We start from the raw sequence: 57,671 nt of genomic DNA on the forward strand, positions 1-57,671 counted from the left end.
GAAGACGTTCGGACCCTTGATCTCGATCATGCCGGTCTCTTCAGGCGCCAGCACGAGCCCGGTGGCGGGATCGGTGACGCGCACTGTCACATCAGGCAGCGGGAAACCGACCGTTCCGGCAATCCGTTTGCCCTCATAGGGGTTCGACGTATTCATATTGGTTTCCGTCATGCCGTAGCGCTCGAGAATGGCGTGACCGGTGCGGGCCTGGAATTCGGTATGGGTTTCGGCAAGCAGGGGAGCCGAACCGGAAATGAAGAGGCGGATGTTGGCGACCGCCTCTCTGTCGAGGCGCGGGCTTTGCAGGAGGCGCACATAGAAGGTCGGCACGCCCATCATCATCGTTGCCTGCGGCATCAGCGACAGGATCTCCTCCGGATCGAACTTCGACAGCAGGAACATCGAGGCGCCGGCGAGCAATGTGACGTTGGTGGCGACGAACAGCCCATGGGTGTGGAAGATCGGCAAGGCATGGATCAGCCGATCGTCGGCGGTGACGCGCCAATAATCTCGTAAGGTCAGGGCGTTCGAGAGCAGGTTCCCATGCGTGAGCATCGCCCCCTTGGAGCGTCCGGTCGTTCCCGACGTGTAGAGGATCGCGGCCAGCTCATCCGCGGAACGCGAAGCATCGACAAAGTCGGCCGGCTCATCGCGTGCGAGATCCAGCAACGAGCCGCTGCCGTCGGCATCGAGCGTTTCAACGATCGCGCCGTGAGGCTTGGCAATTTTCTCCACGCCCTCTCTCGCAGCCGACGCAACAACCACCAAACGCGGCTCCGCATCGCCGATAAAGTAATCGAGCTCAGCCAGCGTATAGGCGGTGTTGAGCGGCAGATAGACGGCGCCGGTTCGAAGACAGGCGAGATAGAGGATCAGTGCCTCGGCACTTTTCTCGACTTGCACCGCCACCCGGTCGCCGGGGCGAATGCCGAGCGTGTCCATCGCGCCGGCAATGCGGCCGGAAAGAGCGAAAGCGTCGTCATAGGTCCATGAGCGCGTGCTATCGATCCGGATGAACGGTGCGTCACCGGGCGCAGCGGCCCGCATGGCGTCGAAAAGATGATTGCTCACTTTCGCCCTCCTCCAAGCGTTGAGTTCATTATCTGTGCGAATGGCCGGGAGCCTTGCTGGCCATTGCCGCCGCGGCGGCTTTCGTCGTTCTGACTGAGCAGGCTCTTGACGGTAGGCGAGGCAATCACCTCGCCGCGCTGCGCCAGGGCTTCGTGGTTGGCCACGATATCGTCGAGCTTGTAGAGGTAGTTGACCATCAGGCCATGGGCCTGCTGCATCGCCTTGGGCGAGCGGTCGCCGAGAACATTCAGTCTTTCCAGTCGAGCGCCGTTGCCGAGATGGAAGCGGGCGACAGGATCGATGGGGCGGCCCTCCGGCGTCCGTTCAGTCAGGAAATAGCGCGCGGCAAGAGGCAGCAACACGCGCTCCACTTCGCTCGCCGTATTCTCGTTGTCAGGCCAGCTCGGATCATCCAGCAGCGTCAGTTTTTCGAGGACCGCTTCCGGCAGCAACCGGTCGGCGTCCGAGGCACGTGCTTTGGCAAGCCAACGGGCAAAGCCTGGAACGGGCGACAGCGTGACGAAATTCTTCAGGCCGGGCAGGTCTCTGCGCAGGTCTTCCACGACCTGCTTGATCAGGAAGTTGCCGAACGAGATTCCACGCAAGCCATCCTGGCAGTTGGAGATCGAATAGAAGACAGCCGTCGTCGCCTCGTCGGCATTGATCTGCTCCCTGCCCTCGACCAGCACATCTCCGATCGCGCTGGGCACGGATCGTGTGAGCGCCACCTCGACGAACACGAGCGGCTCGTCGGCCAATCGGGGGTGGAAGAAGGCAAAGCATCGACGGTCGGCCGGTGCCAAACGACTGCGCAACTCCTCCCAGCCGGCGATCTCGTGCACGGCCTCGTATTTGATGATCTTTTCAAGGATGTAGGCCGGCGTCGACCAGTCGATAGGGCGTAGCGTGAGAAAGCCGCGATTGAACCAGGAGCCGAACAGATGCGTGAAGTCGGCGTCAAGCGCGTGATATCCTGCGGATTGGTCTTTGGAAGCAAGCAGCTGCTCACGCATCCGGACAAGCTTGGCGGTGCCGTTCGGCGCGTGATTCAATCGGCGCAGAAGCTCCTGTCGCCGCGGCTCGGCTGCCTGGTGGAGAGCGATAATCGCGGCAGAGCTTTTGTCGGTGCGGTAATTTTCAATCGCCTGGTCGAGCTTGGCCGTGTCGGGGCCGAACTTCTCGTGCAGCATATCAAGGAATGCCTGCGCGCCCTCGCTCTCAAGCGCGCCCCAGCGATCGAGTATCTCGGCCGCAAGCGCCATGCCCGAGGCTTCGCCCCGGCTCGACAGCAGCATTTCACAGAGTGTCTGGAGATCGGTCTTGGCTGCGACCTGCGTGGCGCGCGAGCCGGAAAACAGAAGCTGGCGTCCGCGATCCGTGATGCTCTGCAGCATGTCGGTGAAGAAGGAAGCCTCAGACATGCCATTCTCCTCTCTTCTACCGGCCGGCTGGGTGCGGACCGTTTTTGACGGCTGCTTCCCATCGTCGGGTTTCACCGGTAGTATGTAGAATGCCACTCTTCGTACACGAGGTCAATGATCGTGTATACAAGAAGCGCTTTTATGTATGAGGAAATTGAAACGAATGTCCGAGAATGTCGGCCGATGGCTTCGCGATGAGATTGAAAATTCAATTCTTTCCAACGAGTTCTCCCCCGGTGAGCGCCTCGACGAAATGGTTCTTGCGACGCGTTTCGGGGTTTCCCGCACGCCGGTGCGCGAGGCGCTGATGCAGCTCGATGCGATCGGCCTCATCGAAATTCGACCGCGCAGAGGCGCAATCGTCATCGATCCGGGGCCGCACCGCGTCTACGAGATGTTCGAGGTGATGGCCGAATTGGAGGGCCTGGCCGGGTCGCTCGCCGCACGACGGCTGGACAAGGCCTCCCGGGAAGCGATCACGGCCACCCACAGCCGCTGCGAGCAATCAGCCGCGGCCGGTGACAGCGATGCCTATTATTACGACAATGAGGAATTCCATAAGGCCATCTACGCAGCCGGCCGAAGCGAATTCCTCGAGGAGCAATGCGTGCAATTGCACCGCCGCCTGCGGCCTTATCGCCGCCTCCAGCTGCGCGTGCGCAACCGCCTGTCGACGTCCTTCTCAGAACATTGCGCCATCGTCGATGCGATCTTTGCCGGAAATGGAGATGAGGCCCGCCGCCTGCTGCGGACACATGTCGGCATTCAGGGAGAGAGGTTCAGCGATCTGGTCGCAAGCATGGCGGCGAGATGATTGGACTGCGTGACCGCGCTCAGTCGGCAGGGAAGTAAAACGCAACCCGCCCGCCGCATAACGCCCTAATCCAAAAACCGATAAAGCCAGTCGCGCGTTTCCTCCGGCAGGGAGGCCGGGGACTGGTCCTCGGGGGTGCGGGCCTGCCAGATGATCTCGACCTCGGCGGCGCGCTCCTCCCCAGTGTCGATCGAAACGAGGAAGCCGATGGAATGCATGCCGATCTTGTCGACGGTGGCGGTGAAGGTTGCCGGCTCGTCATAGTGCAGCGGACGGTGAAGCATGCAGGAAACCTTGCTGGGGCTATAGACGGGTTCGTCATCGACATCGGGCCGTGAGGACCAGAAGCCCGCCAGGACGGACTCTGCATAGGAAATATACGAGGCCAGAAACATCCTGCCGGTCATATCGACATCGCGAAACGGCACGCGTATTTCCGCCACATCAGGACGTTTCGACTGACTCATCAACAAATCTGCCCTACAGAGTTCCCATGGCAACACTACTTCATAATTGCTTATACCGGAACCGGCTTAAGGATAAAATTACGCAATAGTTCAAAGTGTTACAGTGTCCTCCACCTACCGGAAAGGTGCGGGCCGTTGCAATTGGACCTGATCGACGGGAACGGCGCAAACGAGACAGTGTGATAGGCGAACGGTCGGAAGGCGCGGCAAGAGCGCTTGTTGAAATCGTCAGGCGATGCCCCATCTGCTGTGGCACATGACATAAGCGACCGATAGAGTGTCTTCATGAGCACCCGTCTTTATGAACACCCGATCTTCCTGGAACATGTCACGCCCGCCGGCCATCCGGAGCGATCGGACAGGATCCGCGCCATCAATGTTGCGCTGGAACATCCGAATTTCGAGCGGCTGGAACGCCGGCAGGCGCCGCAGGCGAACGAGGATGCGGTGCTGCTTGCCCATCCGGAGGAACATCTGACCGCCGTCATGCGGGAGATCCCCGAGGAAGAGGGGGAGATCAACCAGATCGAAGCCGATACCTATGCCAGCAGCAAGAGCCTGCAGGCGGCGCTGACCGGCATCGGCGGGGCGATGGCGGCGGTCGACGACGTCTTTACCGGCCGGGCCGACAATGTCTTCGTCGCCGCCCGCCCGCCGGGGCACCATGCCGAGAAGATGACGGCGATGGGCTTCTGCTTCTTCAACAATGCGGCGATCGCCGCCCGGCATGCGCAGAAGACGCATGGCGCCGAACGCATCGCCATCGTTGACTGGGACGTGCATCACGGCAACGGCACGCAGGATATTTTCTGGGACGATCCTTCGGTGCTGTTCTGCTCGACGCATCAGATGCCGCTCTATCCCGGCACCGGCGCCAAGGATGAGAAAGGCAAGCACAACACCATCGTCAATGCACCGCTGTCGCCGAATGTCGGCAGCGACCATTTCCGCGAGGCGTTCAAATCGCGCGTGCTGCCCGCCCTTGACGATTTCCGGCCGGATCTCATCATCATCTCCGCCGGCTTCGACGCGCATCACCGCGATCCCTTAGCGCAGATCAATCTGACCGGCGAGGATTTCGACTGGGCGACCGGGCGTGTGCTGGAACTGGCGGACCGGCACGCGAAGAACCGGGTCGTCAGCCTGCTCGAAGGCGGTTATGATCTCGAGGGACTCGCCGAATCGGCGGGCATGCATATTCTGAGAATGATGAAGGGTTGAGAATGACTGACAGCGCCAAGCCGGAGGTGTCCGGCCTTTCCTTCGAAAAGGCGGTCGCCGAACTCGAAAGCATCGTCGCCCGGCTGGAACGCGGCGATGTGGCGCTGGATGAATCGATCGAGATCTATGAGCGCGGCGAAGCGCTGAAGAAACATTGCGAGACGCTGCTTTCAGCCGCCGAAAACCGCATCGAGAAGATCAGGCTCGACCGCGCCGGCAAGCCGCAGGGCGTCGAGCCGCTCGACGGCGCCTGAGGCAGAAAACTCCCTTTTGAAGACGCTTGGCTATCGGCTTCGGACCGATCTATGATCCCCATCCAAAACGATGAGGGGACAAGGACATGACGGACAGGTTGAAGGGCAAGGTCGCCATTATCTCGGGGGGCGCGACCGGCATGGGCGGTGCTGCCTCGAAGCTTTTTGCGGCGGAAGGCGCGCGTGTTGCGATCATCGACCGCAATGGCGATGCAGCCGCCGAGACCGTGAAGCAGATCCGTGATGCCGGCGGCGAGGCCGATTGCTGGACTGCCGATGTCTCGGACGAAGCAGCCGTCAATGCCGCCGTCGCCGGCGTCGAGGAACGCTACGGTCCGGTGACCGTGCTCTTCAATCATGCCGGCACGATCGTCATCAAACCTTTCCTGGAAACAACCGTCGAGGAATGGGACTGGCTGCACGCCGTCAATGTGCGCTCGATGTTCCTGATGACCAAGGCGGTGCTGCCGAAGATGATTGCGAGCGGCGGCGGGTCGATCGTCTGCACCTCGTCGATCTCGGCGGTCGCCGCCACGCCGATGGAAGTGCTTTACGACACGACCAAAGGGGCGGTGCATATGTTTGCCCGCGCCATCGCGGTGGAGTTCCGTGACCGCAACATCCGTTGCAACGCCGTCTGCCCCGGCTTCATTCGCACGCCGCATGGCCTGCGCGAGGTTGCCGACCTGCAGGCTCTCGGTGTCGATGTTTCGGATGCCGCCATTGCCGCCCAGCAGGGGCGGATCGGCGAGCCCGAAGACGTGGCGCGGGCCGCGCTTTATCTTGCCAGCGACGAATCGAGCTTCGTCAATGGCGCCCATCTCTTCGTCGACAATGGTTTTACCGCGATCTGAGCCCGACGCACGCCTGATTGGACGCGCGGCACGCTTTCAAGTGTTGGAGCGTCTAAGCGCGTCCGATTGGACGCGCGGCGCTCCAGGCGCTATCTGTGGGCGATGACGCTCGGCACTGTAGCGATCGGAGATTCCAATGTCCTTCTTTCCCGGTAAAGATCCCCTGCCCGGCGATGCCTTCGCCTGCGACGCGATCGAGAGCCTGATCATCCCGCGCACCAGCGATATCGGCGGTTTTCAGGTGCGCCGCGCGCTGCCCAGCCGGCAGCGGCGGCTCGTCGGGCCGTTCATCTTCTTCGACCGCATGGGGCCGGCGATCCTGAAGCCGGATGAGGCGCTCGACGTCAAGCCGCATCCGCATATCGGGCTGTCGACGGTCACCTATCTGTTCGACGGCGAGATCCGCCATCGCGACAGCCTCGGCACCGAAAAGGTCATCCGTCCCGGCGATATCAACCTGATGACGGCCGGCCGCGGCATCGTCCATTCCGAGCGCACGCCCGACAATCTGCGCGGCCATCCGCTGCTGATGTCGGGGCTGCAGACCTGGCTGGCGCTGCCCGACGACAAGGAAGAGATCGATCCTGCCTTCGCCCATACGGAAAAGTCCGCCATGCCGCTGATCGAGATGGCAGGCGTACGCGGGCGTGTGGTGATCGGCTCATTCGAAGGCATGACATCGCCGGTCGGTGTTTTCTCCGACACGCTCTATGTCGATCTCGACCTGCAGGCGGGCGCCAAATTTCCCTTCGGCTCGGCTCATGAAGAGCGCGCCGTCTATGTGCTCTCGGGCGAGGTCGTCATATCAGGCGACCGTTTTGCCGCCGACCAGTTGCTGGTCTTTCGGCCGGGCGATGCGATCACGCTGGAAGCCGGTCGCGATGGCTGTCATCTGATGCTCTTCGGCGGTGCGGCGCTCAATTCGAAACGTTATATCTGGTGGAATTTCGTCTCCTCCTCGAAGGAGCGGATCGAACAGGCCAAGGAAGAATGGCGCAGCGGCCGCTTCGATATCGTGCCCGGTGACGAAGAGGAATTCGTGCCGTTGCCGGAGGGCTGAGCGCCACGAAATGAGAGAAATAGACCAGGGTATACTCCGAAAACCGTTCACACTTTTCGACACCATGCTCTAAGGTGAAAAGCTTCGGTTCCTGAAATGCACTTGTTTTGCCGCAATCTAATCGAATAAAGCGGAACAAGGAAAAGCAAGAAAGAGCGCCCGCCCGTGACACAACTGCCGAAGACCCCCCTGCTCGACCAGGTCAACTATCCCGCCGACCTGCGCAAGCTCGAGGATCGCGACCTGCCGCAACTCGCCCGCGAAGTCCGGGACGAAATGATCGATGCGGTGTCGCGCACCGGCGGCCATCTTGGCGCCGGTCTCGGCGTCGTCGAATTGACGATCGCCATTCATAGCGTCTTCGATACGCCTGATGATCGGCTGATTTTCGACGTCGGCCATCAATGTTATCCGCACAAGATCCTCACCGGCCGGCGCGACCGCATCCGGACGCTGCGCCAGGAAAACGGGCTGTCCGGCTTCACCCGCCGGGCCGAAAGCGAATATGATCCCTTCGGTGCGGCGCATTCCTCGACTTCGATCTCGGCCGGCCTCGGCATGGCGATCGCTGCCGACCTCGACAAATCAGACCGCCGCGTCATCGCCGTCATCGGCGACGGGGCGATGTCGGCCGGTATGGCCTATGAGGCACTGAACAATGCCGGCGCACTCGATGCGCGCCTCATCGTCATCCTCAACGACAACGACATGTCGATCGCGCCGCCGACGGGCGCCATGAGCGCCTATCTCGCGCGCCTCGCCTCGGGACGCACCTATATGGGCTTTCGTGACTTCGGCAAGAAGCTGACGGCCTATCTCGGCAAGAACATCGACCGGGCGATCACCCGCGCCGTCGAACATGCGCGCGGCTACGTCACCGGCGGCACGATGTTCGAGGAAATGGGCTTTTATCATATCGGGCCGATCGACGGGCATTCCTTCGACCACCTGCTGCCCGTGTTGCGCAACGTGCGCGACAATGGGCGCGGGCCGGTGCTGATCCATGTCGTCACCCAGAAGGGCAAGGGCTATCCGCCGGCGGAAGCCGCGGCCGACAAATATCACGGCGTCAACAAGTTCGACGTCATCACCGGCGCCCAGGCAAGGGTCAAGCCGAATGCGCCGAGCTATACCAGCGTCTTTGCCGAAGCGCTGGTGCAGGAAGCCGCCCTCGACGACAAGATTGTCGGCATTACCGCTGCCATGCCGAATGGTACCGGCCTCGACAAGCTCGCCGAGGCCTTTCCGTCGCGCTGTTTCGATGTCGGCATTGCCGAACAGCACGCCGTGACCTTCGCCGCCGGCCTCGCGGCGGAAGGCTACAAGCCGTTTGCGGCGCTCTATTCCACCTTCATGCAGCGCGCCTATGACCAGGTCGTGCATGACGTGGCGATCCAGGGATTGCCGGTGCGTTTTCCGATCGACCGTGCCGGTTTCGTCGGCGCCGACGGGCCGACCCATGCCGGCTCCTTCGACACCGCCTTCCTCACCACCCTGCCCGGCTTCGTGGTGATGGCGGCGGCCGACGAGGCCGAACTCAAGCATATGGTGCGCACGGCCGTCGCTTATGACGGCGGGCCGATTTCGTTCCGCTATCCGCGCGGCGAAGGTGTCGGCGTCGACATGCCGGCGCGCGGCGAAATCCTGCAGATCGGCAAGGGCCGCATCGTCAAGGAAGGCACCAAGGTGGCGCTGCTCTCCTTCGGCACGCGGCTTGCCGATTGTCTGCTGGCCGCCGAGGATCTCGATGCCGCGGGGCTTTCGACGACGGTCGCCGATGCGCGTTTCGCCAAGCCGCTCGACCGCGACCTGATCCGCCAGCTTGCCCGCCACCACGAAATGGTGATCACCGTCGAGGAAGGTTCGATCGGCGGCTTCGGCAGCCATGTGATGCAGTACCTTTCGAGCGAAGGCCTGCTTGATAACGGGCTGAAGATCCGCTCGCTCGTCATGCCCGACATCTGGATGGAACAGGCCAAGCCCGAAGCCATGAACGCCCACGCCGGCCTCGACCGCGCCGGCATCGTCTCGACGGTGTTCAGGGCGCTGGGGCGCGGTGTTGCGGTTGGGGTGGCGGGATAGGATTTTGGTGAGGGCAGATCCATCCAATAAAAAAGGGCGGCGCATCTCTGCACCGCCCTGAACGGCGCCTCTCAGAACTCCGTCCACTCTTCCTGAACGGTCGCCGCGGCACTCGCCTGTCTTCCACCGAAGGCCTTGGCGACGGTGCGGGTCAAAGCGTGGGCCGGCGAGGCGACCGGGCGGGCATTGGTGCCGGCAACGCTTGCGCGCGGCGCAGGGGCCACCTGGCCGAGCTTGAACTGGCGCAGCAATTCTTCGAGAGCATTTGCCTCCTGGGCGAGCGCATGGCTGGCCGCGGTCTGCTCCTCGACCATGGCGGCGTTCTGCTGTGTGCCCTGGTCCATGTTGTTGACGGCGGTGTTGATCTCCTGCAGGCCGATCGACTGTTCGCGCGTGGCGGTGACGATGGCGCTGACGTGGTGGTTGATCTCCTGCACCTCGGAGACGATGACCTCCAGCGCCTTGCCGGTTTCGCCGACCAAGCCGACGCCGGCGACGACTTGTTCGCCCGAGGTGGTGATCAGCGCCTTGATCTCCTTGGCGGCCTTCGCCGAGCGCTGGGCAAGCTCGCGCACTTCCTGGGCGACGACCGCAAAGCCCTTGCCGGCATCGCCGGCGCGGGCGGCTTCGACGCCGGCGTTCAGAGCCAAAAGGTTGGTCTGGAAGGCGATGTCGTCGATGACGCCGATGATGTTTGAGATTTCGCCCGAGGACTTCTCGATCTGCTGCATGGCGGAGACGGCCTTGCGGACGACTTCGCCAGATTTCTCGGCGCCGAGACGGGCGCGCTCGACGAGATTGCCGACATCCTCGGCGCGCTTGGCGCTGTCGCGGACGGTCGTCGTCACTTCCTCGAGCGCAGCTGCGGTCTCTTCGACGGCGGCGGCCTGCTGCTCGGTGCGGTGGGCCAGATCGTCGGCGGCGGAGCGGATTTCGCCGGCGCCGGCATTGATCGCCGAGGCGTTGCGGCCGACCGATTGCAGTGCCGCCTGCAGCTTTTCGACGGCGTGGTTGAAGTCGTTGCGCAGGCTGTCATATTGCGAGGCGAAGGGCGTCTGGAGACGACCGGCCATATCGCCATTGGCAAGTTCGGCAAGGCCGCCCGCCAAAGCGTCGATGGCATAGCGGATCTCGCCTTCCTCGCGCGCCTTCTGCTCGTCGCCTGCCCGGCGCTGGCGCTCGGCGTCATCGCGCATGCGGTCGGTCTCGCCGGCAAGGCGCAGCTTCTCGATCGCCGCCTGCTTGAAGACCAGGACCGACTGGGCCATGCGGCCGATTTCGTCGCCGCGCTCGACAGCCGGAACCTCGATATCGTTCTGACCGCCGGCAAGGCGGTCCATGGCGGCGGTCATGCCGACGACCGGGCGGACGATGATGCGCGACATCAGCCAGGCAAGCATGGCGGCGGCAAGCGAGGCGACGATGCCGCCGGCAATGAGCGTCGTCTTCAGATGGCTGTTGGCATCGGCGCGGATTGCGGCGAGCGCATTCGACTTTTCACGCGCGGTGGCCTTGATCTTGGCGGAGGCTTGGCGGAAGCCGTCGAGCTGGCCCTTGGTGGCGTTGACGCCGATCTTGACGACCTCTGCGATCGGCATGTCGGTTTCCTTGCGCGCCTTGGTCTGCGGCTCGGCAAGTTCATGGAAGTAGAGATCGGCGGCCTTCTGCATGCCGTCGATCATCTCGACCAGCTGCGGCTCGCCGGCCGCCGTCTGCTTGGCGGCGGCAATAGCCTTCAGCATGCGCTCGCGGTTGGCGAAGACATCGCCATAGGTGCTGTCGCTGCGGAAGAGGATGAAGCCGCGCAGATTGACGGCCTGTTCGAGCATCGCCTGCAACGCATCGTCGATCTGGTTGACGAGCAGCTCGGATTTTTCCTGTTCGGCGGAAGCGGACGCGGACGCCGTCGCCTTGGAATAGACGAAAGCGGAAACGGCGACGAAAATGAGAATGAGGGCTGCGAACGTGGCCGCAAGCTTACCGTTCAAGGATATGTTTTTGGCGGACATCGGTGATTTCTCCTGACGACAGTCGACGCGGCGAGAGGCAGGTCGCGCAAGACGCAACCGCCGGGATGTTTGAAGCTGAGAACATGATCGGCGTGGAAACGCGTGCGCCGTCATGGCGCCGAGCGGATCGAATGAACCGCTGCAATCACACCGACCCTACCCGCGCAGGCTTTAAATTTGTTTAAATTTGTGCAGCGCAGCAGCGGCCAAACCTGCGGATTATTGTGCCGTTTCCGGAGGATTGAGGATCAGGATGTCTAAATCCTTTGAGGGATCGAAATCCTCTGATGTCATCCGAAAGGTCGTCGGGCCGATCTTCTGAACGTTGCTGCCGCAAAAGCTGATGAGGCTGCCGGGCTTGCCCTTGTCGATCGTCAGCTGGAAGCGCTTGATTGGCCCCGCCCAGTTGGCGCCGGTCGACAGCACATAGGAAATCCAGCTTTCGGTATAGTTGGCGCCGCCGGTCTCGGCTTCCCGGGCACGCTGCTGGGCGACCCTGACGAAGTCGCCGTCGAGGCAGTATTTGCGGGAATATTCCTCGAAGCGCTCACCCTTCGGCTCGCCACCCTCGAGGAAGCTGATGGCGACGGTGCCGCCGACGGCCGGCTTGTAGCGATGCTCGACGCTGACCTTCTTTTTTGCCGGAAAGGTGGTGCGCCACCAATAGGTCGAGCGCAGCGTCCAGAGCGGCACGAGATCAATCTCGGCATCGCCGGCGCCCATGGGATAAACAAGGCCGCGGGCGATCCAGTCCTTGCGGACGGTTTCGGGAAGTTTGGCCAGCGCCTCGGTGGTCTTCTGGCTATAGGGCAGAACGGGAATGCCCTGCTTGGCGAACTCGTCGGTGACGTCGATGCCGAGCGAGACGACGCGCTGCTGCAGCTTGGCGGTGATCGGACTGCCATCCTGCAGGGTGGAAAAATGCAGGAAATTGTCGCTGTCATAATCGGAGATGGCGGAATTATTGTCCACCTGACCTGATATGTCGGGCATCGGGAAGGCGACCAGGCTCTCGACATCCTTGTCGGAGCTGTTTTCGAAGACGTAGTCGACACGGACTTCCGAAGCGGAGATGAAAAGATCCTCCTCTGCCATGCTGACATCGTCGGATTGGGCAAAGATCAGCCCGCCGGTCTTGATTTCGGCCAGAGTGTCGTTCGCGAGCGCAGGCGATGCGATCCCCGCGGCGACAAGAAGAGTGAAGAGCTTCAGCATAGAGCACCCCCATGCGGCCCGCCCCGCGATCGCCGCGGCAGGATTATCGCCGAAAGCTTTCGAGGGTCAATGACGGTCTTGGGAACAAAATGCTTGCAACCGGCGGCTTTGCCGGTCATGCACAGCCGATGTCAGATCAAAACACCCAACGTCTCGACCAACTTCTCGTCTCCCTCGGCCTGTTTGCCAGCCGCTCACGCGCCCGCGACGCCGTGCAGCGCGGCACCGTCAGGATCGGCGGCCAGGTGGTCACGAAGGCCGGCGCGCTGTTTAGCGCGGACGCGGCAATCGAGATCGACGATCCGGCGCAGGACTATGTCTCGCGCGCCGCGCTGAAGCTTGCCGCAGCACTCGACCATTTCCGGCTCGATCCCGCCGGCCACCACTGTCTGGATGTCGGCGCTTCCACCGGCGGCTTTACCGAGGTGCTGCTGCAGCGCGGCGCCGCGCATGTCACCGCGATCGATGTCGGCCATGGGCAGATGCATCCGCGCATATCAGGCGATCCGCGGGTGACCAACAGGGAGGGCCTCAACGCCCGCAACCTGACGGCAGAGGATATCGGCCATCCCGCCACCTTCATCGTTTCCGACGTCTCCTTCATCACGCTGAAGCTGGCGCTCGCGCCGGCCCTTGAGATCGCCGAACCCGGCGCTGTCGCCGTGCTGCTGGTCAAGCCGCAGTTCGAGGCCGGGCGCGAGGCGATCGGCAAGGGCGGGATGCTGAAGGACCCCTCGTCCGCTCCCACCGTTGCTGCGGAACTGGAGCGCTGGTTCATCGAGGGTATGGGCTGGAAAAGCCTCGGCCTCATCCCCTCCCCGATTTCCGGCGGCGATGGCAATCAGGAATTTCTTCTGGCAGGATTGAAACCGTGAGCACCGAAACCGTCAAGATCGAGAAGCTCGGCGCCCAGGGCGACGGTATCGCCAGCAGCGCCGGCGGACCTGTCTATGTGCCCTTTTCCCTGCCCGGCGAAACGGTGGCGATTGCCCGGGTCAAGAGCCAGGGCACGATCATGTCGATCACGACGCCCTCGCCCGACCGGCAGGAGCCGCCCTGCCGGCATTTCGGCCCGGATGGCGTCAACGGCACCTGCGGCGGATGCACGCTGCAGCATATGGCAGATGCGCCCTACCGCGCCTTCAAGCGACAGTTGGTCATCGATGCGCTGAAATCGAAGGGGCTGACATCAGAAGTCGGGGAGATCGTTCCGGCTCGGCCGGGCGAACGGCGGCGCGTGGTGTTTGCGGCGCGCAAGACCGAGAAGGACATGCTAATCGGCTTCAACCAGGCCGAAAGCCACCATATCGTCGCCATCGAGGAATGTCCGATCTCGTCGGCAGGGATCATCGCCCGGCTGCCGGCGATCAGGGCGATGGCTGCATCGCTCGCGACCAGTGCCGAACCCTTCCGCGTCGCCGTACTCGAAACGCTTTCCGGCCTCGACATCTCAGTCGACGACGTGAAGAAGCTCTCCGACCCGCAGCGGCGCAAGGCGATCGAGACCGCGCTCAGCCTGCGCGGCATCGCCCGTGTTTCGCTGAACGGGGAAATCCTCGTCGAGCCGTCGAAGCCGATGGTCGAATTCGGCGGCGTCCAGGTTTCACCGCCGCCGGGCGGCTTCACCCAGGCAACCAAGCCCGCGGAAGAGGCGATGGCCGAACTGGTGCTTGCTCATGTCGGCAAGTCGAAGCGGATCGCCGATCTCTTTGCCGGCTCCGGCACGTTTTCGCTGCGCCTGGCGCGGATCGGCCGTGTGCACGCCGTCGAAGCCGAGGCAAAGGCGCTCGCCGCACTCGATCATGCGGCCCGCAACACGCAAGGGCTGAAACCGATCACCGTCGAAAAGCGCGATCTCTTTCGCCGTCCTTTGATGACGCAGGAATTCAAGCCCTTTGACGCCGTCGTCTTCGATCCGCCGCGCGCCGGAGCCGAGTTCCAGTGCCAGGAACTCGCCCGCTCAGGCGTGAAGAGGATCGTGGCCGTCAGCTGCAATCCGCTGACGCTGGCGCGGGATCTCGCGATCCTCGTCGAGGGCGGCTACCGCATTACCGGCGTGACGCCGATCGACCAGTTCCTCTGGACCTCGCATGTCGAGGTGGTGGCGACGCTGGAGAAATAGGCGTGTCTGTCGAAAAGACCAAAAGACGCAACCCATACTATAACGGCCCCGTGTCCGATCATTTCGACGGCACGCATTTCTTCAATCCCGAAGGTATTGAGCCCCTTGGTTTCCGTGATCTGATGCGGTGGCAATTCGGCGGTGGCCGTGAGCCTTGGCCGAGGTCGGTCCCAAGTCCGTACGCGGCGGCCAAGCCGGATCCATACGTCGACGGCGCGGACCTAAGGGTGACCATGGTCGGCCATGCAACAATGCTCGTGCAGGTCGCCGGACTGAATATCCTCACCGACCCGGTGTGGTCGGAGCGCGCGAGTCCCTTGGCTTTTGCCGGACCCAAGCGCGTCGTCCCACCCGGCATCGCGTTCGATGATTTGCCGCCAATCGATCTCGTGCTGGTATCGCACAATCATTATGATCATCTCGATATCGCAACGCTCAGGCGGTTGGGTGCGAAGCATCGGCCGCGTGTCGTGACGCCACTCGGCAATGACACGATCATACGCCGTGCCGTGCCTGATATAGAGACGACATCGATGGACTGGGGCGAGCGCATTTCGCACGCCGGAATAAGCATTGATGCGGAGCCTGCACACCATTGGTCCGCCCGCGGAACCGCCGATCGCCGGATGGCACTCTGGGCGTCGTTCGTTTTGTCGACTCCAGCCGGAAAAATTTATCACGTCGGAGATACCGGCTTTCACCACGGCATCAATTACAAAGCGGCACAGCAGAAGCATGGCGGCTTTCGCTTGGCCATTTTACCCTTCGGCGCATATGAGCCGCGATGGTTCATGAAAGGGCAGCACCAGAATCCGCAAGAGGCGGTGAACGGGATGAAGTTGGCAAATGCGGCCTATGTGGCCGGGCATCACTTCGCCACGTTCCAACTGACGAATGAAGCGGTCGACGCGCCGGCAAGAGCCTTGCGAGACGCAATGAGCGAGCATGATATCCCCCCGGAACGGTTCCGGCCGCTCAGGGCCGGCGAGGTATTCGATGTGCCGGCCGCCTAATCGCTATCCGTTTGCTCCGGGTGTTGGTCGGCCTGCTGACCGAGATCGCCGCGAAGCGATGCTCAGCGGCGCATGAAGGCTTCGAAGGCCGCCCGGGCCTCGGCGCTTTTCAGCCGCGCGGAGAAATAGCGGGCCTCCTCGTCGATGCGGGCGATGATCTCGCCACGATCGCCGCGAGTGAGATCGCGGGCGATGCGCAGCGCCTCCGGCGGCTTGGCCGCGAGCTTTGCAGCGAGGCCAAGCGTCATGGCATCGACCTCGCCTGGCTCAACGACCTTCCAGACCAGGCCGGCTTCCTTCGCTTCCTCGGCGGAGAATGCTTCGCCGGCCGCCAGCAGGGCGAAGGCGCGCTGATGCCCCATCAGGCGCGGCGCGACGAGGCTGGAACCGGCCTCCGGCACCAGCGCCAGATCGACGAAGGGGGTGCGGAACTGGCTGCGGCTGGATGCGATGGTCAGGTCGCAATGGAGATGGATCGTCGTGCCGATGCCGATCGCCAGGCCGTCGACGCCCGAGACGACGGGTTTTTCGGCGTTCACCAGCGCATAGAGGAAATCAAGGATCTCCTGCTCCAAGCCGCGGCCGCCCATTGCGGCAGCGAGAAAATCGTTGAGGTCGTTGCCGGCCGAGAAGCAGCCTTCGGTGCCGAGGAAGGCGGTTGCGCGGATGCCAGGATTCGTGTTGGCCGCATTCAGCGCATCGGCCATTGTCCGGTACATGGCGCGGTTGATGGCGTTCTTCTTCTCCGGCCGATTGAAGCGGATCAACTGGACGCCGGGATGGGCGGAAGGCTGCTCGACGATGATGTGATCGGTCATAAGGTCTCCTCAGGCAAGCAGGATACGGGCGGCTGCAAGGCTTGCCGCCCCATTGACGACCCGGTCGCGAAGGGCTGCGGTCTCGGCAAGCAGGTTTTCGGCGGCGAAGCGGCAGAGCGCGATGCGGTTTTCGGCCGCACCATCGGCACTCTCGGCGAGACCGCCCTTGGCAAGATAACAGCCGGTGAGCACCAGCCCGAACAGGCGCTGATAGGGCGTAGCACCCGAGAGCGCCTCGGCGGCCTGGTCATCGGCAAGCGTCTTTATCAGCCAGGCGGTCGCCTGCTCGAGGTCGGCGATCGCCGCGTCGAGCCTCACAGCGGTCTCGCCGAAACCATTAAGATTGGAGCGGCGGACGTCGTCGGCGATCTGCTTAAGCTCGGCGATGAAGCCCTTCACCTGATCGCCGCCGGAGAGCGGCAGCTTGCGGGTGACGAGGTCGATCGCCTGGATGCCATTGGTGCCCTCGTAGATCGGGGCGATGCGGGCATCGCGGAGATAACGCGTGGCACCCGTCTCCTCGATGAAGCCCATGCCGCCATGCACCTGAATGCCGAGCGAGGCGACGTCGACGCCGGCATCGGTTGAAAAGGATTTGGCGACCGGCGTCAGCAGGGCGGCGCGTTCCTGCCAGTGACGGCTGGTGTCAGCTGCCCGGTGCGACATGTCGATCGCGTGGGCGCAGGCATAGGAGATGGCGCGCGCGCCTTGCGTCAGCGCCTTCATGGTGAGGAGCATACGGGCGACATCGGGGTGCTCGACGATCGGGCTCATGCCGGCGCCGCTTGAGCCCGGCGCCCTGCCCTGGGTGCGTTCCCTGGCATAGGCGAGCGCCTTCTGGGTGGCGGCCTCCGCGATCGCCACGCCCTGCATGCCGACGGCAAGGCGGGCATTGTTCATCATCGTGAACATGCAGGCCAGTCCCTTGTTCTCCTCGCCGAGCAGCCAGCCCACAGCGCCCTTTTCATCGCCGAATTTGCCGTCGCCGTAGATCATCGTGCAGGTCGGCGAACCATGGATGCCGAGCTTGTGCTCCAGCGAGTGACAGAACAGATCGTTGCGGGCGCCAAGCGAGCCATCGTCGTTCACCAGAAATTTCGGCACCAGGAAGAGCGAGATGCCGCGTGTGCCGGCCGGCGCATCCGGCAGACGGGCCAGCACCAGATGAATGATGTTGTCGGCCGCGTCATGTTCGCCCCAGGTGATGAAGATCTTCTGGCCGAAGAGGCGGTAGCTGCCGTCGTCGCGGCGCTCGGCGCGGGCTTTCAGCACGCCGAGATCGGAGCCGGCATGCGGCTCAGTCAGGTTCATGGTGCCGGTCCATTCGCCGGAGACCATCTTTTTCAGATATTTGTCTTTCAGCGCAGCACTGCCATGGGTGCTGACCGCCTCGATGGCGCCCATCGTCAGCGTCGGAGCGAGCGCGAAGGCCATGGAACCGGAATTCCACATTTCAAGTGCTGCGACATTCAGCATATGCGGCAAGGCCTGGCCACCGAAAGTCTCGGGCGCCGTCAGTCCGTTCCAGCCGCCGGCAATCCAATGGCGGTAGAGATCGCGCCAGCCATCCGGCAGCCGGACCTCGCCACCCTCCAGACGAGCGCCCTGGCGATCGCCGATTTCGGCAAGCGGGGCCACTTCCTCTGCGGCAAAACGCCCCGCCTCGGCGAGGATGGCGTCGACGAGATCCTCGCCGAGATCGCCGAGAAGCCCCTTTGAAATTGCCTCGCCCATGCCGGCGACATGCTTCAGCGTGAATGCAATTTCCTCGACGGGCGCCTTGTACATGGTTTTTCCTCCGCAGACCGGCCTCGCGCACGGCAAAGCCCCTCCGAGGCAAGGGCTAATTGATTTTTACGTAAACGTCAATTTCGATTTCCTCGGCGGCGATGCGATAATTTGCCTGATATGCCGCTTTGCGCTTGCACCGTCGGCCAAATGGACGTCATGAACAAACTCTAAAGCGCGTCGCGATCTTTCAGATTCGCTCGTCGCGCTTTAGATCTTTGTTTTTACGCATGTCGTTATAGCAAAACCGCTGCACACTTTTGCGCGACGTACTTTAAGGGAAGACCTCGCCTTCGCAAAGGATCGGCGAACAATGGACACATTGCCCGTCAACATACCCGGTTTTGTCTGGGCCTATCGCTTCTCGCCGGATGAAAAGACCGCGGTGCGGCTGAACAATGGTGCGACGGTGGCGGAACTGACCGCCGATAACTGTTTCTACTGGTTGCACCTCAACCTTGTCGACGCCCGCGTGCCGGCCTTGCTCGAGACGCTGGAGGGGCTGACGGAGGACGCGAAGTCGGCGCTGACGACGCGGGATACGCATGCGGCCATCACCGTCGATGAGCAGATGCTTTATGGCACGCTTGTCGACTGTCAGCGCGATTTCGCCGAAGATACCAACAATCTCGGCTGGCTGCATTTCGCCATGTCTGACCGCTTCCTCATCACAACAAGGCTGCAGCCGCTGCGCAGCGTCGAACGGGCACGCGCCCTGATCGAGAAGAATCCGGGCAAATTCTCGCGGCCGGTCGATCTCTTCGAACTGCTGGTGACCGAATTCCAGCGGACGCTGATCGCGATCGTCATCGAACTCACCGAAGAGCTGAACCAGATCGAGGATATCGTCTACGACAGCGCGCAGCGCGATGAACGCCGGCGCCTAGCGCCGGTGCGGCGAACCGTGGTCAGGCTGCATCGGCACCTGCGCACGGTGCTGGCGCTGATGCGCCGGGCGGCGGCGGCCGACGAGGACGAGATGCCCTTCGGCTTCGACGATGTAGCGCGGCGGCTGACGGGCCGGCTGGAAACGGTCGACCACGATATCTATGCGCTGCAGGACCGGGCACGTCTGCTGCACGAAGAAATCGATTCGAAACAATCCTCCGAAACCAACCGTCACCTCTATCTGCTGTCGATCATGACGGCCTTCCTGCTGCCGCCGACCCTGGTGACGGGCTTCTTCGGCATGAACACGGCAAACCTGCCCTTCGCCGTCGGCGACTACGGCACGGAATACGCCGTCGTCCTCATCCTCGCCTCCGTTGCCCTTGCCTGGTGGTTGCTGAGGAGAGTGGATATTCTTTGAGGGTGAAGTTTTCGGCATTCTGAGGGCGCGCAGCCCCTCATCCGGCTGCCGCCACCTTCTCCCCGCCTGCGGGGAGAAGGGGATGTGCCGCCACCTCTCCGTCCCCCGCGAAACTCTCGCATGGCACGTCCCCTCTCCCCGTTTTTCCGGGGAGAGGGTTAGGGTGAGGGGCCGGTGTGGGGACGTTGTCCGTCCTAGCCTCAATACGGCGAATAGCACTGCTGGCGCGGGCCGTTATAGGGTTGGAACGTGTTGTCGTAGGCGCGGTAGGACCGGTAGCGGTTGGCGCACCAGGCGACGTGGCTCGAACCCATGCGGGGCGCAGGTGCGACGTAACGCGGCTGTGCGGCAATCGCGCCGCCGATGACCGCGCCGGCGCCGAAGGCGGCGAGCGGATACCAGTAGCCGTTATAGCGGCGGTATCCCGGGCGGTAATAGGAATATCCGCGATAGCCACCGTAATAGCCGGGCCGGTAGTAGGCGCCGGGACGATAGCCAGGCCGGTAACCGGGGCGATAATAGCGGCGGTACTGCACGTTCTCGACGGCGGAGGATTTTTCCACCTGCGGGGCGGTGGGCATCTGGATTGCCTGCGACGGCGCAAAGCCCGTCAGCACGACGGCGGCCGCCAGAATTGCGGTCGCGATCTTGTTACTCAAACCGAACATTCTTCTCTCCCATTCAACAGCGATAACCGCCTGCTCAGCAACGCTTTCGTGCCGGAATGGTTCCGAAAGCGGCCGGGGCCAGCTGCTTTCGTATGTGTACAGAAATCGATCTGAACCGGGCATTAACCGGGAGGCCGATGATGTCGCCCGGAACGCACTTCAGTCCTTTGTTCATGCATGCCGTTATCCCGGAACCGTAACAGTTCCGGGCTACATGCATTAGGCCACGGCGGAAATTTTCGCCTGGTCACCCTGCAGACGGTTCACCATGAAGTTCGAATACCATTCGAGGAACTGCATGACGCCGCCTTCATGCAGGGAAGAATAGGGGCCCGGCTCATAGGCGGGCGAGTGAATGCCGAAGGCGTTTTCCTCGACGATGCGGCGATCCTGATCGTTGGTTTCGGTCCAGACGTGGGTCAGTTCCTCGAGATTATAATCCACGCCTTCGACGGCGTCCTTGTGGACGAGCCACTTGGTCGTCACCGCCGTCTCATTGGCGCTGAGCGGCAGCACCCGGAAGGAGATGGCGTGGTCGCCGAGCAGATGGTTCCACGTCGTCGGGTAATGGAAGAGCAGCATGGTGCCGATGTGGCTGATCGAGATATCGTCGGAGAGCGGGCGCTTGACGGCACTCTTGCCCGACATGGTGTAGCTCTCGGCATCTTCGATCAGCGGCATGCGGGCGGTGCGGAACTGACCGTCCGGCGAAATCTGGAACTTGCTCGGCAGGCCAGCGGCCTCGCAACGCGCCCAATGGCCGGCGATCTCCGGATCGTCGGCACCGCCATCCGTGCCAGTGACACTCGGGGCTTCGGGATAGGTGCGGCAGAGCTCGGGGTGATTGGCGGCGCAGTGATAGCACTCGCGGTTGTTTTCCCAGACAAGCTTCCAGTTGCCCTTCTCGATGATCGTGCTCTGGAAGGCGACCTTGCTCTCGCTGATCCGGTGCGGCGCGACATAGGGTTCGATCTTGTCGCGCACCGGCTGGAAATCGGGGGCAGTGTTGGCAAGGCAAATGAACACATAGCCTGCGACGATTTCGCAATGGACGGGCTTCAGATTGAACCCGGTCTTGTCGAAATCATCGCCCATGTGGCGGGCGAAGGCGAGCTTGCCTTCGAGATCATAGGTCCACTGATGGTAGGGGCAGACGAGACGCACGGAGGAGCCATGCTCCTTGGTGCAGACGCGCGAGCCGCGATGACGACAGCTATTGTGGAAGGCGCGGATGACATTGTCGCGGCCGCGGACGATGACGACGGGATAGCTGCCGATCTGAACTGTGAAATAGGCCCCCGGCTTCGGCAGTTCGCAATCATGGCCGATGAACAGCCAGTCGCGATAATAGATCATCTCCATGTCGAGCTGGAAATAATCCTCGTCGATATAGAACGGCTGCTCGAGGCTGAAGCCCTCACGGCGGCTCTTGAGCTGACGCAAAACGTTGCTGCGAATATCCATCTTCATGTCCTCGTGCACCCGGCTGCCGCCTTCCGGCAAGAAGGCCGGCGAAAGCGCGCCCGCTTCCTTCTCCTTCGGGAGAGTTGTTCATGCATTTAATCACCGAGCTTGCCTGCCGCTTGGTTGTAATGCGACATCGGCTTCGAAATTGACGACAGGATGCGGCAAGCCGCAAGCTGCCGATCCCAGTCGATGACATCGCCCGACTCTCCGGGCAATTATCGTCAATTGCGACATGGCGTAAAGACCCGCTCCGCAAAGAGGTCTGCTGCCGAGATCGACCGCCGTCTCGTTTGCGACATCTGCCGGAATTTGCCCTTCCGCCGGCCGGCTGCGAGACTATTTTTTAACATCGCCTTAAGCATACGGTCCTATCCTCCTGGTGATCACCGACCGACCGAAGAACGCGAACCATGGCCAAACTCCGTTATTTCGACGCGAAAGATGCGAGCAGATCGCAAGAGCCGCAGCTGATTGCCGCTCATTCCGAATTCTTGCGCACCGGCCGCATTCCCCGCGAGCGGCGGCATTGGCTGGCAGAGGAAAAGCGGTATTTCACCCATGACGAGGTCGCCGCAAAGACCGGCCGCAAGCTGCAGGTGGCCGGCGAAAAAACGCATCAGAACATCAACGGTTTCCACCATTCGATCCAGTTTCCGAAGATGATCTTCCACCGGACGCTGCAGGATAGCCCGCATCTCGGCTATTGCCACGTCACCGCCGCACGGACGAAGTTCGCCCGCTACGAGGAGGTGAGCTGGGCTTTCTATATCACCAATTTCTACTCCGACATCGGCGACAACGACAATTTCTTCGAGCGCATCGACGTCGGTTATTCCCGCATGTATTTCGCCGTCGCCATAAAGCCAGGCGAAGAGTCCGCGGAAAAGATGACCATCGACCGGTCGGTGCGCGGCAACGGCCTGCTTTTCCGCACCCACGATCCGCAGGCGGCGATCCGCAACATCCTGCTGCTCGGCGCCCGCAACGAACAGCTGCGCGAAATCATCCGGCAGCTTTAAGCGATTGATCGCGGGCGGCGGAAAGCCTAATGACTGCCGGGACGAACACGGGCAGGACATGGCACGCACGATCGATATCACGGCAGACAGGCAGGCAGCGCTGGAGGCGGCCTCAGCCGCTCTTGCCGACGGCTTTGCCATCGCCATCCCGACGGAGACCGTCTACGGCCTTGCCGCCGACGCCACCAATCCTTTAGCCATCGCCCGCATCTACGAGACAAAGGGACGGCCGCGCTTCAACCCGCTGATCTGCCACATGGCCGACCTCTCCATGGCCGAAGAACATGCCGAGTTCGACCCGGTCTCGCGGGCGCTCGCTGCAGCCTTCTGGCCCGGCCCGCTGACCCTCGTGCTGCCGCTGAAGCGGGAAAGCCCGATCCATTCGCTGGCGACTGCCGGGCTCGACAGCGTCGGCATCCGCGTGCCGAAGGGGTTTGCAGGCGCTTTGATCGGCGCCTTCGGACGGCCGCTCGCAGCCCCCAGCGCCAATACCTCAGGCGGGATCAGCGCCACGAGCGCCGCCCATGTCGAAGCCGATCTCGGGGCGAAAATACCTATGATCCTCGATGCGGGCCCGAGTGCTGTCGGCGTCGAATCGACGATCGTCAAGGCAGAGGGCGGCCAACTTAGGCTGCTTCGGCCGGGTGGACTGGCGGCGCGCGAGATCGAGCGTGTTGCGGGCCAGCCGCTGCTGCGAGCGAAGACGGCATCGGCGACCATCGAAGCGCCGGGCATGCTTGCCTCCCATTACGCGCCGGGTGCTTCCGTGCGCCTCAACGCGACGGCAGTCGAACCCGGCGAAGCGCTGATCGCCTTCGGCAGCGCTGTGGTCTCCGGCGCGGACAGTGCAAAGATCGTCCTTGATCTCAGCCCGCGCGGCGACCTTGCCGAGGCGGCGGCCAATCTTTTCGACTATATGAAGCGGGCCGATGCCAGCGGCGCTCAGAGCATTGCCTTTTCGCCGATTCCCGAGGACGGGCTGGGCGAAGCGATCAACGACCGGCTGCAGCGGGCAGCCGCGCCCCGCGACTGAAGGACCGCGCATCACGATGGAGGACCGAGCCCGATGAGCAATTCCAGCATTTCCACCGAACTCCTCGATCGCTTCGCGGCCATCGTCGGCGAAAAATACGCGCTGCGTAGCGAGGCCGATCTTGCACCGCATCTGATCGAAAACCGTGGGCTCTATCACGGCTCCTCCCCTCTCCTCTTAAAGCCCGGTTCGGTCGAAGAAGTCTCTGATATCATGCGGCTTGCGACGGAGACCGGAACGGCAATCGTGCCGCAGACCGGCAATACCGGCCTCGTCGGCGGCCAGACACCGCGTCAGGGCAAGTCCGATATCATCCTGTCGCTCGAACGCATGAACAGGATCCGCGATGTCGATCCGGTGGCGAACGTGCTGGTGGCCGACGGCGGTGCCATCCTTGCCGAGGTGCAGAAGGCGGCCGAGGCGCATGGGCGGCTGTTTCCGCTGTCCCTTGGCGCCGAGGGCTCCTGCCGCATCGGCGGCAATCTTTCCACCAACGCCGGCGGCACGGCCGTGCTTGCCTATGGCAATATACGTCAGCTCTGCCTCGGCCTTGAAGTGGTGCTGCCGACCGGGGAGATCTGGGACGGCTTGCGCCGCCTGAAGAAGGACAATACCGGCTACGACCTCCGCGACCTTTTCATCGGCGCCGAGGGGACGCTCGGCATCATCACCGGCGCGGTGCTGAAACTCTTTCCCCAGCCGCTCGGCCATCAGGTGGCCTTCGCCGGTCTGAATTCGGTGACGGATGCCCTTGCCCTCTTCAACCTGGCCTCCAGCCTCTGCGGCGCCTCGCTCACCGGTTTCGAGTTGATGCCGCGTTTCGGCGTCGAGATCACCACCCGCCATATCGACGGCGTGCGCGATCCACTGGAAACGGCCTACCCCTGGTACGTGCTGATCGACATTTCGACATCGGATTCGGCCGAGACGGCGGAACGGATGATGAGCGGCGTGCTGGAACAGGGTTTTGAGGCCGGGTTGGTGCTCGATGCCGCAATCGCCTCATCCGTGGCGCAGCAGAAGGCGCTCTGGCACATGCGCGAAAGCATGTCGGATGCGCAGAAGCCGGAAGGCGGATCGATCAAGCACGATGTTTCCGTGCCCGTGTCGAAGATCCCGCATTTCATGGCCGAGGCGGAAGAAGCGGTGATGGCGGCGATGCCTGGCGCCCGCATCTGCGCCTTCGGCCATATGGGCGACGGCAATATTCATTACAATATTTCTCAACCGCTCGGCGCCGACAAGGACGCCTTCATTGCCCGCTGGCATGAGATGAACCATATCGTGCATGAACTGGTGCTTGCCCATGATGGCTCGATCTCGGCCGAGCACGGCATCGGTCAGCTGAAGCGCGACGAACTGGCGGCGATCCGGCCAGCGATTGAAATCGAGCTGATGCGCCGCATCAAGCGCGCCTTCGACCCTGCCGATATCATGAACCCGGGAAAGGTTGTCAGCCTCGATGCGTGAGGCTGCACGCCATCAGGCGCCTACTGCGTACCGCCGTTGGTCAGGATCATCAGCGCCGGCGACTGCTGGGTGGCGTTCTGGACGTCGTACATCGCGGTGAACCGCCGCAGCAGCTTATCGACCTTCTTCGGGTCCTGGAGGTCCTCGAGCTTGACGAAGCGGTTGATGAGATCGGCCTGCTTGGCGACATCCATGCCGGAGATCTGCGACGGCAGGCTGTAGGCTGTGGTGATGACCTGATAAAGCGCCCTGTCGCCGAGGATCCCATAGATCGAGGTGATGCTCGAGGCCTTGCGGCTGAAATAGAGCGCCAGGCGGACGCCGTCGTTGCTTTCGCCCTCCTGGTTTTCCATCGTTTGCTGAACGTAGAGCTCCTGGGTGTGTTCCTCGGCCGCCTTGTTCTGGATGGTACCGATCTTGGCACGGGTCAGGTTGCCGTCCTTGTCGAAATTGAAGGCGGCGACGATGTCCTTGAATCGCGCGTCGGCGGTGGCGTTGAGATAGCTCTTCTTGTCGTCGGGATCGGAGGTGAAGATCTTCTTCAGCGTTGCCTTGTCGTAGTCCTCGGGGTCAAGGTTATTCGCCTTCAGCACCAGGTCGGTCAGCCGGCTGTCGTCGAGGAAATCGTCGAGCGACTTTACCTTTGCCATGCCCTTGGCGAAATAATCGACTTCGGCCGTCGCATCCTTCGCCGCCTTGTCCTTCACCGGACCGTCCTTCATCAGCATGGTGATATGCGATCTATAGTCGGTGGCGTATTTGGCCATTGTCGCGTCGGGCAGCGCCTGGAAGGGGGATGCTGCCTTGCCGTCGGGACCGAAGTTGAAGGCGCGCGCAAGGTTGGTGATGCGTTCATCCTTGAGCGAAGCGACATAGCCGTTCGGATCATAGGCATCGCTGGTCAGGATCTTGCGCATCATCGAACGCGATACGTCCTGGTCGGTCAGGCCGAAAGCCTGCAGCGCCACATGGAAGAGATCCGGGAGATTGTCATTGCTCTTGGTGAAATCGGCCGCCGAATTGCTGCGCAGGAAATCATTGACGCTGTTGACCTCGGAGAAATCGAGCAGGCTATTGCTGTCGGCCATAAGCTTCTGGTAGTTGGATGCGACCTCGTCGATCGCCTCGTCGCGCTCGTCGTCGTAGCGCGCCGCATAGTTGTCATTGGTGGTCTGCGCCTGATCGGCCGTCTGGACCGAGCTGACGACTGGAAGCGATCCATCGGCGGCGAAGTTGAAGTCGGCATTGAGATCAGCGTGGCCGGCTGCTGCAGCCGCCGTCGCATCGGTCAGGATGCTCTTCAGGTCGGCGTCCGAGATATCGAAAGGCAGATTGTAAGTGCTCTTCAGGAAATTGGTGATGGCGTCATCGGCGATGAGATCATCGACATTGGCGATCGGCCCCATCCGTGCGGAATAGTCGTTGGTCCGCGCTGTCGCACTAATTTTCGTATTGCTGATCTGGGCGGCCGTCTGCGCCTGCATACCATCTTCAAGCGTGCCGTCCGCCTTGAAATTGAAGGCAGCAGCAACGTCGGCATAAGTGCCGGTGCCGCTCTGGTCGGTCAGGATATTCCTGAGATCGAGATCACTGACCGTCGACGGGATGCCGAAGGCGTTGCGGACGAAATTGTTCAGTTTCTGGTCGGCCAACAACTGATCGACGTCCGAGATGCCGGCGATGGTCGCCTGATAGTAGACGGCCGCATCATTGGCCTTGCTGGTGGTGCTCGCGCTCTGCGAGGCACTTTGCGAGGCGTAAAGGGTGGCGACAGAACCGTCCGTCTTGAAATTGAAAAGATCGTGGACGTCGCCATAGCCCTGGGCGCTGGCGGCCGCGGGATCGATCAGGAAGGTCCTCAACGTCGCATCGGAGACGCTGTCTGCGATTTGCATGCTGTTTCTGATGTAGCTGACGGCAACGGCATCGGACATGATGTCATCGACATTGGTGACATTGCCGATCATGCCGTTGAAATGCGCGGCGTTCGCAGCCGACTTGTCGGTAGTCGACTTTCGTTGCGCTTCCGTCTGAATTATCGAACCGTTAATCGAACCGTCCGCCTGGAAATTGAAGTCGGCATTGATGTCGGCATGGCCCTGAGCCGCGGCATAGGCCGGATCCGTCAGAATGCTCTTGAGGTCGGCATTGCTAAAATTCGTACCGAGACCATAGGCATCCTTGACATAGCGCGCCAGCACGTCATCGGCGAGCAGATCATCGACATTGGTGATGCTGCTCGATTGCGAGGTCAAGGTATAATAACTGCCGGTGTTCGACGCAGCCGACTGCAGGTTGTTCGCCTGGGCGATAGACTGGGCGCGCGCCGTGCTCGACGTCGAACCGTCCGCCTTGAAATTGAAAGCATTGTAGACATTGGTAAAGCCCATCAGCTGGGCATAACCGGGATCGGTCAGCACCGCGCGCAGCGCTGCAGCGGTAAAGTCGGCGCCCATGCTGTAGGCTGTCTTGATATACGAGGTCAGCCGGTTGTCGGCGACCAGGTCATCGACATTGGTGATCGTGCCGATCTTGCCGGTGTAATAGGCCTTGTTGTATTCGGCCGCCGTCTTGCCGACATAGTAGACGTCGGAGCCGACCGAATTGTCGATGATGACCGATTGAGAATTCAGCGTGTAGGACTCGATGACCGAAGCCTTCTGCGCGGCGGTCTGGGCCGTGCCGGTGACGGTGCCGTCGGCGTTGAAGCTGAACTGGGCGGCAAGCGCCTTATACTTGTCGCCGCCCTGCGTATTGACGACGCTCGTGGGGTCGCTGAGATCGCTGGTCAGCACCTGCCGCAGAAAGTCCTTCGACGCATAGGTGGGATCGATCTTGTAGGTCTTCAGCACATAGGTGCGCAACCGGGTGTTGTTGACCAGATCGTCGACGCTCTGCACGCTATCGATATTGTTGCTGTAATAGGTGCTCTCGGCGTTCGCGGCCTTTTCGGCATCGGCGAAGGATTGCTTGTAGAGGCCGATGAGCTCGTCCTCCTGCGCATCCGTCTGCACGTCCTTCTCCGGCGCGTTGAAATTGAAGGCGGCGGCGAATTCGCGGTAGCGCGTATCGGAGAGCTTGTTGGCGTAGCTGTCGGGATCGGTGAGATCGCTTTCCAGCACCTTCTTCATGAAGGCCTTGGCGTAGGTCATGTCCTCGAGGCCATAGGCCTTCATCGCATAGCTGTAGAGCTTGTAGTCGCCGAGGAAGTCGTCGACATTGGTGACCTTGTTGATATGGTCGGCGTAATACTGGGCATCCTTCTTGACCGTCGTCTGCGACGCGACCTTGTTGAGGCTCGACGTCATGTCCCGCGACAGGATCGTGTAAGCGAGGGAAGCCGTGATCATGGAAAGCGCCCTTTTCGGCAAAATCTCTAAAAGAACGGACGAAATGCTGGTGAGCATATTTTGCCATAGAAAGCTTACCTGAGGCTTACCTGCGGATGCATCATTCCAGGACACCACACCGTTCACCTTCCGGAAACCCTGCCGGATTCGGTTTTGATAACCATCAGAGGAGGCAAAGTTTTCTTAACCGCAATTTTTAAGCTGTACGGAACGGCGGCTGCCTATTGTCGGCCATAGAGGACGAAAAGTCCCAAGGAGAAGACCGGAAATCGGCTCTCAGGTAAGACAAGGGTAGAATGAAATGAACAATCCCGTTATGAAGCCCGCCTGGGCTGGCACGACGTTACGCCTCGATCCGTCCCGCTTTCCCCAGCAGGTCAGCTACGCCATCCACGATTGTTCGGATGACGTCAATATCACCATAGACGAACGCGGTGCGGTCCTGCGCAAGGTCCTCCCCTCCAGCGGCCTGCCGCTCTCGATTGCGCTGCCGAAGCGCGTTTTCAAGGGCGTCGCCGCCCGCGCCATCGACCATGGCGACGGCGATGTCACTGTCACTCTCGAACTCCATCACACCGATCCGGAGCTCTGCATTCCGCTGCTCGTCGCCCATGATCTCAGCGACATCGCCGCCGACTGGCGAAGCTGGTCCGAAGCCTTCCGCATTCCGATGCTGATGGTCGAGGCCGACGGCGTCGCCCGGCCGCTCGAGGATCACATCGGCGCCTTGCGCACCAGCGACCTCAAGCCGCGCCGCCGTCATTCCTACTTCGCCAACCGCCGCCCGCGCTTCCTCGTGCGCCGCACCACCGGCCGGCTGGGCGTCGCCATGAAGATTGAGGGCAAGGAAATTATCGCCCGGACTTAAGCGAGATCGCGAAAGTCCCAATGTGGCAATGCCATTTTGAAACCCGGCGCCCGCGCCGGGTTTATCGTTTCATCCACCGTCCCAATCAGGGAATGGCAAACAGCAGCGAGACGAAGAGGCCGAAGAAGATGATCAGGCCGACGCGGTTGTTCGATTTGAAGAGCGCCAGGCACTGGTCGGGATCGTTGATATCGAGCCGGACGATCTGCCAAGCGAACATGCCGGCGGCGCCGAGCAAGGCCAGGAAAGCGATGAGATTGGCGCCGGCGAGAGCGAAAGCGATAAACATCAGCAGCAGCGTCAGCCCATAAAGGCCGATCAGCCATAACCGTGTCCTGTCGCCGAACAGGCGCGCGGTGGAGCGGACGCCGATCAGCTCGTCATCCTCCTTGTCCTGATGCGCATAGATCGTGTCATAACCGATCGTCCAGGCGACGGAGGCGGCGTAGAGCAGGATAGCGGCGAAGGAGAGCCCGCCCATAATCCCGGCCCAGCCCATCAGCGCGCCCCAGGAGAAGGCAAGTCCGAGGTAGAATTGCGGCCAGTCGGTGAAACGTTTGGCATAGGGATAGAACGCCACGATCCCGAGCGAGAGCACGCCGAGGAAGACGTTGAGCCAGTTGAACTGCAACAGCACGATGAGGCCGACCAGCGCCTGCAGGCCGATGAAGATTTTCGCGTGGGCACGCGTGACGCGGCCGGAGGGCAGCGGACGCGACCGCGTGCGCGCCACTTCCATGTCAATCTCGTGGTCGACGAGATCATTATAGGTGCAGCCGGCGCCGCGCATGGCGACCGCGCCGATGAAATAAAGGAACAAATGAGACACCAGCAAGCTGCCGGAATAGATCCCCTCGCCGATCGCCGCATTGGCCGCAAGTGTCGCCGACCAGAAGCACGGCCACATCAAGAGCTGCCAGCCGATGGGGCGGTCCCAGCGTGCGAGCTGTGCATAAGGCCAAAGCCATGGCGGCAGGATCCGGTAGACCCAGTTATCGGAAGGTGCGTCGGAGACGCGATCGTTGAAGTCGCCGGTATCGTGCATGCCGCTCATCTAGCGGCGGGCCGTCGATGCGGTCAAGAAGCGATCATTGCACTGCCATTTGCATCACCGTTGGATCGATTCTGATCCAACGGTGAAATTATAGGGCAATTCAAAGCATTACAGCGCTGCGCATCTGAGATGGGATGCGCAGCCGCGTCAATCACTGCAGTGAGAAATTGAACTTGTAGGTCGCCGAGACGCCGATCAGGACCTGGTTCTTCGAGCCGCGGTCACGCACGAGGCTGCTGTCGGCGGCAGGGCCTGCCAGCCGCTTATATTCGAGGAAGGAACTTGCCGAGAGGTTTTCCGTCGCCTTCCAGGTCAGCGCCGCGCCTGCGCCATAGGATTGGATGCCAGACGACGGCTTATAGGGATCAAGGCCGCTTGCCGCCGCCTGCTTGGCGTTGACGCCATAATAGGCGTCGTAATAGCCGCTGGTGGCGAAGGTCGCACGCGGGCCGCCTGATAGCTGGAGGTCGGGGGCGATATCGGTGAAGGCATCGACCGCGAGATCGGCGACGATGCCGTCATGCGAGCGGATGCCCTGGCGGACTTCGGCGCGGGCACGAAGGAAATCTGTCGGGTAGACCTCGACGAAACCGCCGGCTTCCGCCCCCCATTTGACCTTCTTCAAGCCCTTCAGCTCGCTGCCGTCGCCGTCATCGCGCGACGGCACGAACCTGCCGACGATGCCGGCGCGGAAAGCGCCCTTGTCGATGAGGGCGAAGGACGGATTGTCGTTGCGCGAGGAAAAACGCGGGCCGGCGCCTTGGCGACCGACCGAGATCAACGGGCTGAACTTGAATTCATTGTGCGACGAGCCCTCGAATTTCGGGGCGGAGAAGCCAGCGACGCCGACGCTCAAATACCAGTCGCCGGACCAGAAGTGCTGGCCGCTTTCCTGGGCGGCCGCCGAGCCAGCAGATAAAAGGGCAATAGCCAAAGAGATCGATACGACTGATCGATGAGACACGTCCACACTCCAGAAAACGCAAAAACAAAGCCGCGGAGGGCGGCGCTCGCTACATCTATCCCGATGTCGTTACCCCAATGTTAACCACGGCGGCGAGATTGAGCAGGCAGACGACTGCGTCTGGTTTTTACCGCTGGTTCCAGCGGCGGATGACCGGCTCGGTCAGATCGTGCTCGTAGCCGAGCACGCTGATGCTGGCCGTATCGAGTACGAAACGGGAGCCGTCTTCCGGCGGCAGGCCGAGCCAGCGGGCGGCGAGGACGCGCAGGAAATGCGAGCTCGAAAAGACCAGGATGGTGCCGGCCGTTTGACGAAGTCCGCTAATCACGGCGTCGGCGCGATCGCCGACATCGGCGGCGAATTCGCCCTTCGGGCAGCCGTCGCGAAAGAGCTGCCAGCCGGGGCGGTTGGCAAGGATCGCCTTGGTGGTGATGCCTTCATAAGAGCCGTAGTCCCATTCGGCGAGATCGTCCTTGATCACCGCGCCCGATCCGAACCCGGCGAGCGCGCAGGTCTTGCGGGCCCGCTCGGACGGGCTCGACCAGACGGCGGAGAAGCTAAGGCCCGCCAGCCGGTCGGCGAGTTTGCGGGCGGCGGCCTCGCCGTTCGCCGTCAAGGGAATATCGCTGCGTCCGGTATGCCGCCCCGACAGGCTCCATTCGGTTTCACCGTGGCGGACCAGGTAGATCTCGGGAAACGCACTGCTCATCGGCACAACCTTTCATGAGAATTGGCTCCTCGGCAAAATCGCCAGCGGAAGCGTCATTTCCGGGGGATCAGAATGTCACCTTTTCGAGCGGGGCGCGCCTCGCCTCGAATTCCTTCAACTTCGCTTCATTCCGCGCAATGTAACTGCGATTGTCGGGAACGGCGAACTGGTTCTTGGCGATCTGGATCTGCAGGATGAAAAGCTCGTCCCAGCGGAAGCCCATTTCGGAACCCGCCAGATAGAATTCCCACATGCGGAAGAACTGCTCGTCGTAAAGTGCCACCGCTTCGGCCTTGCGCGCCACGAAACGCTCGCGCCAATGACGCAGCGTATAGGCATAATGCAGCGGCAGGATTTCGATATCCTTGACCAGCAGCCCGGCCTTTTCAAGCGGCGGCACGACCTCGCCGACGGAAGGGATGTAGCCGCCCGGGAAAATGTATTTCTCGACGAAGGCATTGGTGCCGAAGCTCGGCTTGGGGCGGCCGATCGAATGCAGCACCATGACGCCGTTGTCGTCGAGGAGATCCGATACCTTACGAAAGAAATTGCCGTAATGGCCGATGCCGACATGTTCGAACATGCCGACCGAAACGATGCGGTCGAACTTCCTGCCCGTCATGGTGCGGTAGTCCTGCAGTTCGAAACGCACCCGATTGGCAAGGCCGCGCTTTTCGGCGCGCTTACGCGAGACCTTGAGCTGTTCCTCGCTCAGCGTGATGCCGGTGAACTCGGCACCTTCCGTCGCCTCCGTCAGGTACATGCCCATGCCGCCCCAGCCGGAGCCGATCTCCAGGATGCGCTGGTTCGGCTCGAGCAGAAGCTTGGCGGCGATATGGCGCTTCTTGGCGAGCTGCGCCTCGTCGAGACCAATGCCCGGCGGCTCGAAATAGGCGCAGGAATATTGCCAGTCCTCGTCGAGGAAAAGATCGAAGAGCTTGGCCGACAGGTCGTAATGATGGGCGACATTGTGCTTGTTGCGATTGACCGGCACGCGGCTCTTCAGCTGCTGCCAGGCAATGCGGCCGAGGAGCAGTGCCGCCATCTTGAAATCGAAGATCTCGTTGGTGGTGTTCTGCTTCACCAGCGACAGGAAATCATAGATGTTGCCCTGTTCGAGAATGAACCGGCCTTGCATGTACATTTCGCCGAGCTTCATGGTCGGGTCGCGCCGGATGGCGTCCTCGGCCTCCTGATCGGCAAGGCGGGCGACAACGGTTTCACCGGTGCCGTCGCCGATAATGTGGGTTTCGCCATTGGCAAGGGTAAGTTTCAACGAACCCTTGCGGACGATTTGCTGGACGATCGATAAGAATGCCGACGCCATGGACGCCTCGCAAATGTGACAGGATGGTCACATCAACTTAATCGCTCTCTTTCGCCTTACAAGCGCCGGATTTAGCACTCCGCTCAGAACGCTGCCAAACTGTTGCATTTTTGCCGAAATTCCGGCTAAACCCTTATTTTCGCTTCATGGCTTCGGCAAGTGCTGCACCGAATGCACCCTGGCTTTCGGCTTTCTGCGCCGCCGGCCGGCGCTCGTTCTGCGGCCGGGAACCCTGACTTCCGCGAGAATCACCACGCGGCGGCGGCGCTGAAGAGCCGTCATCACGTTTCATCGAGAGAGCGATGCGCTTGCGCTTGGCATCGACTTCAACAACACGCACCTTGACGACATCGCCGGCCTTGACGACCTCGTGAGGGTCCTTGACGAAACGATCGGCAAGCTGGGACACGTGCACCAGACCATCCTGGTGCACGCCGATATCGACGAAGGCGCCGAAGGCGGCGACGTTGGTCACCGTGCCTTCCAGCACCATGCCGGGCTTCAGGTCGGAAATTTCGTTGACTCCCTCGGCAAAGGTCGCGGTCTTGAAGCTCGGACGCGGGTCGCGGCCGGGCTTTTCCAGCTCTGCGATAATGTCCCTGACCGTCGGCAGACCGAATTTCTCGTCGATAAACTGGCGCGGATCGACCGATTTCAACACGGCGCTATCGCCCATCAGCGCGCGCAGATCACGGCCGCAGGCGGCAACGATCTTCTTGGCGACGCCATAGGCCTCCGGGTGGACCGAGGAGGAGTCGAGCGGCTCCTTGCCGTTGGGGATGCGCAGGAAGCCGGCGCATTGCTCGAAGGTGCGGCCGCCGAGGCGTGCGACCTTCAGCAGATCCTTTCGCGTCTCGAAACGGCCCTCGCTGTCGCGATGGCGGACGATGGCATCGGCGATCGACGGGCCGAGGCCGGAGACGCGCGAGAGCAGCGGCGCTGACGCCGTGTTGAGGTCGACACCGACGGCATTCACCGCATCTTCCACCACGGCATCGAGCGAACGCGACAGCTTCTGCTGGTCGACGTCATGCTGATACTGGCCGACGCCGATCGACTTCGGCTCGATCTTGACCAGTTCGGCCAGCGGGTCCTGCAGGCGCCGCGCGATGGAGACGGCGCCGCGCAGCGACACGTCGAGATCGGGAAACTCAGCCGCTGCCGTCGCCGAGGCGGAATAGACCGAGGCGCCGGCTTCCGAGACGATGACCTTGGTCGGCTTCGGCGCCGGCAACTCGGCCAGCATGTCGGCCACCAGCTTTTCGGTTTCGCGGCTGCCGGTGCCGTTGCCGATCGAGATCAGCTCGACATTATGCTTGCGGATCAGCGATGCGAGTTCGACCTGGGCGCCACGCACGTCGTTCCTCGGCTGGAAGGGATAGACGGTCGATGTCGCCACCACCTTGCCGGTGCCGTCGACGACGGCGACCTTGACGCCGGTGCGGATGCCGGGATCGAGGCCCATCGTCGCGCGCGAGCCGGCGGGCGCTGCCAAAAGCAGGTCCTTGAGATTGCGGGCGAAGACATGGATCGCCTCCTCTTCGGCCCTTTCGCGCAGTTCCCGCATCAGGTCGAGCGAGAGCGACATGGAAAGCTTGACGCGCCAGGTCCAGCTTGCGACCTCCATCAGCCAGCGGTCGCCGGGACGGCTCGTACCGATCTCGTAGGCCGCCACGATCATGCGTTCGACCGGCTTGTTCGGAGAAGTCGTCTCGGCGTCGGCCTCGATCGTCAGCGTCAGCACCTCCTCGTTCCAGCCGCGCAGCATGGCGAGCGCGCGGTGGCCGGGGGCGGTCGCCCAGCGTTCGGAATGGTCGAAATAGTCGGAAAACTTCTCGCCCGTCGCCTGCTTGCCGTCGACGACTTTCGCCTTCAGCAGCGCAGCCTGGCGCATATGGGCGCGCAGCTTGCCGAGAAGGTCGGCATTTTCGGCAATGCCTTCGGCGATGATGTCGCGCGCGCCTTCGAGCGCCGTCTTCACATCGGGTACATCAGCTGTGACGAAGCCTTCGGCCAATACCGCCGGTTCCCTGGCTCGGTCGGCAAGGATCGTCTCGGCGAGCGGGCCGAGGCCGCGTTCGCGGGCGATTTCGGCCCGCGTGCGGCGCTTCGGCTTGTAGGGCAGATAGAGATCTTCGAGCTCGGCCTTGGTTTCGGCACCTGCGACCTTCACCATCAGCTCGTCGGTCATCTTGCCCTGGCCGGTGATCGATTCGACGATCGCGTCGCGCCGGGCTTCGAGTTCGCGCAGATAGACCAGCCGCTCGGCGAGATTGCGCAGCTGCGTATCGTCAAGCCCGCCCGTCACTTCCTTGCGGTAGCGGGCGATGAAGGGCACGGTTGCGCCTTCGTCGAGCAGCTCGATGGCGGCTTTGGCCTGTTCGGGCCGGGCGTTGATTTCGGCGGAGATGCGGGCTGCGAGAAAACGGAGGTCTGCGGCCATGAGATTTCCTGTTTCGTCAGAGGTGGCGGGACCATAGCGGCGAAAAGCGGCAAGGCAATGTTGGAGTTTACGGCCGAGCGCCGATCCACAGGATAAGCAGGCCGGAAAGACGGCGATTTTGCGGTTGTGCAGATGCGCCATTCTTTGCTAGCAGAAGCAACGTTTTGAACCGGCGCCTATGCCATCCCTCCCCTGTCGCGGGAGGCAAGGAAATTCGACATGCCAAACCTTCTTCTCGAACTCCGCTCCGAAGAGATTCCGGCCCGCATGCAGCGCAAGGCTGCCGGCGACCTGAAGAAGCTCGTCACCGATGCGCTTGTCGAAGCGGGTCTGTCCTACGAGGGCGCACGCGAATACTGGACGCCGCGGCGGCTTGCGCTCGACATCCATGGCCTGACGGCACGCTCCGCCGATGTGCGCGAGGAACGCAAGGGACCGCGCACCGACGCCAACGAGAAGGCGATTGAAGGCTTTTTGCGCGGCGCCGGGCTTTCCTCGGTTTCCGAGGCGCAGGTGGTGAGCGATCCGAAGAAGGGCGATTTCTACGTCGCGGTCATCTCCAAGCCCGGCCGCGCGACGGAAGAGATTGTCAGCGATATTATGCCCGGCATCATCCGCGATTTTCCCTGGCCGAAATCGATGCGCTGGGGCAAGGCCTCGTCGAAGCCCGGCGCCCTGCGCTGGGTGCGGCCGCTGCAGTCGATCGTCTGTACCTTCGGCCCGGAGCATGAAGAGACTACCGTCATCCCCTTCGAGATCGACGGCATCACCGCTTCCAACATCACCTACGGCCATCGCTTCCATGCGCCCGAGGCGATCACCGTGCGGCGCTTCGACGATTATGCGGCGAACCTGGAAAAGGCGAAGGTCATCCTCGACGCCGAGCGACGCAAGGACATCATCCTGCACGATGCCCGCGACATCGCCTTTGCCAACGGGCTGGAGCTGGTGGAAGACGAAGGTCTGCTGGAAGAAGTCTCCGGCCTCGTCGAATTGCCGCAGGTGCTGATGGGCAGTTTCGAGGAGGATTATCTCTCGATCCCCTCCGAAATCATCCGGCTGACGATCAAGACCAACCAGAAATGTTTCGTGACGCGCGCGAGCGGCAGCGAGACGCTGTCGAACAAGTTCATCCTCGTCTCCAACATCCAGGCAAGCGACGGCGGCAAGGAAATCGTACACGGCAACGGCAAGGTGGTGCGGGCAAGGCTTTCCGATGCGCTGCATTTCTGGAAGCGCGACCAGGGCAATCTGCCGGATCTCGATACGCTCACGGCTTCGGCGGCAAAGTTCGGCCTCGACATCAACAAGCCGCTCGACCAGCGCATGGCCAAGCTCGATGCGCTCAACGTGACCTTCCATGCCAAGCTCGGCACGCAGGGCGCACGCGTCGCCCGCATCCGCACGCTGGCCAAGGAATTGGCTGATATCACCGGCGCCGACGCGGCTCTCACCGATCGCGCCGCCGTGCTCGCCAAGGCCGATCTGCGCACCGAAGCGGTTGGCGAATTCCCCGAACTGCAGGGCTTGATGGGCCGCAAATATGCGGTGCTGCAGGGCGAGAGTGCCTCCGTTGCCGCAGCGATCGAGGACCATTACAAGCCACAGGGTCCGTCGGACCGCGTGCCGGAGGACAGAGTGGCGATCACCATCGCCCTTGCCGACAAGCTCGATATGCTGATCGGCTTCTGGGGGATCGACGAAAAGCCGACCGGGTCGAAGGATCCGTTTGCGCTGCGCCGCGCTGCACTCGGTGTCGTCAGGATCCTGCTCGAGCGAAGGATCCGCCTGCCGCTGATGGCAACGACCAGGGATGGCGACCTGCTCTCCTTCTTCCACGACCGTCTCAAGGTCTATCTGCGCGACCAGGGCGCCCGCCACGATCTGATCGACGCCGTGCTGACGCCTGATGCCGACGACCTGTTGATGGTGGCGCGCCGCGTCGAAGCGCTGACGGCCTTCATCACCTCGGAAGACGGCAAGAACCTGCTTGCCGGCACCAAACGCGCGACGCAGCTGCTCGCCGCCGAGGAAAAGAAGGGCACCGTGATCGCCGACGGCGTTTCGCCAGCGCTTCTGAAGCTCGATGCCGAGAAGGAGCTCTTCACCGCAATCTCCAGCGCCTCGAAGGATGCCTCGGACGCCGTTGCCGGTGAGGATTTCCGCTCGGCGATGGAAGCGCTCTCCAAGCTGCGCGGCCCGGTCGACCGCTTCTTCGAAGAGGTACTCGTCAACGACGAGGACGCCGCCATCCGCGCCAACCGTCTCGCCCTGCTGCGACTGATCCGCGAGGCGACGGGAACGGTTGCGGACTTCTCGAAGATTTCGGGGTGATGTTGCCAGTACGCACGCGGCGCTTGCCACGTGGGTGCTGGGATTAAATACGTTTGGCGCCGATGTTGCGCCATCTCAAAAACATCTGCCCCTCACCCTAACCCTCTCCCCGTAAACGGGGCGAGGGGACGTGCCCTACGAGAGGTGGGCGAGGAACGGAGAGGTTGCGGCTATCCCCTTCGCCCCGCGAGCGGGGAGAAGGTGCCGGCAGGCGGATGAGGGGCTGGTGCAGTCGTTACCCCTTGAAGAGCGGCTATCCAACGCTGGCATTGCCGCCGCCGCGGCGCTATTCAAGAGACATGCAGAGCAAGATTCTCGTCAGCGCCTGTCTCATGGGCCACGCCGTTCGGTATGACGGGCGGGCGAAGCCGTTGCTTCACCCGGCGATCGAGCGTTGGCGGGCCGAGGGCCGGCTGGTGACTATCTGTCCCGAGATGTCGGCAGGCATGACGGTGCCGCGGCCGCCCGCGGAGATCGCAGAGGCGGCAACCGGCGAAGAGGTGCTGGCCGGCAAGGCGCGGGTTGTCGAGCTGACGGGCGCCGATGTGACAGAAGAATTCCTGCAGGCTGCCAAGAATGCCGTGACGCTCGCACTGCAAGCCGGCTGCCATTATGCGCTGCTCATCGACGGCAGCCCGTCCTGCGGGTCCGGTTTCATTTATGACGGCACGTTTTCCGGCCGTAAGCAGACCGGCAACGGCGTGACGGCGGCGGCGCTGAAGGCAGCCGGCGTCGAAGTGTTTTCCGATCGCGAGATCGAACTGTTGATCGAACGTATCGCGCAATGAACTTCAAAATGGCACGGCCGCCGGAGAACCGACGGCCGCTAAGAATTTGGTGATAAAATTTCTTATTGTTCCCGCGCCGTTTATGCGGCGCGGCGACCCTGATGTGCAGCGGTAGCTGTGTTGGCCCCACTGACGCGGAAGCCGCGGATGAGGTCGATCAGCTCGTCGGTATCGCTGGCGAGTGTTTCGGCCGATGCCGTGGTCTCCTCGGCCATGGCGGCATTCTGCTGGGTGGCGGCATCGAGCTGGTTCATCGACGAGGAGATCGAGCGCAGCGTCGTATCCTGTTCGGAGGCGCTGTGGGCGATCTTGGCGACGATCTCATTGGCGGCTTTGATCTGGTCGGAGATGCGCTTCAGCGCCTCGCCTGCCTCGCCGACCAGACGGACGCCGTGGTCGACCTGGCTGGAGGAGCGGGCGATCTGATCCTTGATCTCCTTGGCCGCAGCGGCGGAGCGCTGGGCAAGCTCACGGACTTCCTGGGCGACAACCGCAAAACCCTTGCCGCTTTCACCGGCGCGCGCTGCCTCGACGCCGGCATTCAGCGCCAGCAGATTGGTCTGGAAGGCGATCTCGTCGATGACGCCGATGATCTTGGTGATCTCCGACGACGACTTCTCGATGCCGCTCATCGCCTCGATCGCCTGGGTGACGATCGCATCGCTGTGGGTCGCCTCGGTGCTGACCGAGTGGACGCGTTTGCTGGCTTCATGGGCGCCATCGGCGGTCTGGCGGACGGCGACGGTCAGTTCATCGAGTGCGGCTGAGGTTTCTTCCAGGCTGGCGGCCTGGCGCTCGGTGCGCTGCGACAGCTCGTTGGAAGCGCGGCGGATCTCTTCCTTGCTGGTGCCGATATCGGTGCCCTTGGCGCTGACCTTGGCCATGGCGGCTTCGAGATGCGACAGCGCATCGTTGAAGTTATCGCGAAGGGCGGCGTATTTCTGGCCGAGATCGGCGCAGCGGACAGTGAGGTCGCCGCGGGCGATCATCTCCAGCGCCTGGCCGATCGTCGTCACCACCCGCGCCTGCAGCGTTGCTTCGTCCTGCTGCTGGCGCAGATTGTTTTCGCGCTCGCTTTCCAGCGCCAGCTGTTGGGCCGCCTCGCGATCGGACATCGCATGGCGTTCCCTGATCTTTTCCTGCAGCGACTGCGTCGCCTTGGCCATCATGCCCACTTCATTGTTCATGCCGATATGCGGGATGGCGATCGAAACATCCTCTTCGGCGACAGCCTTCAGAGCGGCATGGACGTTGTTGAGAGGTCCCGATATGCCGCGGATGACGAAGTAGGCGGCGGCCATGGCAAGGAAGAACAGGACGATGCTGCCGGACAGTGCAGTCAGGATCGTGCTGTTTATCTGCGCATCGAGATCGTCCATATAGACGCCGGTGACGACGACGACCTTCCAGGGTTCGAAGGCTTGTCCATAGGCCGTCTTGCGGTAATCGCCGACCGGCTGGCCCGGTTTGCTGGTGGAATAATATTCGACGAGACCGCCGCCCTGCTGCCCGAGCTTAACCAGTTCTTCGCGATAGAGCTTGCCCTTGCTGTCCGGCTGCGCCTTCAGGTTCTGCCCGACTTTCGCAGCGTCGTAATGGAACATCATCTGGACGTCGTAGCTATAGCCGAAGAAATAGCCGTCCGGATCGTATTTCATCCCGTTGACGGTGGTGTAGGCCTGCTTCTGGGCATCCTCCAGCGTCATTTCGCCTGATGTGACCTTGGCCTGGTAAAGCTTGAGAACGGAGACCGCCGACTGAACCTCGGCGCGCAGCATGTCGTAACGCTCCTTGTAGATCGCATCGACCGAGGAGCGGATCTGCAGGGAGGTGGCGATCGCAAAGGCGATCATCAGGCCGACGACCAGCAATATGAGCTGCTTCGATATCTTCAAATTTTTCATGACGCCTCGCAACGGGAATGGATGGCTGCATTCCGGTGCGGTTTTCTACCGCCTGTGCGAGCGCGCCAAAGAGAGGACGCGTCTACCGCTGCTAAAACAAACATGCTGCGACCGGGTAAGGAACAATTTGATGCTCACCCTATAAAAAAGCTTTAACTTTATTGTTCGCGGCGCGAGTTTCCCTAAAAATCGAGGGGTAATTTACAAAGCAAAACCGCCGGATCTCAGCATATCAAAACAAGAATGCACCCTCGCTGCTCATCGAGGGTGCATTCGGTCCACCGGTGGTGGAACCCCAATCGATCGAAACCTTGATCAGGCAGGGGCAGGGAATTTTGGTTTTAAAGCGCCGCGCACTTTTGCGCGACATGCTTTAGAAACGCAGCTTGAATTCGGAAACGTTAAGGGCTGCCGGTTGTTCCGCCATGCCGGCGGCAACGGGCTTGGCGTCGCCGCCGATGACGGCCGCCGTCGTCGCATTCATGTCGATGCCGTCGACAGGCGGGGCGGAAGGCGCCGCGGCAAGCATCGCTTCCGGGGTCGCCTTGCTGACGAAGACGACGGGCGAGCCGCCCATCCAGCCTTCGGTACGATAGATCTTCTTTTCGCCGCCGACATCTCGGATTTCACTCGCCTGGAGGACGCCAGGCTTCAGCTCCGGCACCGTATAGTCCCTCTTGGTCAGCTCGGCCTGGAGTGGCGGGCAATGGGCGCAGCTTTCGGTGACGATGCTGCCTTCAGCGGACGGCGCGGTCTTGCCAACCACCTCTATCGAGGACGCCATTGCTGAGCCTGCCATCAGCAGGATTGCCGCACCGAGGAAAATCTGACGCATCAAAGTTACTCCGTCTCATCTTGGGAGCAAATTAGCGCAGCTTTGTTTCCATCCCGTCAGGGGAAAGGGTAAAAATTTAAAGAACGCGGCGGTTTATACTCATTCCAAGCCGGTTTCGCGCTCGATCGCCCGCCAACCGATGTCGCGCCGGCAGAAGCCGTTTTCCCATCTCACCTCGTCAAGCAGCGCATAGGCGCGGTCCTTGGCCTCGGCGACCGTGCCGCCTGACGCGGTGACGTTCAGCACGCGGCCGCCGGTCGCAACCAGCGCGCCGTCCTTCAGACCCGTGCCGGCATGAAACACCTTCTCGCCCTCGCCTGCATCCGGCAGGGAGAGGATCGGCGTGTTCTTGTCGTAGGCGCCGGGATAACCCTTCGAGGCCATGACCACCGTCAGTGCCGGATCGTCGCTCCATTCGGCGTTGACCTGATCCAACGTGCCGTGGGCGGTGGCGAGCAGCAGCGGCAGGAGATCGCTCTTCAACCGCATCATCAGCACCTGGCATTCGGGGTCGCCGAAGCGGACATTGTATTCGATCAGCTCCGGCCCCTTCCTGGTGATCATCAGCCCGGCGAAAAAGACGCCGGAGAAGGGATGTCCGCTCTCGGCCATGCCGCGGATCGTCGGTTCGATGATCTCTTTCATGGTGCGCTCGACCATCTCGGCAGTCATCACAGGCGCAGGCGAATAGGCGCCCATGCCGCCGGTATTGACGCCGGTATCGCCCTCGCCCACCCGCTTGTGATCCTGGGCGGTTGCGAGCGGCAGCGCATGTTTGCCATCGCAGAGACAGAAGAAGCTCGCTTCCTCGCCATCGAGATAGGCTTCGACGACGACTTCAGCGCCGGCAGTGCCAAACGCGCCCTCGAAGCAGTCGTCGACCGCGGCCAAGGCTTCATCGAGCGTCATCGCAACCGTCACGCCCTTGCCGGCGGCAAGACCATCGGCCTTGACGACGATCGGCACGCCTTCGGCGCGGATATAGGCTTTCGCCTTCGGTCCATTGTTGAAGCGCTGGTAAGCGCCTGTCGGAATATCGTAGCGGGCGCAGATATCCTTGGTGAAGCCCTTGGAACCCTCGAGCTGGGCTGCGGCAGCGGAGGGGCCGAAGACCGCCAGGCCATCGGCGCGCAGCCGGTCGGCGAGGCCGGCAACCAGCGGCGCCTCCGGGCCGACGACGACGAAATCGATCGCCTTGTCCTTGCAGAAGGCCGCGACTGCGTCGTGATTCTCGATATTTAAGGGCACGAGGATGGCATGTTCGGCAATGCCGGGATTGCCGGGTGCGGCATAGAATTCGCTCATCAACGGCGATTGCGCCAGCTTCCAGGCGAGTGCGTGCTCGCGTCCGCCCGATCCGATCAACAGAACCTTCATGCGCCACCCTTTCCTTTTCTGTCTGGCGGTTAAGGGCCAGGGGCCGAAAGGTCAAGCAGGAAAGCTTACCAACCCCCGCCCCCACCGCCTCCACCACCGCCGCCGGACGAGCCGCCGCCGGAAAAACCGGAGGATGAGCTCGACGGCGGTGGCGCGGGAATTGTCGACGCGATGGTCGAGGCCATCGAAGAGGAAAAGCCGCCTATGCGATCGGAGAAGCTGCCACTGTTGAAGTTGCCGGAATACCAGGCGGGCGCATAGGCGGCAGCCGCGCCGGCAGCAGCTGCCGCAAGCCAGGTTTCGAAGGTGCGCGACCAGGGCTTTTCGGCGCCGAGCGCCACCGCATAGGGCAGCAGCGTCTCGAAATGCCGCGGCGACATATCAGGGGCGCCAGCCGTGTTCATCCGGTCTTTTTCGGCAAGCGTCAGATATTGGCGCAGGCCGTCTATGCCGTCCATCATCTTGGCGCCGAGCGGGGTCGGCGCGCCCATGATGAAAAAATAGAGGATGTTCAAAAGCACGATGCCGCCGACAGCAAAGAGCATCGGCGTTTCGTGCAGTTCCACCAAGGAGGAGGCAAGCGCCAGCCCCATGGTCGCCAGGATGCTGATGCCGACGAAGACGCCGATCGCGGCGGAGATGATGGCGATGATCTTGCCGAACAGCGACTTGCCGCGATGCAGCGACCTGACGAGGCCGGCGACGAAGACCGAAACGAAGACCGAGATGACGATCGGGATCAGCATCACCGCGATGGTGTCGGGCTCCAGCGAACCGAAGACGAACAGGATCACCAGGGCCGCGGCACTGAGCGCGATGCCGCCTGCGGTATAGATCAGGTTGGAATTGTAATATTTGCCGCGATGCTCCTTCTCGATCGCCGAGCGGAATGCCTGGCCGACGGACTTCACCCGCTCGCCATTGGCCTTGTCGATCGTCAGGGACGAGCCGGCACCGCCGGCAACCTTCAGCAATTCGATCTCGCCGGCCTGGAACTTCTCCTTGCCGAGCGGCTTGCCGGTGCCTTGGATGACGATCGAATTCTTCAGGTCTTCGAGTTTGACGTAACCGCGGACGGCAAGATTGAGCGCGGTGGCGGACAGCGCCGTCCAGCCCTCGCCGGAGAAGCCCTTATTGTCGATGTAGTTGACCAGCGCCGGCGAGATGCCGTCAGGCGCGTCCCAGCGCGGCACGACGACACCACGGGCGGGATCACGGCCGACCTTCAGCCAGGAGCGGGTGTAGTAAGCGAAAACGAGGATCAGGCCGCCGAAGCCGATGAAATAATTGCGGTTGTCCTTCAACCACCATGTGCTTTCCATGTCCGCGCTCGGCGGATCGATCGACCCTTTCGGCATGCGGATTGCAAAGGTCAGGCCTTCGTTGGGGCCAAGGGGCATGGTGGTGGAAAAGACCAGCCCGGCGCCGGTCTCGCTGACGCGGGCATTCTTTCCCGTCGCGCCCTCGGGGCCGGTGAAGAAGATCGTCTCCGTCGCGCCGACGCCGGGCGGCAGCTTCACCGCCGCGGTGGCCAAGCGGATCGGGAAGATCCAGCCATTGCCGGTGACGTTCCAATAGAGTTCGTCATGATCGTCGAAATAACGGATCTGGCGATTGGTCCTGTAAGTGAAGACATATCGATGACGGCCCGGCGTTACCGTCACATCGGCAGAACCGGCATAGATGCGGATACCGCCTGATATCGATTCGGTGTGCCAGGGCTCGTCCTCGCCATCGCGCTGGACCGAGACCATATCGAAATCGACGCTGCGGCGACGGCCCGCGGCATCGCTGAAATAGAGCGGGAAGTCACGGAAGATGCCGTGGTTGATCTGATTTCCCTCGGCATTGACGGTGATCGTCTCCGTCACCGACATCGCGCCGTTCTTGTCGAGCGTGATATCGGAGGCGAAACTGTCGATCACCTCGGCGGCAAAGGCCGCGGGGGCGGCAAGCATCAACAGGAGTGCAAAGCAAAATCCGAAAAACCGACGCCCCATCCCTGTCTCCCCGCCGGCAGCCTCGGCTGCGTGTTTCGTCAATCTTGGTCCTGATAGGTCACGCCAAGTGCTGCCAGTGTCCGCCAGTAGGCGGGGAAGGTCTTGCCGACGCAGTCGGGATCGAGAATGGTGATGCCGTCGATCTTCAGCCCGGCGAGTGCGAAACTCATGGCGATGCGGTGATCGGCGAAGCTGTCGATCTCAGCCGGCAGCGTCTGACCGGCGAGAGCAGGATCGGAATGGACGATCAGATCGTCGCCGTCCTCGACGGCTAGGCCTGCGCGGATATTGTTGAGCCCCGTGGACAGGGCGCGGATGCGGTCGCATTCCTTGACTCGCAGATTGGCGATGCCAACGAAGCGGACCGGCGTCTCATTGAAAGCGGCAAGCACCGCGATCGTCGGAACCGCATCCTGCATCTGCGAGCCGTCGATTTCAGCCGGCAGATGCGGGAATTTGGCGATCGCCTCGTAGGCCTTGGCATCCGGCTGGGTGAAGGCATCGTTCGGCACGCCGAGATCGATCCTGCCACCACTCAGCACTTCGGCCGCCCAGAGATAGGTCGCGGCGGATGCATCCGGCTCGATGATGAAATCGGCGGCCCGGTAGCCGGTCGGCTCGACGCGCCAGATGACGGGACTGGTCTTTTCGACCTTGGCGCCGAAGGCCTTCATCGCCGCCGTCGTGAGATCGATATAGCCAAGCGCGCCGATATCCTCACCGACGAGTTCGATATCGACAGGACGGTCGCCGCCGGCCGCCATCATCAGCAGCGCCGAAACATATTGGCTGGACAGGCCGCCATCGATCAGGATTCGGTCGGCCTCAAAGCGGCCGGTGCCCCTGACGGTGACCGGCGGGCAGCCAGTCTCGGCGGTGACGTCGATGCCGAGCGTGCGCATCGCCTCGACCAGCGGGCCGATCGGGCGCTTGCGCATATGCTCGTCGCCATCGACGATGACGGTGCCGTCGACCAAAGCCGCAGCCGCCGTCAGGAAGCGGGTCGCCGTGCCGGCATTGCCGAGGAAGAGCGGCGCTTTCGGCGCCAGCAGCCTGCCGCTGCCGGTGACGACGAAGCTGGTATCGTCAGGCTCGTCGATCGCAACACCCATGGCGCGCAGCGCTTCGGCCATATAACGCGTATCGTCGCTCTTCAGCGCCCCGGTCAGCCGGCTCGTTCCCTTTGCAAGACCGGCGAGCAGAAGCGCGCGATTGGTAATCGACTTGGAGCCCGGCGGCATGGCGCGGCCCGAAAGCGGCCTGCCCGGCGGGATGATCGTGAGTTTGGCTGTGCGTGTCATGCTGTTCTTCCGTCCATAGGGCGACCCTGAAGCGCTTGCCGCGCTTTAGGTCTTTGGTTTTGCGCATGTCGTTATCGCAAAACCGCTGCACACTTTTGCGCGACATGCTCTAGCCGGCCGCGATCTGCCCTTGCTCTTAATCGCTTTCTCGCAAAGGCAAAATGCCGGATCGTCAGAATTTCACGGTGGGAACGGCGCGGTCGGCCTCGTTGGTGATTTCGAAATATTCCCGCTTGGCAAAACCGAACTGGCCGGCGACGAGATTGGACGGAAAACTTTCGACCTTGACGTTCAGGTCGCGGGCGGCACCGTTGTAATAACGCCGCGCCATCTGCAGCTCGCCTTCCATGGTTTCCAGCGAGGCCTGCAGCTCGGCAAAATTCTCATTGGCCTTAAGATCCGGGTAGGCCTCGGCGAGCGCGATGACCCGGCCGAGCGCCTGGCCAAGCAGCCCTTCCGCCTGCGCCCTGCCCGCGACATCGCCTGATGGCACGGCCTGCGCCTTGTTGCGGAGCTCAACCACCTCTTCGAGCGTCGACTTTTCATGGGCGGCATAACCCTTGACCGTCTCGATCAGGTTCGGGATCAGGTCGGCGCGGCGCTTGAGTTGGACGTCGATGCCCGACCAGGCTTCTTCCGCCATCTGCCGCGCGCGAACCAGGCCGTTGTAGACGAAGACGAGATAGAGCGCGACCAGAACGATGACGCCAAGCGCAATATACATCGCGAATCCCCCGCAGCGAAGTAAAGTTGAGGCGGAGACTAAGCGGTTTTGCCGGCTGCCGTCAAACGCCGATATCCGTGAGGATTCGGGGTGCCCGACCAGCCGTTTATATGGACGATACGGCTGGCGAGCTGTTGCGTTATGCCGCTTCTTTGCCCAGGTTGACGCCGCCGGCGTCGGTCAGCAGGAAGGCTTCGCCACAGGCCTTGGCGAGCGTACGCACGCGCAGGATGTAGCTCTGGCGCTCGGTAACCGAGATGACGCCGCGGGCATCAAGCAGGTTGAAGACATGGCTTGCCTTGATGCACTGGTCATAGGCCGGGAAGACGCATTTGTGCAGGCGCTGGTTGGCATTGTCGCCGGGGGCTCCGGCATCGAGCAGCGCCCGGCATTCCTTCTCGGCATCGACGAAATGGCGATGCAGCATCTCGGTATTGGCGAATTCGAAATTGTGGCGCGAATATTCCTGCTCGGCCTGCAGGAAGACGTCGCCATAGCTGATCTTCTCGTCGCCGTCGCGGCCGTTGAAGTTCAGATCATAGACATTGTCGACGCCCTGGACATACATGGCGAGGCGTTCGAGGCCATAGGTCAGTTCGCCTGCGACCGGCGAGCATTCGATGCCGCAGACCTGCTGGAAATAGGTGAACTGCGAGACTTCCATGCCATCGCACCAGCATTCCCAGCCGAGGCCCCAGGCGCCGAGTGTGGGGCTTTCCCAGTCGTCTTCGACGAAGCGGATGTCGTGCAGAAGCGGATCGAGACCGATCGCCGCCAGCGAGCCGAGATAGAGCTCCTGCAGATTGGCAGGGTTTGGCTTCAGGATGACCTGGTACTGGTAATAATGCTGCAGGCGGTTGGGGTTTTCGCCATAGCGGCCGTCGGACGGGCGCCGCGACGGCTGGACATAGGCCGCCTTCCACGGTTTCGGGCCGAGGGCGCGCAGCGTGGTGGCCGGGTGGAAGGTGCCAGCGCCGACTTCCATGTCATAGGGCTGCAGCACCGCGCAACCCTTGTCCGCCCAGTAGTTATGCAGGGTCAGGATCAGCGCCTGGAAGGAGCGCTTCGGGTTCATATGGTCTGGAATAGCTGACATCGAACGGCACCGATTGCTTGGGATTTATCGGCGCGACAGGTGCCATGGAGGGCGGCGGGGGTCAAGACGTTTGCGGCGGACAGCCGGCGAAAGCCGATATGGAAGAGGACTTAGCCGCCCCTCCCCTAACCCTTGTGGCGGCGTGCAGCGGGGAATACCCCGGAATTATGCAGCAAATGCCACCAACGACCGCTTTCTGCCTGGCCCCTAGCGGTCGCTTCTCTCGATAGTCGAGCGTCTACATTGGGGGATAGCAGTCACTTGCTGAATCCCGTCACCTTCACGTCCACCCTTGACGTCTTTAGGACAATCGTCCTAAAGAGCTTTGTAGGGCAATTGCCCTACGCGGTGAGCGATGGCGATGGAGAACCGGGCACTTGGGGGCAGCGACCACACGACTGCAGATTGTTGAGGCTGCAGACAGGCTTTTTTATGAGCGGGGATTCGAGGCGACGTCCTTCGCCGACATTGCGGCAGTCGTCGGACTTTCGCGAGGCAATTTCTACTATCACTTCAAGACGAAAGACGAGATTCTCGATGGGGTGATCGCCCAGCGTCTGTCAAAGACCAAGGCGATGCTAGATGCGTGGGAGGCTGGGGCTGAAGCCCCCGGCGAACGGATCAGAAGCTTCATCCACATGCTCATCATGAACCAGACAAAGATCATGGCCTTTGGCTGCCCAGTCGGCACGCTTTGCAACGAACTCGCCAAACTCGACCACACTGCCAAGGACGAGGCGACCAAGCTTTTCACTCTGTTTCGCAATTGGCTTTCGCGCCAGTTTGCCGCACTTGGCCGTGAGACCGATGCCGACGCGCTTGCCATGCACATCCTGATGCGAAGCCAGGGCGTCGCCGCACTCGCGACCGCCTTCCGCGACGAAGCCTTCGTCCGCCGTGAAGTCGACGATATGTGCCTATGGTTGGCAGTGCAGCGACCCAATCTATCCGATCATCCCGAATCCGTTTCCATCCAGAATTACTGAAGGAGGCCCTGTATGTTCGTCGTTACACTTAAATTCTCCGCCAACAAGGCCCGAGCCTCCGCCCTTATGGAAGGGCATAATGCCTGGATCAAACAGGGCTTTGACGATGGTATCTTCCTCCTTACCGGAAGCCTTCAGCAAAGTGCGGGCGGAGCGGTTCTCGCCCACAACACATCCCGCGCCGATCTCGAAATGCGGCTCCAGCAAGATCCTTTCGTTGTGGGGGGTGTCGTAGGCGCAGACATTCTTGAAATTGCACCGGGCCGCACCGACGACCGCTTGGCCTTTCTTAGGGCGTGAGAAAGTGAGCGCGACGATCTTCGGCCCGGATGGGCAGCCGCGTTGCCGCTGGTGCGCAGCCGCTCCGGAGTTCATGCCCTATCACGACACCGAGTGGGGCTTCCCGGTAGATGATGATCACCGTTTATTTGAGAAGCTCTGCCTCGAAGGCTTCCAGTCCGGTTTGAGCTGGCGCACTATCCTGTCCAAGCGCGAGAATTTTCGGGCTGCCTTTCTCGGTTTCGACTTTGACCGCATCGCGAAATTCACGGAGGCCGACATTATGCGCCTGCTCCGGGACGATGGCATCGTGCGCCATCGCGGTAAGATCGCGGCGGTCATAAACAACGCGCAGCGTGCCCAGGAACTAGTGAAGCAGGAGGGGTCGCTCGCCGCCTATGTCTGGCGCTTCGAACCGAAGGCGACAGAGCTTGCTGCTCCGCAGACTGCATCCACCTCAGCCGCGTCCATCGCCATGTCGAAAGACCTGAAGAAGCGCGGCTGGTCATTTGTCGGCCCCACCACAGTCTATGCTTTCATGCAGGCAATGGGACTGATCAATGATCACGCCGAAGGCTGCGTATTCCGAGACAGGGCCGAGGCGGCTAGAACAGGATGATTTCAGGCCGGGTCGGCCTGAAATCTGAATCCTGTTCTAAATTAAATGGTTAGAGCATGATGTCGTCCGAAAACCGCTCACACTTTTCGGCATCATGCTCTAGAGCTGCATTCCAGCGTTCCAGGGCCGCCAACCGGACTTAAACCTCGCCGGTATATTCACCTCGTGCCGGGTAGTCGTTTTTGATGACGAAATCCAAAGCTTGCACCATCTCGACGAAATTTGGTCGTGCGAATGGCATGGATTGCACCGAGAGCCAATAGACCGTTTGATCCGGCTTGATCAGGAAGACCCCCGGCTCGGAAAACAGTTCGGGCTCCTCGATGCCGATTGAGGTTTTTCCGCGCGAGGATGAAATGTAGAGGCCCCATTGCCGTGCCACGCTTAAAGGCAGACCGAAGCCGATACGCAAGTGCTCAGCACCAATCTTATCGGCCATTTGCCGGGCGCGGTCTTCCCCGTCAGAGCTTATGGCGATTGTACTGACTCCGCGCTCGTCGAAGGATAGCGTCATCCGCTCCAGCTCCTTGAGATAGATTCCGCAGACCGGGCAGTGGAGACCACGGTAAAAGCACACGAGCGTCATAAGCGATGGCTTTTCGCGGGTGAGATCGAACTCTCCGTGCTGGAGGGTTTTGACGGTCAAATGAGGGGCCAGTGTTCTCGGGACTAACATCGATCAACTCCGCTTGTATGACGCTTCCGACGCCCAAGTTGACGTTGGTGCTTCAATATTCCATAGTCAGGGCCGTCAATGGTCCTGAAAGTATGATCAAGAATCCGAAACTCCTTCCGAAAGTGGATCGCCTCTCAGCCTTCTTCGACACGTTCGAGCTGAAAGCCTCGCTAGAACCGACGCGGGCCAACGACAGACAAGCGAGGCTATTTGTAATCGGCGAACCGGGGGGACGTGCGGAAAAGATCATCCTTTGCCTACGCGGCGACACGATCCCTGAACCGCCAGCTTTGGTAACAGCAACGGTCGATTTCGAGGGGGTACACAACCCGCTCTTGAACGCGCTGCCGGATCAAGTTCTGGTCGAAATCAACGACATTCCAACCCTTCGGGACACGACAGCCGCTTTCCTGGCGGAGGCCTTGGAATCCCGTTGCGGGCGCAGCGCGGCCCTCAACCGCCTCTGCGAAGTGATGGTTTTGCTTATTCTGCGGACAGCGATCGACCGCGGTGCAACCGGACCTGGCTTACTGGCAGGCCTGTCCCACCCCTCATTACACCGGACATTAGTCGCTATGCATGATGCTCCGACTCGCGCTTGGAACATCGAAGACCTTGCTGCGGAGGCCGGGATGTCACGAAGCCATTTTATGGCTCTTTTTCGCGACGTGGTTGGCACAACGCCCCAGGCTTACCTGACGGGATGGCGCTTGGTCATTGGCCGACGGAAGCTGTCCAAAGGGGCGACGGTGAAGACGGTGGCACGGCAAGTCGGCTTCGGCAGTGCCGCAGCATTCTCCCGCGCCTACTTTCGGAAATTTGGGGACTGGCCATCTCTCGGGAGGCAGGTTTCGATGCAGGCCACAGAACATGGATCGTAGCCTCCTCGAGCGACTGCTTCGGGTCATTCCAGCCGCTGATCGGAAATCTTCAACCGTCCGCTTCTGGGGCGCAAAGCTGCCAACACCGCATCGTTATCGGTTGGTGGCATCTGCCCCATAATTCCGGAATACCCCTCTGCCCTGCCGGGCATCTCCCCCATAGGTGGGGAGATCGGCAAGTGGCTAGGGTTTCCCCAAATAACGAAGCGCCTGCGCGGAGCAGTCCTGAAAGCCGAGACATTTCCCCATGCCGATCTCCCCCCTAGTGGGGGAGATGTCCGGCAGGACAGAGGGGGTTCCAAGCCCGCCCTACGCTGCGTACTGCGGAGCCGCTGCCGGATGAGAGGCAGATGAGTTAAGAGGCCTCTTATTCTCCCTCGCGCTTCAGCCGGTATTCCCCCGTCTCCGGGTCCTTGACCAGCGTGCCGATCGCGCCGGTCTGGCGCTCCTTTTCAGCGCGGCGCGACTTTTCGGCGAGCTTGCGGGCATCGGAGACGAAGCGGCGGTAGAGCCACCAGGCTGAGAAAACCAGGACCAGGATCGTAATAAGCTGTGCCATGCCCCTCTCTTGCTCCTCTCAAAGCCCGAACCGGCTCCACAATGCTCTCTCTTCCGCCGCTTCGACAAGCCCCGTCGCGAGACCGGATGCGGCACCTTCGAGTGTCACAGGAGATACACCGGGAATCCGGCGGCCGAACAGGCCGCGGCCGGCGGAGACGAGCTCCAGCTTGGTCTTCTGACCGTAGCGCCGCTTCAGTTCCTGGCGCATGTCGCCGAGGCCGTCGATCAGGCCGAGTTCAAGGCCGCGCGTGCCACTCCAGAACAGGCCGGAAAACACCGCCGCATCGTCCCTCAGCTTGCCGGCGCGCCGCTCGCGCACCATGGAGATGAAGACCTGGTGGATTTCGAGCTGCAGGCTCTTCAGGTACTCGATGTCCTTTTCCTTTTCCGGCTGAAAAGGATCGAGGATCACCTTGTTTTCGCCCGCCGTATAGACCCGGCGTTCGACGCCGATCTTCTTCAAGAGCTCGGGAAAGCCGAAACCGCCGGAGACGACGCCGATCGAGCCGACGATAGAGGTGGCGTCGGCGATGATCTCGTCGCCGGCGAGCGCGATCATGTAACCGCCCGAGGCGGCGACATCTTCGACGAAGACCAGAACCTTCTTCTGCTTCTCGCGGGCGAGCTCGCGAATGCGGGTGAAGATCAGGCGCGACTGCACGGGCGAGCCGCCCGGCGAATTGATGGAGATGGCGACTGCCGGTGCGTCCTTCATGGCGAAGGCTTTTTCCAGAACCGGAGAGACATTGGCAAGGTTGAGGGTCGGCCGGAACTGGCCACCGCCACTGATGATCGTCCCCTGCAGGCGAACGACCGGAATGGTGATGCCGTCCTTGCGGAACCGTTTCGGCATCAGTTTTCTCAACAATCCGGCCATTTCCCATCCTTCGCTTCGGGTCGCACGATCGTCACCCATGTATGCGCTGGAACGGCAAACGCAATGGCTGCGTTCTTGAAAACGTTGGGCCTGAGAACATCGGGTGTGAATTTGTTGTTGCGAATGACTTGCATTATCATTCTAACTCGTCATAGTGCGTGCACGATAAAACAGGTGGAAATCGCATGGACGTGCTCAATCCGAATACAAAGAGCGGCTGGCGGCACGAACGCGGAGAAGCGTCGCTGTCGGATGTCTACCGCACCGTCGGAACCGGGCGTCACAGCTCGATGTGGCGAAGGGCGGCGGCCTTCGCCGGGCCGGGCTACATGGTCGCCGTCGGCTACATGGACCCCGGCAACTGGGCGACCTCGCTCGCCGGCGGCTCGAAATTCGGCTATGCGCTGCTCACCGTCGCGCTGCTTTCCAACCTGATGGCGATCGTGCTGCAATCGCTCTGCGCGCGCCTGGCGATCGCCTCCGGCCGCGACCTCGCGCAGGCCTGCCGCGACGCCTTTCCGAAATATGTCTCGCTGCCGCTCTGGGCCTTTGCGGAAATCGCCATCATCGCCACCGATATCGCCGAGGTGATTGGCACGGCGATCGGCCTCAACCTGTTGATGGGCATCCCGCTCGAACTCGGCGTGCTGATCACCGCGCTCGACGTCTTCGTCATCCTCTTCCTGCAGAAGCTCGGTTTCCGCTGGGTGGAAGCCTTCATCATCGCGCTGCTCGGCGTCATCGCGGTCTGCTTCGGCGTGCAGATCCTGCTGGCCGACCCGCAATGGGGCGCGGTTCTCACCGGCTTCTTCCCGACGACCGAGATCGTCACCAATCCCGAGATGCTCTACCTGGCGCTCGGCATTCTCGGCGCGACCGTCATGCCGCACAATCTCTACCTCCACTCCGGCATCGTGCAGACGCGGGCCTATGGCCATACGGTTCCCGAAAAGAGGGAGGCGCTGACCTTTGCGACGATCGACTCGACGGTCGCGCTCTGTTTCGCGCTGCTGATCAATGCCTCGATCCTGATCCTGGCGGCCGCCGCCTTCAATGCGCACGGCAGGACCGACGTCGTCGAACTCGGCGATGCCTATTCGCTGCTGTCGCCGCTGCTCGGTCTCGCCATCGCGCCGACGCTGTTCGGCATCGCGCTTCTGTGCTGCGGTCTCAACTCGACGGTAACGGCAACGCTTGCCGGCCAGATCGTCATGGAAGGCTTCCTCAAGATCCGGCTGAGGCCGTGGGTGCGCCGGCTGATTACCCGTGCCATCGCCATCGTGCCGGCAGCGATCGTCACCATCTGGTATGGCGACCAGGGCACGGCGGAGCTGTTGATCCTCACCCAGGTGGTGCTCAGCCTGCAGCTTTCCTTCGCCGTCTTCCCGCTTGTCATGTTTACCGCCAACAAGGCCAAGATGGGCGAGCTCGTGGCGCCGCGCTGGCTGAGTGGTGTCGCCTATCTGATCGCGATCGTGATTGCCGGGCTGAACGTCAAGCTGCTCCTCGACTTCGTCACCGGCTGAAGCATTTTCAGGAAAAGTCTGAAGCCAGCCTAAAGCCTGGCATAGGCCGCCCGGCCATTGTTGAAATCATCGACGAGAGGGGAGAACTTGTGGCTCCCCTCTTCGTGCATGATGAGGGCCGCACGCAGCGATAGCCGCGCCCGCGATCCCTTGATCGCTGTCACCAGGATCCGCACGGCATTTTCGCCCGGGCGCGGATGGATGGCGGTGATCTCGATGCCGCCGAAGCGCCGGCCGCAGGCCGTGATGATCTCGGCGATCGATTGCGGCCGGGCGATCAGCGACAATTGCCCGCCTGATATCATGATGGCGCCCGCCGTACGGATCCAGCTTTCGAACAGGCCGTCGGTCATCGCATGGGCTTCGGCCTTCAGCGCATCCGGCGTGCGCCGGTCGCCGGCGTCATTGAACGGCGGGTTCATGATGACGTGGTGGAAGCTCTCATCGGTGAGCCCCGCATCGTTGCGCGCCTTGGCGGTCAGCGTCACATCGGCCTCGACGACGCTGACGCGGCCGGCGATATGGGCATTGTCGGGCAAGAGGATGCTGCGGCGGGCATAATCGGCCATCTCGGCCGAGCGTTCGAAAAGCACCACTTCTGCATCGGCAAGGCGCGAGGCGACGGCAAGGCCGGCAGCGCCCGCGCCGGCGCCGAGATCGGCAACCCTGACCGGACGATCGTCGGCGACCAGAGCCGCAAGCAGCATCGCATCCATGCCGGAGCGATGGCCCCTGCCCTTCGGCTGCACCACATGGAAGCCGCCGCGATGAAAGGCATCGACAGTGTCAGTGGCGGTCATCGGAGCTCACTTCCGCTCGCGCAGCTCGCCGCCGAGACCGGCATCGGTGAGGATGCGGCGCGCCTGATCGGCCATCTCCTCATCCACCAGCAGGCGGCGCGACAGCATGCCGAGCGAGCCTTCGAGCACGCTCATGCCCTGATCGGCGATGAAGCAGTGAATCCCGGCATCCTTCATCAAACTCTCGGCATAGGAGAGAAGAACGGGGTCGTTGGCGCGGATAAGCTCATGCATTTGCCGTCGTTTTCCTTTCAATTTCGCTCAGCGCGACAATTCACCCCTTGCCGCGTCCATCGCCCCTTTCTATTGTCAGGTGCAATGAATGAATAGGAGTCCGGGTCGTTGGGCGTGGTCATACCGCTTGAAGAAAGCAAAAACAAACTGGCATCCATAAAGCCGCTGGTCGATCTCACCAGGGCGGATATGGAGCGAGTAAACCAGCTCATTCTCTCCAAGGCCGGCTCCGACGTGCAGATGATCCCCGAAGTGGCGAACCATCTGATCTCGTCCGGCGGCAAGCGGCTGCGGCCGATGCTGACGCTGGCTTCCGCATCGCTGTTCGACTACCGGGGCGAAAATCACGTCAAGCTCGCCACATCGGTCGAGTTCATGCACACGGCAACGCTACTGCATGACGATGTCGTCGACGAAAGCGATCTGCGCCGCGGCAAATCGACGGCGCGGATGATCTGGGGCAACCAGGCAAGCGTGCTGGTCGGCGATTTCCTGCTCGGCCAGGCCTTCCGCATGATGGTCGATGTCGGCTCGCTCGATGCGCTGGACGTCTTGTCTTCAGCCGCCTGCGTGATCGCCGAAGGCGAAGTGCTGCAGCTTTCCGTCGCCAAGAACATGGAGACGACGGAGGACGATTATCTCTCGGTCATCCGCGCCAAGACGGCCGCTCTCTTTGCCGCCGCCGCCGAAGTCGGGCCGATCGTCGCCAAGGCCGGCCGGTCCGGCCGCAATGCGCTGAAATCCTACGGCATGAATCTCGGGCTCGCCTTCCAGCTGGTCGACGACGCGCTCGACTACGGCGGCAAGGCCGCCGATCTTGGCAAGAATGTCGGCGACGATTTCCGCGAGGGCAAGATCACCCTGCCGGTCATTCTCGCCTATCGCCGCGGCACTGAGGATGAGCGCGCCTTCTGGCGCGATGCAATCGAGGCCGGCAACAGCACCGACGCCAACCTCGAAAAAGCGCTGGGACTGATCACCAAATACGGCACGCTCGGCGACACGATCGGCCGCGCGATCCATTACGGCACGATCGCGCGCGATGCGCTTGCGCCCCTTCCCGATACGGTCTGGAAATCCGCCCTGATGGAAGTGATCGACTTCTGCATCGAGCGCGTCAATTGATCAAACGTCCTTGATCGCAGGCTGATTTTCTTGCAGCGCCGCTTCAAAAAAGCCATCCTGTTATGAATCAGTGATCGCAACTGGTTTTGCGGCCGGCGGCATTTGTCGGGACGCTGTCGAAGAAAGGTTTCCTAATGCGGCAGAGAATTGCCATCCGTCTTCTTACGAGCGCAGCGCTGGCCGCTGTCCTTTCGCTCAGCGGTGTCGGCGGCGCGAACGCCGAGGATGCGGCCAAGACAGACGATTCCGGCACGGCCGTTCACTTCGATGCGGACAGCGTCACCACTTTCTCCGGCGCCTTTCTCGCCGCGCGCACCGCCGATGTCGATCATGACTATCAAACGGCGATCGAACTCTACAAGAAGGCGCTGCAGATCGAGCCCGGCAATCCAGAGATTCGCCAGCGGCTGATGATCTCGCTGCTCCTCAATGGCGATATCAAGGACGGCGTCAAATATGCCAATGACCTGAAGGGCGATCCTTCCGTCGAGCGTATCACCACGATCGTGCGCGGCATGGATGCCGTGCGCCGCGACGACTACAAGTCCGCCGAGGCCATCCTGAAATATAAGGGGCCAAACGATCTCGACCGGATGATGAACGACCTGCTGCTCGCATGGGCCCGCGTCGGCGCCGGCCGCGGCAAGGAAGCGCTCACGATGGTCGAGAAGATGAAGGGGCCGGACTGGTTCCGCATCTTCCAGAATTACAATGCCGGCGCGATCGCCATCGCCATCGGCGACGTGAAATCCGCCCGAAAGCATCTGAACGACGCCGTGCTCGACAAGGAGGGAGGCGCAACGGCGCCCGACACCTTCATGCGCGCCGTGATGGCGCTTGCACGCCTCGAAGCAACAC

The 57,671-nt window shown here is 61.9% G+C and carries 50 protein-coding genes (2 of these 50 running past the window's edge); 23 read left to right on the top strand and 27 right to left on the bottom strand.

The genetic code is table 11. From position 1 onward, the window contains the following. Positions 1 to 1,071, bottom strand: the 5' portion of a protein-coding gene (locus tag BS630_RS05305) for a malonate--CoA ligase (protein WP_077976556.1). The gene continues 444 nt to the left of window position 1, outside the view; 1,071 of the gene's 1,515 nt are visible here — the first part of the coding sequence; the start codon lies at positions 1,069 to 1,071; the stop codon falls past the left edge of the window. Further along, a complete protein-coding gene (locus BS630_RS05310) occupies positions 1,068 to 2,492 on the bottom strand; it encodes a malonyl-CoA decarboxylase (RefSeq protein ID WP_077976557.1) in 1,425 nt (474 codons plus the stop codon). The genes BS630_RS05305 and BS630_RS05310 overlap by 4 nt, the downstream gene beginning before the upstream one ends. Positions 2,493 to 2,655: 163 nt before the next feature. On the opposite strand from BS630_RS05310, the gene BS630_RS05315 reads away from it, so the two are divergent. Continuing rightward, the gene (locus BS630_RS05315) at positions 2,656 to 3,306 is read left to right on the top strand and encodes a GntR family transcriptional regulator (protein WP_077976558.1); all 651 of its coding nucleotides are present in this window, start codon (positions 2,656 to 2,658) and stop codon (positions 3,304 to 3,306) included. Between the two features lie 65 nt (positions 3,307 to 3,371). Here the strand turns inward: BS630_RS05315 and BS630_RS05320 are convergent, their stop codons facing one another. Beyond that, on the bottom strand, positions 3,372 to 3,773 hold the full coding sequence (locus tag BS630_RS05320) for an acyl-CoA thioesterase (RefSeq protein WP_077976559.1): 402 nt from the start codon (positions 3,771 to 3,773) through the stop codon (positions 3,372 to 3,374). A gap of 285 nt (positions 3,774 to 4,058) precedes the next feature. On the opposite strand from BS630_RS05320, the gene BS630_RS05325 reads away from it, so the two are divergent. From BS630_RS05325 to dxs, 5 genes are all read left to right on the top strand, one after another. Further along, the gene (locus tag BS630_RS05325) at positions 4,059 to 4,994 is read left to right on the top strand and encodes a histone deacetylase family protein (protein ID WP_017959231.1); all 936 of its coding nucleotides are present in this window, start codon (positions 4,059 to 4,061) and stop codon (positions 4,992 to 4,994) included. A gap of 2 nt (positions 4,995 to 4,996) precedes the next feature. Next, positions 4,997 to 5,248 carry an exodeoxyribonuclease VII small subunit gene (locus BS630_RS05330; protein ID WP_003545921.1) on the top strand — a complete coding sequence of 84 codons (252 nt, stop codon included), beginning with the start codon at positions 4,997 to 4,999 and terminating at the stop codon, positions 5,246 to 5,248. An 86-nt stretch (positions 5,249 to 5,334) separates the two neighbouring features. Further along, positions 5,335 to 6,102 (top strand): SDR family NAD(P)-dependent oxidoreductase, encoded by a 768-nt coding sequence (locus BS630_RS05335; RefSeq protein WP_077976560.1) that lies wholly within the window; start codon positions 5,335 to 5,337, stop codon positions 6,100 to 6,102. Between the two features lie 136 nt (positions 6,103 to 6,238). Continuing rightward, entirely contained in the window at positions 6,239 to 7,162 is a 924-nt protein-coding gene (locus BS630_RS05340) for a pirin family protein (protein ID WP_077976561.1), read from the top strand. 165 nt (positions 7,163 to 7,327) lie between these two features. Next, positions 7,328 to 9,244, top strand: a complete 1,917-nt coding sequence (gene dxs, locus BS630_RS05345) for a 1-deoxy-D-xylulose-5-phosphate synthase (RefSeq protein ID WP_077976562.1) — start codon at positions 7,328 to 7,330, stop codon at positions 9,242 to 9,244. 71 nt (positions 9,245 to 9,315) lie between these two features. On the opposite strand, the gene BS630_RS05350 is transcribed toward dxs, so the two are convergent. Together BS630_RS05350 and BS630_RS05355 are read right to left on the bottom strand one after the other, a co-directional pair. After that, a complete protein-coding gene (locus tag BS630_RS05350) occupies positions 9,316 to 11,253 on the bottom strand; it encodes a methyl-accepting chemotaxis protein (protein WP_077976563.1) in 1,938 nt (645 codons plus the stop codon). A gap of 219 nt (positions 11,254 to 11,472) precedes the next feature. After that, the gene (locus tag BS630_RS05355; RefSeq protein WP_077976564.1) at positions 11,473 to 12,468 is read right to left on the bottom strand and encodes a DUF4424 domain-containing protein; all 996 of its coding nucleotides are present in this window, start codon (positions 12,466 to 12,468) and stop codon (positions 11,473 to 11,475) included. An 89-nt stretch (positions 12,469 to 12,557) separates the two neighbouring features. On the opposite strand from BS630_RS05355, the gene BS630_RS05360 reads away from it, so the two are divergent. Genes BS630_RS05360 through BS630_RS05370 form a run of 3 tightly spaced genes read left to right on the top strand, consistent with a single transcriptional unit; the run spans position 12,558 to position 15,603 of the window. Next, positions 12,558 to 13,343, top strand: coding sequence for a TlyA family RNA methyltransferase (locus BS630_RS05360; RefSeq protein ID WP_183594446.1), 786 nt, complete (start codon positions 12,558 to 12,560; stop codon positions 13,341 to 13,343). Then, on the top strand, positions 13,340 to 14,590 hold the full coding sequence (locus BS630_RS05365; RefSeq protein ID WP_077976565.1) for a class I SAM-dependent RNA methyltransferase: 1,251 nt from the start codon (positions 13,340 to 13,342) through the stop codon (positions 14,588 to 14,590). Before BS630_RS05360 ends, BS630_RS05365 begins: the two co-directional genes overlap by 4 nt. 2 nt (positions 14,591 to 14,592) lie before the next feature. Then, positions 14,593 to 15,603 (top strand): MBL fold metallo-hydrolase, encoded by a 1,011-nt coding sequence (locus BS630_RS05370; RefSeq protein WP_077976566.1) that lies wholly within the window; start codon positions 14,593 to 14,595, stop codon positions 15,601 to 15,603. A gap of 62 nt (positions 15,604 to 15,665) precedes the next feature. Here BS630_RS05370 and BS630_RS05375 read toward each other — a convergent pair whose 3' ends face one another. Further along, positions 15,666 to 16,421, bottom strand: a complete 756-nt coding sequence (locus BS630_RS05375) for a crotonase/enoyl-CoA hydratase family protein (RefSeq protein WP_077976567.1) — start codon at positions 16,419 to 16,421, stop codon at positions 15,666 to 15,668. A 9-nt stretch (positions 16,422 to 16,430) separates the two neighbouring features. Further along, the gene (locus BS630_RS05380) at positions 16,431 to 18,209 is read right to left on the bottom strand and encodes an acyl-CoA dehydrogenase family protein (protein WP_077976568.1); all 1,779 of its coding nucleotides are present in this window, start codon (positions 18,207 to 18,209) and stop codon (positions 16,431 to 16,433) included. Between the two features lie 313 nt (positions 18,210 to 18,522). On the opposite strand from BS630_RS05380, the gene BS630_RS05385 reads away from it, so the two are divergent. Then, positions 18,523 to 19,518 carry a transporter gene (locus BS630_RS05385; protein ID WP_077976569.1) on the top strand — a complete coding sequence of 332 codons (996 nt, stop codon included), beginning with the start codon at positions 18,523 to 18,525 and terminating at the stop codon, positions 19,516 to 19,518. A gap of 200 nt (positions 19,519 to 19,718) precedes the next feature. On the opposite strand, the gene BS630_RS05390 is transcribed toward BS630_RS05385, so the two are convergent. Both BS630_RS05390 and BS630_RS05395 read right to left on the bottom strand, forming a co-directional pair. Continuing rightward, positions 19,719 to 20,186 (bottom strand): BA14K family protein, encoded by a 468-nt coding sequence (locus BS630_RS05390; protein WP_025393412.1) that lies wholly within the window; start codon positions 20,184 to 20,186, stop codon positions 19,719 to 19,721. A gap of 219 nt (positions 20,187 to 20,405) precedes the next feature. Next, positions 20,406 to 21,650: an aromatic ring-hydroxylating oxygenase subunit alpha gene (locus BS630_RS05395; RefSeq protein ID WP_077976694.1), complete on the bottom strand. Its 1,245-nt coding sequence runs from the start codon at positions 21,648 to 21,650 to the stop codon at positions 20,406 to 20,408. A 413-nt stretch (positions 21,651 to 22,063) separates the two neighbouring features. Between BS630_RS05395 and BS630_RS05405 the strand changes: the two genes are divergently transcribed. From BS630_RS05405 to BS630_RS05415, 3 genes are read left to right on the top strand one after another with little or no spacing between them, the layout of a single operon-like run. Beyond that, positions 22,064 to 22,672 (top strand): DUF6656 family protein, encoded by a 609-nt coding sequence (locus BS630_RS05405; protein ID WP_077976570.1) that lies wholly within the window; start codon positions 22,064 to 22,066, stop codon positions 22,670 to 22,672. A gap of 58 nt (positions 22,673 to 22,730) precedes the next feature. Beyond that, positions 22,731 to 23,705, top strand: a complete 975-nt coding sequence (locus tag BS630_RS05410; RefSeq protein ID WP_077976571.1) for an L-threonylcarbamoyladenylate synthase — start codon at positions 22,731 to 22,733, stop codon at positions 23,703 to 23,705. A gap of 33 nt (positions 23,706 to 23,738) precedes the next feature. Then, positions 23,739 to 25,175, top strand: a complete 1,437-nt coding sequence (locus BS630_RS05415; RefSeq protein WP_077976572.1) for an FAD-binding oxidoreductase — start codon at positions 23,739 to 23,741, stop codon at positions 25,173 to 25,175. Between the two features lie 20 nt (positions 25,176 to 25,195). Here BS630_RS05415 and BS630_RS05420 read toward each other — a convergent pair whose 3' ends face one another. After that, the gene (locus BS630_RS05420) at positions 25,196 to 28,525 is read right to left on the bottom strand and encodes a DUF1217 domain-containing protein (protein ID WP_077976695.1); all 3,330 of its coding nucleotides are present in this window, start codon (positions 28,523 to 28,525) and stop codon (positions 25,196 to 25,198) included. 301 nt (positions 28,526 to 28,826) lie between these two features. Here BS630_RS05420 and BS630_RS05425 point away from each other — a divergent pair, with 301 nt between their 5' ends. Then, the gene (locus BS630_RS05425; protein WP_027666623.1) at positions 28,827 to 29,393 is read left to right on the top strand and encodes a DUF6101 family protein; all 567 of its coding nucleotides are present in this window, start codon (positions 28,827 to 28,829) and stop codon (positions 29,391 to 29,393) included. Positions 29,394 to 29,478: 85 nt separating this feature from the next. On the opposite strand, the gene ubiA is transcribed toward BS630_RS05425, so the two are convergent. From ubiA to BS630_RS05450, 5 genes are all read right to left on the bottom strand, one after another. Continuing rightward, positions 29,479 to 30,438 (bottom strand): 4-hydroxybenzoate octaprenyltransferase, encoded by a 960-nt coding sequence (gene ubiA / locus BS630_RS05430; protein WP_077976696.1) that lies wholly within the window; start codon positions 30,436 to 30,438, stop codon positions 29,479 to 29,481. Positions 30,439 to 30,598: 160 nt separating this feature from the next. Beyond that, positions 30,599 to 31,411 (bottom strand): MipA/OmpV family protein, encoded by an 813-nt coding sequence (locus tag BS630_RS05435; RefSeq protein ID WP_017959210.1) that lies wholly within the window; start codon positions 31,409 to 31,411, stop codon positions 30,599 to 30,601. A 127-nt stretch (positions 31,412 to 31,538) separates the two neighbouring features. Then, a complete protein-coding gene (locus tag BS630_RS05440; RefSeq protein WP_077976573.1) occupies positions 31,539 to 32,120 on the bottom strand; it encodes a histidine phosphatase family protein in 582 nt (193 codons plus the stop codon). 67 nt (positions 32,121 to 32,187) lie between these two features. After that, positions 32,188 to 33,447 (bottom strand): cyclopropane fatty acid synthase, encoded by a 1,260-nt coding sequence (locus tag BS630_RS05445; protein WP_077976574.1) that lies wholly within the window; start codon positions 33,445 to 33,447, stop codon positions 32,188 to 32,190. A 133-nt stretch (positions 33,448 to 33,580) separates the two neighbouring features. Then, positions 33,581 to 35,890, bottom strand: coding sequence for a Tex family protein (locus BS630_RS05450; protein WP_077976575.1), 2,310 nt, complete (start codon positions 35,888 to 35,890; stop codon positions 33,581 to 33,583). A gap of 219 nt (positions 35,891 to 36,109) precedes the next feature. Here BS630_RS05450 and glyS point away from each other — a divergent pair, with 219 nt between their 5' ends. Further along, on the top strand, positions 36,110 to 38,224 hold the full coding sequence (glyS, locus tag BS630_RS05455) for a glycine--tRNA ligase subunit beta (RefSeq protein ID WP_077976576.1): 2,115 nt from the start codon (positions 36,110 to 36,112) through the stop codon (positions 38,222 to 38,224). Between the two features lie 299 nt (positions 38,225 to 38,523). Continuing rightward, entirely contained in the window at positions 38,524 to 39,012 is a 489-nt protein-coding gene (locus tag BS630_RS05460) for a 2-thiouracil desulfurase family protein (RefSeq protein WP_077976697.1), read from the top strand. Positions 39,013 to 39,092: 80 nt separating this feature from the next. Here BS630_RS05460 and BS630_RS05465 read toward each other — a convergent pair whose 3' ends face one another. From BS630_RS05465 to BS630_RS05495, 7 genes are all read right to left on the bottom strand, one after another. Next, positions 39,093 to 40,916: a methyl-accepting chemotaxis protein gene (locus BS630_RS05465; protein WP_077976577.1), complete on the bottom strand. Its 1,824-nt coding sequence runs from the start codon at positions 40,914 to 40,916 to the stop codon at positions 39,093 to 39,095. Between the two features lie 373 nt (positions 40,917 to 41,289). Then, positions 41,290 to 41,751: a plant virulence effector HPE1-like domain-containing protein gene (locus tag BS630_RS05470; protein WP_077976578.1), complete on the bottom strand. Its 462-nt coding sequence runs from the start codon at positions 41,749 to 41,751 to the stop codon at positions 41,290 to 41,292. 99 nt (positions 41,752 to 41,850) lie between these two features. Next, the gene (gene purD / locus BS630_RS05475; protein WP_077976579.1) at positions 41,851 to 43,128 is read right to left on the bottom strand and encodes a phosphoribosylamine--glycine ligase; all 1,278 of its coding nucleotides are present in this window, start codon (positions 43,126 to 43,128) and stop codon (positions 41,851 to 41,853) included. 65 nt (positions 43,129 to 43,193) lie between these two features. After that, a complete protein-coding gene (locus BS630_RS05480; protein ID WP_077976580.1) occupies positions 43,194 to 45,128 on the bottom strand; it encodes a DUF2207 domain-containing protein in 1,935 nt (644 codons plus the stop codon). Positions 45,129 to 45,166: 38 nt separating this feature from the next. Further along, positions 45,167 to 46,429 (bottom strand): 3-phosphoshikimate 1-carboxyvinyltransferase, encoded by a 1,263-nt coding sequence (locus tag BS630_RS05485; protein ID WP_077976581.1) that lies wholly within the window; start codon positions 46,427 to 46,429, stop codon positions 45,167 to 45,169. A gap of 172 nt (positions 46,430 to 46,601) precedes the next feature. Then, complete coding sequence (locus tag BS630_RS05490) at positions 46,602 to 47,153, bottom strand: LemA family protein (RefSeq protein ID WP_077976582.1); 552 nt, start codon at positions 47,151 to 47,153, stop codon at positions 46,602 to 46,604. 139 nt (positions 47,154 to 47,292) lie between these two features. Continuing rightward, the gene (locus tag BS630_RS05495; protein WP_077976583.1) at positions 47,293 to 48,249 is read right to left on the bottom strand and encodes a glycine--tRNA ligase subunit alpha; all 957 of its coding nucleotides are present in this window, start codon (positions 48,247 to 48,249) and stop codon (positions 47,293 to 47,295) included. 377 nt (positions 48,250 to 48,626) lie between these two features. Here BS630_RS05495 and BS630_RS05500 point away from each other — a divergent pair, with 377 nt between their 5' ends. Genes BS630_RS05500 through BS630_RS05510 form a run of 3 tightly spaced genes read left to right on the top strand, consistent with a single transcriptional unit; the run spans position 48,627 to position 50,133 of the window. Continuing rightward, the gene (locus BS630_RS05500; RefSeq protein ID WP_077976584.1) at positions 48,627 to 49,235 is read left to right on the top strand and encodes a TetR/AcrR family transcriptional regulator; all 609 of its coding nucleotides are present in this window, start codon (positions 48,627 to 48,629) and stop codon (positions 49,233 to 49,235) included. A gap of 12 nt (positions 49,236 to 49,247) precedes the next feature. Further along, the gene (locus tag BS630_RS05505) at positions 49,248 to 49,535 is read left to right on the top strand and encodes a YciI family protein (protein WP_077976585.1); all 288 of its coding nucleotides are present in this window, start codon (positions 49,248 to 49,250) and stop codon (positions 49,533 to 49,535) included. A gap of 4 nt (positions 49,536 to 49,539) precedes the next feature. After that, positions 49,540 to 50,133: a DNA-3-methyladenine glycosylase I gene (locus tag BS630_RS05510; protein WP_077976586.1), complete on the top strand. Its 594-nt coding sequence runs from the start codon at positions 49,540 to 49,542 to the stop codon at positions 50,131 to 50,133. A 139-nt stretch (positions 50,134 to 50,272) separates the two neighbouring features. Here BS630_RS05510 and BS630_RS05515 read toward each other — a convergent pair whose 3' ends face one another. Next, positions 50,273 to 50,809, bottom strand: coding sequence for a peroxiredoxin-like family protein (locus BS630_RS05515; RefSeq protein WP_026264966.1), 537 nt, complete (start codon positions 50,807 to 50,809; stop codon positions 50,273 to 50,275). Between the two features lie 47 nt (positions 50,810 to 50,856). Between BS630_RS05515 and BS630_RS05520 the strand changes: the two genes are divergently transcribed. Continuing rightward, positions 50,857 to 51,690, top strand: coding sequence for a helix-turn-helix domain-containing protein (locus BS630_RS05520; protein WP_231285461.1), 834 nt, complete (start codon positions 50,857 to 50,859; stop codon positions 51,688 to 51,690). A gap of 367 nt (positions 51,691 to 52,057) precedes the next feature. On the opposite strand, the gene BS630_RS05530 is transcribed toward BS630_RS05520, so the two are convergent. Then, the gene (locus BS630_RS05530) at positions 52,058 to 52,249 is read right to left on the bottom strand and encodes a membrane protein (RefSeq protein ID WP_020048688.1); all 192 of its coding nucleotides are present in this window, start codon (positions 52,247 to 52,249) and stop codon (positions 52,058 to 52,060) included. A gap of 18 nt (positions 52,250 to 52,267) precedes the next feature. Further along, the gene (locus tag BS630_RS05535) at positions 52,268 to 53,128 is read right to left on the bottom strand and encodes a S49 family peptidase (RefSeq protein WP_077976588.1); all 861 of its coding nucleotides are present in this window, start codon (positions 53,126 to 53,128) and stop codon (positions 52,268 to 52,270) included. A 185-nt stretch (positions 53,129 to 53,313) separates the two neighbouring features. Here BS630_RS05535 and BS630_RS05540 point away from each other — a divergent pair, with 185 nt between their 5' ends. Next, the gene (locus tag BS630_RS05540) at positions 53,314 to 54,654 is read left to right on the top strand and encodes an Nramp family divalent metal transporter (protein WP_077976589.1); all 1,341 of its coding nucleotides are present in this window, start codon (positions 53,314 to 53,316) and stop codon (positions 54,652 to 54,654) included. 29 nt (positions 54,655 to 54,683) lie between these two features. Here BS630_RS05540 and BS630_RS05545 read toward each other — a convergent pair whose 3' ends face one another. Then, on the bottom strand, positions 54,684 to 55,454 hold the full coding sequence (locus BS630_RS05545; RefSeq protein WP_077976590.1) for a tRNA1(Val) (adenine(37)-N6)-methyltransferase: 771 nt from the start codon (positions 55,452 to 55,454) through the stop codon (positions 54,684 to 54,686). A 6-nt stretch (positions 55,455 to 55,460) separates the two neighbouring features. Beyond that, on the bottom strand, positions 55,461 to 55,688 hold the full coding sequence (locus BS630_RS05550; protein ID WP_003545870.1) for a putative signal transducing protein: 228 nt from the start codon (positions 55,686 to 55,688) through the stop codon (positions 55,461 to 55,463). Between the two features lie 108 nt (positions 55,689 to 55,796). Between BS630_RS05550 and BS630_RS05555 the strand changes: the two genes are divergently transcribed. Beyond that, positions 55,797 to 56,813 carry a polyprenyl synthetase family protein gene (locus BS630_RS05555; RefSeq protein WP_077976591.1) on the top strand — a complete coding sequence of 339 codons (1,017 nt, stop codon included), beginning with the start codon at positions 55,797 to 55,799 and terminating at the stop codon, positions 56,811 to 56,813. 134 nt (positions 56,814 to 56,947) lie between these two features. Continuing rightward, positions 56,948 to 57,671 carry the start of a tetratricopeptide repeat protein gene (locus BS630_RS05560; protein ID WP_077976592.1) on the top strand. 1,109 nt of this gene lie beyond the right edge of the window, so only the first 724 of its 1,833 coding nucleotides appear in the window; its start codon is at positions 56,948 to 56,950; the stop codon falls past the right edge of the window.

The sequence above is a fragment of the Rhizobium laguerreae genome, from assembly GCF_002008165.1.
In the GTDB taxonomy this organism is placed as follows: Bacteria; Pseudomonadota; Alphaproteobacteria; order Rhizobiales; family Rhizobiaceae; genus Rhizobium; species Rhizobium laguerreae.

Coding starts and splice junctions, on each gene's coding strand:
- BS630_RS05460 (WP_077976697.1), top strand. CDS start 38,524: ATGCAGAGCAAGATTCTCGTCAGCGCCTGTCTCATGGGCCACGCCGTT.
- BS630_RS05415 (WP_077976572.1), top strand. CDS start 23,739: ATGAGCAATTCCAGCATTTCCACCGAACTCCTCGATCGCTTCGCGGCC.
- BS630_RS05385 (WP_077976569.1), top strand. CDS start 18,523: ATGGACACATTGCCCGTCAACATACCCGGTTTTGTCTGGGCCTATCGC.
- BS630_RS05480 (WP_077976580.1), bottom strand. CDS start 45,128: ATGGGGCGTCGGTTTTTCGGATTTTGCTTTGCACTCCTGTTGATGCTT.
- BS630_RS05395 (WP_077976694.1), bottom strand. CDS start 21,650: ATGGATATTCGCAGCAACGTTTTGCGTCAGCTCAAGAGCCGCCGTGAG.
- BS630_RS05315 (WP_077976558.1), top strand. CDS start 2,656: ATGTCCGAGAATGTCGGCCGATGGCTTCGCGATGAGATTGAAAATTCA.
- BS630_RS05490 (WP_077976582.1), bottom strand. CDS start 47,153: ATGTATATTGCGCTTGGCGTCATCGTTCTGGTCGCGCTCTATCTCGTC.
- purD (WP_077976579.1), bottom strand. CDS start 43,128: ATGAAGGTTCTGTTGATCGGATCGGGCGGACGCGAGCACGCACTCGCC.
- BS630_RS05320 (WP_077976559.1), bottom strand. CDS start 3,773: ATGAGTCAGTCGAAACGTCCTGATGTGGCGGAAATACGCGTGCCGTTT.
- BS630_RS05340 (WP_077976561.1), top strand. CDS start 6,239: ATGTCCTTCTTTCCCGGTAAAGATCCCCTGCCCGGCGATGCCTTCGCC.
- BS630_RS05505 (WP_077976585.1), top strand. CDS start 49,248: ATGTTCGTCGTTACACTTAAATTCTCCGCCAACAAGGCCCGAGCCTCC.
- BS630_RS05515 (WP_026264966.1), bottom strand. CDS start 50,809: ATGTTAGTCCCGAGAACACTGGCCCCTCATTTGACCGTCAAAACCCTC.
- BS630_RS05350 (WP_077976563.1), bottom strand. CDS start 11,253: ATGTCCGCCAAAAACATATCCTTGAACGGTAAGCTTGCGGCCACGTTC.
- BS630_RS05465 (WP_077976577.1), bottom strand. CDS start 40,916: ATGAAAAATTTGAAGATATCGAAGCAGCTCATATTGCTGGTCGTCGGC.
- BS630_RS05550 (WP_003545870.1), bottom strand. CDS start 55,688: ATGCATGAGCTTATCCGCGCCAACGACCCCGTTCTTCTCTCCTATGCC.
- ubiA (WP_077976696.1), bottom strand. CDS start 30,438: ATGCACGATACCGGCGACTTCAACGATCGCGTCTCCGACGCACCTTCC.
- BS630_RS05360 (WP_183594446.1), top strand. CDS start 12,558: ATGCTTGCAACCGGCGGCTTTGCCGGTCATGCACAGCCGATGTCAGAT.
- BS630_RS05325 (WP_017959231.1), top strand. CDS start 4,059: ATGAGCACCCGTCTTTATGAACACCCGATCTTCCTGGAACATGTCACG.
- glyS (WP_077976576.1), top strand. CDS start 36,110: ATGCCAAACCTTCTTCTCGAACTCCGCTCCGAAGAGATTCCGGCCCGC.
- BS630_RS05545 (WP_077976590.1), bottom strand. CDS start 55,454: ATGACCGCCACTGACACTGTCGATGCCTTTCATCGCGGCGGCTTCCAT.
- BS630_RS05375 (WP_077976567.1), bottom strand. CDS start 16,421: ATGACCGATCACATCATCGTCGAGCAGCCTTCCGCCCATCCCGGCGTC.
- BS630_RS05330 (WP_003545921.1), top strand. CDS start 4,997: ATGACTGACAGCGCCAAGCCGGAGGTGTCCGGCCTTTCCTTCGAAAAG.
- BS630_RS05470 (WP_077976578.1), bottom strand. CDS start 41,751: ATGCGTCAGATTTTCCTCGGTGCGGCAATCCTGCTGATGGCAGGCTCA.
- BS630_RS05410 (WP_077976571.1), top strand. CDS start 22,731: ATGGCACGCACGATCGATATCACGGCAGACAGGCAGGCAGCGCTGGAG.
- BS630_RS05390 (WP_025393412.1), bottom strand. CDS start 20,186: ATGTTCGGTTTGAGTAACAAGATCGCGACCGCAATTCTGGCGGCCGCC.
- BS630_RS05380 (WP_077976568.1), bottom strand. CDS start 18,209: ATGTACAAGGCGCCCGTCGAGGAAATTGCATTCACGCTGAAGCATGTC.
- BS630_RS05445 (WP_077976574.1), bottom strand. CDS start 33,447: ATGGCGTCGGCATTCTTATCGATCGTCCAGCAAATCGTCCGCAAGGGT.
- BS630_RS05310 (WP_077976557.1), bottom strand. CDS start 2,492: ATGTCTGAGGCTTCCTTCTTCACCGACATGCTGCAGAGCATCACGGAT.
- BS630_RS05495 (WP_077976583.1), bottom strand. CDS start 48,249: ATGTCAGCTATTCCAGACCATATGAACCCGAAGCGCTCCTTCCAGGCG.
- BS630_RS05530 (WP_020048688.1), bottom strand. CDS start 52,249: ATGGCACAGCTTATTACGATCCTGGTCCTGGTTTTCTCAGCCTGGTGG.
- BS630_RS05540 (WP_077976589.1), top strand. CDS start 53,314: ATGGACGTGCTCAATCCGAATACAAAGAGCGGCTGGCGGCACGAACGC.
- BS630_RS05420 (WP_077976695.1), bottom strand. CDS start 28,525: ATGATCACGGCTTCCCTCGCTTACACGATCCTGTCGCGGGACATGACG.
- BS630_RS05425 (WP_027666623.1), top strand. CDS start 28,827: ATGAACAATCCCGTTATGAAGCCCGCCTGGGCTGGCACGACGTTACGC.
- BS630_RS05450 (WP_077976575.1), bottom strand. CDS start 35,890: ATGGCCGCAGACCTCCGTTTTCTCGCAGCCCGCATCTCCGCCGAAATC.
- BS630_RS05335 (WP_077976560.1), top strand. CDS start 5,335: ATGACGGACAGGTTGAAGGGCAAGGTCGCCATTATCTCGGGGGGCGCG.
- BS630_RS05355 (WP_077976564.1), bottom strand. CDS start 12,468: ATGCTGAAGCTCTTCACTCTTCTTGTCGCCGCGGGGATCGCATCGCCT.
- BS630_RS05405 (WP_077976570.1), top strand. CDS start 22,064: ATGGCCAAACTCCGTTATTTCGACGCGAAAGATGCGAGCAGATCGCAA.
- BS630_RS05485 (WP_077976581.1), bottom strand. CDS start 46,429: ATGACACGCACAGCCAAACTCACGATCATCCCGCCGGGCAGGCCGCTT.
- BS630_RS05535 (WP_077976588.1), bottom strand. CDS start 53,128: ATGGCCGGATTGTTGAGAAAACTGATGCCGAAACGGTTCCGCAAGGAC.
- BS630_RS05440 (WP_077976573.1), bottom strand. CDS start 32,120: ATGAGCAGTGCGTTTCCCGAGATCTACCTGGTCCGCCACGGTGAAACC.